56 protein-coding genes (2 of these 56 only partly in view) are annotated in these 56,003 nt (G+C 68.0%); 37 read left to right on the top strand and 19 right to left on the bottom strand.

All coding sequences use genetic code 11. From position 1 onward, the window contains the following. The 3 genes in view from KTR9_RS20265 to KTR9_RS20255 are tightly spaced (at most 3 nt apart) and all read left to right on the top strand, a layout consistent with a single transcriptional unit that may run on beyond the window. Positions 1 to 911, top strand: partial view of an AMP-binding protein gene (locus tag KTR9_RS20265; protein ID WP_014927919.1) — the 3' portion only. Its footprint begins 745 nt before the window's first position; only the last 911 of its 1,656 coding nucleotides appear in the window; its start codon lies beyond the left edge, outside the window; it ends in the stop codon at positions 909 to 911. 3 nt (positions 912 to 914) lie between these two features. After that, positions 915 to 2,366 carry a wax ester/triacylglycerol synthase domain-containing protein gene (locus KTR9_RS20260; protein WP_014927918.1) on the top strand — a complete coding sequence of 484 codons (1,452 nt, stop codon included), beginning with the start codon at positions 915 to 917 and terminating at the stop codon, positions 2,364 to 2,366. Further along, complete coding sequence (locus KTR9_RS20255) at positions 2,363 to 3,541, top strand: alpha/beta hydrolase family protein (RefSeq protein WP_014927917.1); 1,179 nt, start codon at positions 2,363 to 2,365, stop codon at positions 3,539 to 3,541. Before KTR9_RS20260 ends, KTR9_RS20255 begins: the two co-directional genes overlap by 4 nt. A 113-nt stretch (positions 3,542 to 3,654) precedes the next feature. Here the strand turns inward: KTR9_RS20255 and KTR9_RS20250 are convergent, their stop codons facing one another. The 5 genes from KTR9_RS20250 to KTR9_RS20230 are packed head-to-tail and all read right to left on the bottom strand — an operon-like array spanning position 3,655 to position 8,515. After that, positions 3,655 to 4,983: an alpha/beta hydrolase domain-containing protein gene (locus KTR9_RS20250; protein WP_044507167.1), complete on the bottom strand. Its 1,329-nt coding sequence runs from the start codon at positions 4,981 to 4,983 to the stop codon at positions 3,655 to 3,657. A gap of 8 nt (positions 4,984 to 4,991) precedes the next feature. Further along, positions 4,992 to 5,381 (bottom strand): carboxymuconolactone decarboxylase family protein, encoded by a 390-nt coding sequence (locus KTR9_RS20245; protein WP_014927915.1) that lies wholly within the window; start codon positions 5,379 to 5,381, stop codon positions 4,992 to 4,994. Continuing rightward, positions 5,378 to 6,274 carry an NAD(P)-dependent oxidoreductase gene (locus KTR9_RS20240; protein ID WP_014927914.1) on the bottom strand — a complete coding sequence of 299 codons (897 nt, stop codon included), beginning with the start codon at positions 6,272 to 6,274 and terminating at the stop codon, positions 5,378 to 5,380. Before KTR9_RS20240 ends, KTR9_RS20245 begins: the two co-directional genes overlap by 4 nt. Continuing rightward, on the bottom strand, positions 6,271 to 7,011 hold the full coding sequence (locus KTR9_RS20235; protein WP_010840535.1) for an SDR family oxidoreductase: 741 nt from the start codon (positions 7,009 to 7,011) through the stop codon (positions 6,271 to 6,273). The genes KTR9_RS20240 and KTR9_RS20235 overlap by 4 nt, the downstream gene beginning before the upstream one ends. A gap of 37 nt (positions 7,012 to 7,048) precedes the next feature. Continuing rightward, entirely contained in the window at positions 7,049 to 8,515 is a 1,467-nt protein-coding gene (locus KTR9_RS20230) for an aldehyde dehydrogenase (RefSeq protein WP_014927913.1), read from the bottom strand. A 64-nt stretch (positions 8,516 to 8,579) separates the two neighbouring features. On the opposite strand from KTR9_RS20230, the gene KTR9_RS20225 reads away from it, so the two are divergent. From KTR9_RS20225 to KTR9_RS20190, 8 genes are read left to right on the top strand one after another with little or no spacing between them, the layout of a single operon-like run. Then, positions 8,580 to 9,161 carry a TetR/AcrR family transcriptional regulator gene (locus KTR9_RS20225; RefSeq protein ID WP_035716876.1) on the top strand — a complete coding sequence of 194 codons (582 nt, stop codon included), beginning with the start codon at positions 8,580 to 8,582 and terminating at the stop codon, positions 9,159 to 9,161. Beyond that, positions 9,161 to 10,405 carry a cytochrome P450 gene (locus KTR9_RS20220; RefSeq protein WP_010840532.1) on the top strand — a complete coding sequence of 415 codons (1,245 nt, stop codon included), beginning with the start codon at positions 9,161 to 9,163 and terminating at the stop codon, positions 10,403 to 10,405. The genes KTR9_RS20225 and KTR9_RS20220 overlap by 1 nt, the downstream gene beginning before the upstream one ends. Then, the gene (locus tag KTR9_RS20215) at positions 10,405 to 11,217 is read left to right on the top strand and encodes an SDR family oxidoreductase (RefSeq protein ID WP_014927910.1); all 813 of its coding nucleotides are present in this window, start codon (positions 10,405 to 10,407) and stop codon (positions 11,215 to 11,217) included. The genes KTR9_RS20220 and KTR9_RS20215 overlap by 1 nt, the downstream gene beginning before the upstream one ends. Next, positions 11,214 to 12,581, top strand: coding sequence for a cytochrome P450 (locus tag KTR9_RS20210; protein WP_014927909.1), 1,368 nt, complete (start codon positions 11,214 to 11,216; stop codon positions 12,579 to 12,581). Before KTR9_RS20215 ends, KTR9_RS20210 begins: the two co-directional genes overlap by 4 nt. Further along, positions 12,581 to 12,772 carry a ferredoxin gene (locus KTR9_RS20205; protein ID WP_004022803.1) on the top strand — a complete coding sequence of 64 codons (192 nt, stop codon included), beginning with the start codon at positions 12,581 to 12,583 and terminating at the stop codon, positions 12,770 to 12,772. The genes KTR9_RS20210 and KTR9_RS20205 overlap by 1 nt, the downstream gene beginning before the upstream one ends. 54 nt (positions 12,773 to 12,826) lie before the next feature. Next, positions 12,827 to 13,372: a hypothetical protein gene (locus tag KTR9_RS20200; RefSeq protein ID WP_044508149.1), complete on the top strand. Its 546-nt coding sequence runs from the start codon at positions 12,827 to 12,829 to the stop codon at positions 13,370 to 13,372. A 6-nt stretch (positions 13,373 to 13,378) separates the two neighbouring features. Beyond that, positions 13,379 to 14,647, top strand: coding sequence for a hypothetical protein (locus KTR9_RS20195; RefSeq protein ID WP_014927907.1), 1,269 nt, complete (start codon positions 13,379 to 13,381; stop codon positions 14,645 to 14,647). Further along, positions 14,644 to 15,552 (top strand): SDR family NAD(P)-dependent oxidoreductase, encoded by a 909-nt coding sequence (locus KTR9_RS20190; protein WP_014927906.1) that lies wholly within the window; start codon positions 14,644 to 14,646, stop codon positions 15,550 to 15,552. The genes KTR9_RS20195 and KTR9_RS20190 overlap by 4 nt, the downstream gene beginning before the upstream one ends. 226 nt (positions 15,553 to 15,778) lie before the next feature. On the opposite strand, the gene KTR9_RS20185 is transcribed toward KTR9_RS20190, so the two are convergent. The 3 genes from KTR9_RS20185 to KTR9_RS20175 form a co-directional block, all read right to left on the bottom strand. Continuing rightward, positions 15,779 to 17,173 (bottom strand): IS1380 family transposase, encoded by a 1,395-nt coding sequence (locus tag KTR9_RS20185; RefSeq protein ID WP_014927905.1) that lies wholly within the window; start codon positions 17,171 to 17,173, stop codon positions 15,779 to 15,781. 298 nt (positions 17,174 to 17,471) lie between these two features. Further along, positions 17,472 to 18,470: an NAD-dependent epimerase/dehydratase family protein gene (locus KTR9_RS20180; protein ID WP_044507164.1), complete on the bottom strand. Its 999-nt coding sequence runs from the start codon at positions 18,468 to 18,470 to the stop codon at positions 17,472 to 17,474. 3 nt (positions 18,471 to 18,473) lie between these two features. Further along, positions 18,474 to 19,526: a phosphotransferase family protein gene (locus KTR9_RS20175; RefSeq protein ID WP_014927903.1), complete on the bottom strand. Its 1,053-nt coding sequence runs from the start codon at positions 19,524 to 19,526 to the stop codon at positions 18,474 to 18,476. A gap of 250 nt (positions 19,527 to 19,776) precedes the next feature. Between KTR9_RS20175 and KTR9_RS20170 the strand changes: the two genes are divergently transcribed. After that, a complete protein-coding gene (locus tag KTR9_RS20170) occupies positions 19,777 to 20,640 on the top strand; it encodes a mycofactocin-coupled SDR family oxidoreductase (RefSeq protein ID WP_014927902.1) in 864 nt (287 codons plus the stop codon). 16 nt (positions 20,641 to 20,656) lie between these two features. Here KTR9_RS20170 and KTR9_RS20165 read toward each other — a convergent pair whose 3' ends face one another. The 3 genes from KTR9_RS20165 to KTR9_RS20155 form a co-directional block, all read right to left on the bottom strand. Beyond that, positions 20,657 to 21,775 (bottom strand): TIGR03857 family LLM class F420-dependent oxidoreductase, encoded by a 1,119-nt coding sequence (locus KTR9_RS20165; protein WP_014927901.1) that lies wholly within the window; start codon positions 21,773 to 21,775, stop codon positions 20,657 to 20,659. Next, positions 21,772 to 23,361: a fatty-acid--CoA ligase FadD1 gene (gene fadD1, locus KTR9_RS20160; RefSeq protein ID WP_014927900.1), complete on the bottom strand. Its 1,590-nt coding sequence runs from the start codon at positions 23,359 to 23,361 to the stop codon at positions 21,772 to 21,774. Before fadD1 ends, KTR9_RS20165 begins: the two co-directional genes overlap by 4 nt. 103 nt (positions 23,362 to 23,464) lie before the next feature. Next, positions 23,465 to 23,926 carry a hypothetical protein gene (locus KTR9_RS20155; RefSeq protein WP_014927899.1) on the bottom strand — a complete coding sequence of 154 codons (462 nt, stop codon included), beginning with the start codon at positions 23,924 to 23,926 and terminating at the stop codon, positions 23,465 to 23,467. 104 nt (positions 23,927 to 24,030) lie between these two features. On the opposite strand from KTR9_RS20155, the gene KTR9_RS20150 reads away from it, so the two are divergent. From KTR9_RS20150 to KTR9_RS20130, 5 genes are all read left to right on the top strand, one after another. Then, on the top strand, positions 24,031 to 24,942 hold the full coding sequence (locus KTR9_RS20150) for a PaaI family thioesterase (RefSeq protein ID WP_014927898.1): 912 nt from the start codon (positions 24,031 to 24,033) through the stop codon (positions 24,940 to 24,942). A gap of 303 nt (positions 24,943 to 25,245) precedes the next feature. Next, the gene (locus KTR9_RS20145) at positions 25,246 to 26,046 is read left to right on the top strand and encodes a TIGR03084 family metal-binding protein (RefSeq protein ID WP_014927897.1); all 801 of its coding nucleotides are present in this window, start codon (positions 25,246 to 25,248) and stop codon (positions 26,044 to 26,046) included. Between the two features lie 86 nt (positions 26,047 to 26,132). Next, positions 26,133 to 27,293, top strand: a complete 1,161-nt coding sequence (locus KTR9_RS20140; protein WP_014927896.1) for an acyl-CoA dehydrogenase family protein — start codon at positions 26,133 to 26,135, stop codon at positions 27,291 to 27,293. A gap of 75 nt (positions 27,294 to 27,368) precedes the next feature. After that, positions 27,369 to 28,541 (top strand): acyl-CoA dehydrogenase family protein, encoded by a 1,173-nt coding sequence (locus KTR9_RS20135; protein ID WP_010840516.1) that lies wholly within the window; start codon positions 27,369 to 27,371, stop codon positions 28,539 to 28,541. Positions 28,542 to 28,549: 8 nt separating this feature from the next. Next, on the top strand, positions 28,550 to 29,197 hold the full coding sequence (locus KTR9_RS20130; RefSeq protein ID WP_014927895.1) for a TetR/AcrR family transcriptional regulator: 648 nt from the start codon (positions 28,550 to 28,552) through the stop codon (positions 29,195 to 29,197). Here the strand turns inward: KTR9_RS20130 and KTR9_RS20125 are convergent. The 3 genes from KTR9_RS20125 to KTR9_RS20115 form a co-directional block, all read right to left on the bottom strand. After that, positions 29,194 to 29,847, bottom strand: coding sequence for a Pr6Pr family membrane protein (locus KTR9_RS20125; protein WP_010840514.1), 654 nt, complete (start codon positions 29,845 to 29,847; stop codon positions 29,194 to 29,196). The genes KTR9_RS20130 and KTR9_RS20125 overlap by 4 nt on opposite strands. Positions 29,848 to 29,954: 107 nt before the next feature. Beyond that, on the bottom strand, positions 29,955 to 31,073 hold the full coding sequence (locus KTR9_RS20120; protein ID WP_044507161.1) for an NDMA-dependent alcohol dehydrogenase: 1,119 nt from the start codon (positions 31,071 to 31,073) through the stop codon (positions 29,955 to 29,957). A gap of 62 nt (positions 31,074 to 31,135) precedes the next feature. Continuing rightward, on the bottom strand, positions 31,136 to 32,650 hold the full coding sequence (locus tag KTR9_RS20115; protein WP_014927893.1) for an aldehyde dehydrogenase family protein: 1,515 nt from the start codon (positions 32,648 to 32,650) through the stop codon (positions 31,136 to 31,138). Positions 32,651 to 32,871: 221 nt separating this feature from the next. Here KTR9_RS20115 and KTR9_RS20110 point away from each other — a divergent pair, with 221 nt between their 5' ends. Then, a complete protein-coding gene (locus KTR9_RS20110) occupies positions 32,872 to 33,990 on the top strand; it encodes an HPP family protein (protein ID WP_014927892.1) in 1,119 nt (372 codons plus the stop codon). Between the two features lie 9 nt (positions 33,991 to 33,999). Here KTR9_RS20110 and KTR9_RS20105 read toward each other — a convergent pair whose 3' ends face one another. Then, positions 34,000 to 35,397 carry a helix-turn-helix domain-containing protein gene (locus KTR9_RS20105; protein WP_238553952.1) on the bottom strand — a complete coding sequence of 466 codons (1,398 nt, stop codon included), beginning with the start codon at positions 35,395 to 35,397 and terminating at the stop codon, positions 34,000 to 34,002. 327 nt (positions 35,398 to 35,724) lie between these two features. Between KTR9_RS20105 and KTR9_RS20100 the strand changes: the two genes are divergently transcribed. From KTR9_RS20100 to tuf, 6 genes are all read left to right on the top strand, one after another. After that, positions 35,725 to 36,600: an exodeoxyribonuclease III gene (locus KTR9_RS20100; RefSeq protein ID WP_044508145.1), complete on the top strand. Its 876-nt coding sequence runs from the start codon at positions 35,725 to 35,727 to the stop codon at positions 36,598 to 36,600. Positions 36,601 to 36,644: 44 nt separating this feature from the next. Then, complete coding sequence (locus tag KTR9_RS20095; RefSeq protein ID WP_238553950.1) at positions 36,645 to 37,367, top strand: hypothetical protein; 723 nt, start codon at positions 36,645 to 36,647, stop codon at positions 37,365 to 37,367. A gap of 453 nt (positions 37,368 to 37,820) precedes the next feature. Next, positions 37,821 to 38,192, top strand: a complete 372-nt coding sequence (rpsL, locus tag KTR9_RS20090) for a 30S ribosomal protein S12 (protein WP_004020596.1) — start codon at positions 37,821 to 37,823, stop codon at positions 38,190 to 38,192. Between the two features lie 6 nt (positions 38,193 to 38,198). Next, entirely contained in the window at positions 38,199 to 38,669 is a 471-nt protein-coding gene (gene rpsG, locus KTR9_RS20085) for a 30S ribosomal protein S7 (RefSeq protein ID WP_004020595.1), read from the top strand. A gap of 91 nt (positions 38,670 to 38,760) precedes the next feature. Beyond that, positions 38,761 to 40,866, top strand: a complete 2,106-nt coding sequence (gene fusA, locus KTR9_RS20080; protein WP_010840507.1) for an elongation factor G — start codon at positions 38,761 to 38,763, stop codon at positions 40,864 to 40,866. A gap of 107 nt (positions 40,867 to 40,973) precedes the next feature. Further along, positions 40,974 to 42,164 (top strand): elongation factor Tu, encoded by a 1,191-nt coding sequence (gene tuf, locus KTR9_RS20075; protein ID WP_010840506.1) that lies wholly within the window; start codon positions 40,974 to 40,976, stop codon positions 42,162 to 42,164. Between the two features lie 100 nt (positions 42,165 to 42,264). Here the strand turns inward: tuf and KTR9_RS20070 are convergent, their stop codons facing one another. Beyond that, the gene (locus tag KTR9_RS20070) at positions 42,265 to 43,137 is read right to left on the bottom strand and encodes a CDP-diacylglycerol diphosphatase (RefSeq protein WP_014927887.1); all 873 of its coding nucleotides are present in this window, start codon (positions 43,135 to 43,137) and stop codon (positions 42,265 to 42,267) included. A 232-nt stretch (positions 43,138 to 43,369) separates the two neighbouring features. On the opposite strand from KTR9_RS20070, the gene KTR9_RS20065 reads away from it, so the two are divergent. From KTR9_RS20065 to KTR9_RS20055, 3 genes are all read left to right on the top strand, one after another. Further along, a complete protein-coding gene (locus KTR9_RS20065) occupies positions 43,370 to 44,263 on the top strand; it encodes an SHOCT domain-containing protein (protein WP_238553949.1) in 894 nt (297 codons plus the stop codon). A gap of 211 nt (positions 44,264 to 44,474) precedes the next feature. Then, the gene (locus KTR9_RS20060) at positions 44,475 to 45,386 is read left to right on the top strand and encodes an alpha/beta hydrolase (RefSeq protein ID WP_014927885.1); all 912 of its coding nucleotides are present in this window, start codon (positions 44,475 to 44,477) and stop codon (positions 45,384 to 45,386) included. A gap of 79 nt (positions 45,387 to 45,465) precedes the next feature. Further along, positions 45,466 to 46,212: an alpha/beta fold hydrolase gene (locus tag KTR9_RS20055; protein WP_014927884.1), complete on the top strand. Its 747-nt coding sequence runs from the start codon at positions 45,466 to 45,468 to the stop codon at positions 46,210 to 46,212. Positions 46,213 to 46,461: 249 nt separating this feature from the next. On the opposite strand, the gene KTR9_RS20050 is transcribed toward KTR9_RS20055, so the two are convergent. Continuing rightward, positions 46,462 to 47,400: an oxygenase MpaB family protein gene (locus KTR9_RS20050; protein WP_044507154.1), complete on the bottom strand. Its 939-nt coding sequence runs from the start codon at positions 47,398 to 47,400 to the stop codon at positions 46,462 to 46,464. 83 nt (positions 47,401 to 47,483) lie between these two features. Between KTR9_RS20050 and KTR9_RS20045 the strand changes: the two genes are divergently transcribed. The 10 genes from KTR9_RS20045 to KTR9_RS20000 all read left to right on the top strand — a co-directional run bounded on the left by KTR9_RS20045 (position 47,484) and on the right by KTR9_RS20000 (position 54,899). Further along, the gene (locus tag KTR9_RS20045; protein ID WP_014927882.1) at positions 47,484 to 48,512 is read left to right on the top strand and encodes an o-succinylbenzoate synthase; all 1,029 of its coding nucleotides are present in this window, start codon (positions 47,484 to 47,486) and stop codon (positions 48,510 to 48,512) included. A 99-nt stretch (positions 48,513 to 48,611) separates the two neighbouring features. Beyond that, positions 48,612 to 48,845 (top strand): hypothetical protein, encoded by a 234-nt coding sequence (locus tag KTR9_RS20040; protein ID WP_148281219.1) that lies wholly within the window; start codon positions 48,612 to 48,614, stop codon positions 48,843 to 48,845. Next, positions 48,842 to 49,474: a TetR/AcrR family transcriptional regulator gene (locus KTR9_RS20035; protein WP_035716915.1), complete on the top strand. Its 633-nt coding sequence runs from the start codon at positions 48,842 to 48,844 to the stop codon at positions 49,472 to 49,474. The genes KTR9_RS20040 and KTR9_RS20035 overlap by 4 nt, the downstream gene beginning before the upstream one ends. Before the next feature lie 81 nt (positions 49,475 to 49,555). Beyond that, positions 49,556 to 50,485, top strand: a complete 930-nt coding sequence (locus tag KTR9_RS20030; protein ID WP_014927880.1) for an SDR family oxidoreductase — start codon at positions 49,556 to 49,558, stop codon at positions 50,483 to 50,485. Continuing rightward, positions 50,482 to 51,105 carry a hypothetical protein gene (locus KTR9_RS20025; protein ID WP_044507149.1) on the top strand — a complete coding sequence of 208 codons (624 nt, stop codon included), beginning with the start codon at positions 50,482 to 50,484 and terminating at the stop codon, positions 51,103 to 51,105. Before KTR9_RS20030 ends, KTR9_RS20025 begins: the two co-directional genes overlap by 4 nt. Next, a complete protein-coding gene (locus KTR9_RS20020; protein ID WP_014927878.1) occupies positions 51,102 to 51,641 on the top strand; it encodes a hypothetical protein in 540 nt (179 codons plus the stop codon). The genes KTR9_RS20025 and KTR9_RS20020 overlap by 4 nt, the downstream gene beginning before the upstream one ends. Before the next feature lie 31 nt (positions 51,642 to 51,672). Next, positions 51,673 to 52,311: a hypothetical protein gene (locus KTR9_RS20015; protein ID WP_014927877.1), complete on the top strand. Its 639-nt coding sequence runs from the start codon at positions 51,673 to 51,675 to the stop codon at positions 52,309 to 52,311. Beyond that, a complete protein-coding gene (locus KTR9_RS20010) occupies positions 52,308 to 52,883 on the top strand; it encodes a hypothetical protein (RefSeq protein ID WP_014927876.1) in 576 nt (191 codons plus the stop codon). Before KTR9_RS20015 ends, KTR9_RS20010 begins: the two co-directional genes overlap by 4 nt. A gap of 83 nt (positions 52,884 to 52,966) precedes the next feature. Next, positions 52,967 to 54,160 carry an NAD(P)/FAD-dependent oxidoreductase gene (locus KTR9_RS20005; RefSeq protein WP_014927875.1) on the top strand — a complete coding sequence of 398 codons (1,194 nt, stop codon included), beginning with the start codon at positions 52,967 to 52,969 and terminating at the stop codon, positions 54,158 to 54,160. Positions 54,161 to 54,167: 7 nt separating this feature from the next. Beyond that, positions 54,168 to 54,899 carry a DNA alkylation repair protein gene (locus KTR9_RS20000; protein ID WP_014927874.1) on the top strand — a complete coding sequence of 244 codons (732 nt, stop codon included), beginning with the start codon at positions 54,168 to 54,170 and terminating at the stop codon, positions 54,897 to 54,899. 329 nt (positions 54,900 to 55,228) lie between these two features. Here the strand turns inward: KTR9_RS20000 and KTR9_RS19995 are convergent, their stop codons facing one another. Further along, positions 55,229 to 55,558, bottom strand: a complete 330-nt coding sequence (locus KTR9_RS19995) for a DoxX family protein (protein WP_425307023.1) — start codon at positions 55,556 to 55,558, stop codon at positions 55,229 to 55,231. A 112-nt stretch (positions 55,559 to 55,670) separates the two neighbouring features. Further along, positions 55,671 to 56,003 carry the 3' end of a ferredoxin--NADP reductase gene (locus KTR9_RS19990; RefSeq protein ID WP_014928750.1) on the bottom strand. It continues 726 nt past the right edge of the window, so 333 of the gene's 1,059 nt are visible here — the last part of the coding sequence; its start codon lies beyond the right edge, outside the window; the stop codon is at positions 55,671 to 55,673.

The raw sequence follows: 56,003 nt of genomic DNA, 5'->3' as shown, positions 1-56,003 counted from the left end.
CCGCGCCGGCGTTCCACGCGTGGGGTTTCGGACAGGTGGCCATCGCGGCGACGATGTCGTGCACGATGATCATGCGGCGCCGGTTCGATCCGGAGGGGACACTCGAGCTGGTCCGCGACCACGGGGCCACCGGACTCGCGGTGGTGCCGGTGATGCTCGAACGCATCACCGATCTTCCCGAGGAGGTCCTCGATGACCATCCGATGCCGACACTGCGCTTCGCCACCGCGAGCGGTTCGCGGATGCGCTCCGATGCGCTCGTCGCGTTCCTCGATCGGTACGGCGACGTGGTCTACAACAGCTACAACGCCACCGAGGCCGGCCTCATCACCACCGCGACCCCGGCCGATCTGCGCGTCGCGCCGGACACGGCCGGGCGACCGCTCACCGGTACCAGCGTCCGCATCCTCGACGACGACGACCGGGAAGTGCCCGTCGGCGAGGTCGGCCGCATCGTGGTCGCGAACAATTCGGGATTCGACGGTTACACCAGCTCGGACACCAAGGCTTTCAGCGACGGTCACATGGTGTCGGGCGACGTCGGCCGCTTCGACGAGAACGGGCTTCTCTTCGTCGTCGGCCGGGACGACGAGATGATCGTGTCCGGCGGGGAGAACGTCTATCCGCTCGAGGTCGAGCAGGCCATCGACGCGCTAGACGAGGTACTCGAGGTCGCGGTGACCGGTGTCGACGACGACAGGTTCGGTCAGCGACTCGTCGCCCACGTGGTGCGTGCGCCGCGCGCCCAGATCGGTGCCGACGACATCCGAGAGCACGTGCGCGACCAGTTGGCCGGGTTCAAGGTCCCGCGCGACGTGTACTTCCTCGACGAACTGCCGCGCAACGCCACCGGGAAGATTCTCAAGCGCGAACTCGGCGCCGGACCCTCGACCGAACGGAAGGTGAGCTGACACATGAACTCCGTCCAGCAGATCGACCGATCCGCCGGTGGTGCGGACGCCGAACGGATGTCCGGACCCGATGCGCTGATGCTCAACATGGAGTCGGCGTCGAATCCGATGCACACGCTGAAGGTCGCGATTCTCGACACCGCGCGGCGCGGACGACCCCTCGACCTCGCCGAGCTCGCCGACGTCCTGCCCGACCACCTCGGGATGTTCCCGCGCGCAACCCAGCGTCTCGCGTGGGCGCGCGGACACCGTGCCCGTCCCTTCTGGGTGCGCGACAACGACTTCGACGTGACCCGGCACCTGGACGAGCGATGGGTCGCCGCCCCGGGGGGACGTGCCGAGCTCGACGAGATCCTCTCCGAACTCGCGGTCCGGCAACTCGACCGTCGCCGGCCGCTGTGGGGACTGACGCTCGTCCACGGTCTCGCCGGCGGTCGGCAGGCGGTCGTCGTACGTGTCCACCATGCCGTCGCCGACGGTCTGGCCGCACTCAACACCTTCATGGCCGCCACCGCCGGACCGGACGAGCGGGTCTGTCGTGCGCCGATCGACCGGACCCGGGTCGAGCACGACGAGCGGGAGCTCGCACGCGCGGCGCGTGCGGAATCCTGGCGAATGGTCCGCGATCTCCCGGCCGCGGCGTCGGCCCTGGCGCGCGCGTTCTCGGCAAAACGCAAGGCGGGTCACGCCGAACTCATCCCGAAACCACTGACCGTCCGCCGGACGAGTTTCAACGCGCGCAGCGGCGCCGAACGCGTCTGCGCGTCAGGTGACATCCCGCTCGCCGCCGTCCAGCGGCTCGCGCTCGCCACCGGCACCACCGTGAACGGGGCACTGCACGGCGTCATCGCGGGGGCGATCCGGGCGGAACTGATCGCCCGCGGCGAGGAGCCGGGCGTCGCGGTGTCCATCTTCGGAGTGTGCCGGGACCTGGCCTCGACGCGCGTCCACGGCAACGAGATCGCCACCGCGATGGCGTATCTGAGGTCGGATCTGGCCGATCCGGTCGAGCGGATCGCCGCCACCGGGGAGAGCTGCGCCGCCACCGTGCGATGTCGGCGCGAAGTCGGGTTCGAACTGACCGACGCACTGGCCACCTACACCGGCCGCCTCGGACCGGCTTTCCGCGGTCTGGCCGCGCACCGCGCGCCGTTGGTGATGAACAACATCACCACGGCCAACATGCCCGGTCCGCGCACCACTCGGTGGGTCGGGGACATCGAGGTCGTCGACTGGATCTCGTTCGCCCTGGCGATCGCACCCGCCGACGTCAACCTCACCACGTACAGCTACGCCGGAAAACTCAGCATGGGGCTCATCGCGACGCCGGAGTCCATGCCCGACCCGGCCCGGTTCCTGCGGCGGGTGGCCGACGCGGCTGTCGAAGCCGCCGACGCGCTCGGGCGGCCGACCGAGGACACCGACGATGCCGTGCTGGCGCGGGAGGCGAGTTGATCGACTGGGAGTCCGGCGCAGCGCGACTGGGACTGTTCGCGAAGGTGCTGCCACGCGCGATCGGCAGTTCGCGTGCGGCCGGTCGCGGCGACCCGGCGGCGGGAGTGCCACCGGCGGAATGCGGTCCGCGCATGGTCGGGGAGACCGCCGTCGACGAGCTGTTCATCGCGATCAACTCGGTGATCCGGGACATCCCGCCGATCGAGTTCGTGGAACAGTGCGTGCAACGATGCGCCGGCGTCGCCGAGGAACTGGCCGCGCTGGGGCCGTCGGGAATCCACCTCGACCCCGGGCCGCCCGGCATCGTGTCCCGTGATCGGAAGACCTTCGGGACGACCTCGTTCGATCACATCGACTACTCGGTCGCCGTTCCTCTCCCGGAGTCCATCGCCGCCGCCGACCCCTACGCCGACGGGATCGCCTCGGTCCGCGTGCTCTCGCGACGACGAACCGGCCGTCGCTGGTTGATCTGGGTGCACGGGGCGGCCCAGGGGCGCGCCGACGATCTCTATGCGTTCCGCGCTGCCAACCTGTACAACAAGCTCGGCTACGACGTGGTGTTCCCCGTCCTGCCGGCGCACGGCTCGCGGCGGGTGGAGAAGGTCGCCTACCCGGGTTTCGACCCGCTGGTCAACACCGTCATCACCATCCGGGCGATCGCCGAGATCCGCTCGCTCATCACCTGGATCGAGGGCCAGGAGCCGGCCGACATCGCGATCGCGGGTACGTCGCTCGGCGGTCCGATCGCGGCGATGGTCGCCTCGATGGATCCCCGGATCAGCTCGGTCCTGGCCGTCGTCCCGATGCTGGAGATGCACGCCACCCTCGCCCACCACATGGAACGCGGCGGGTCCAAGGGGCGTCATCTCGCGTCGCTGATGCGCAGCGACCCGGTTCGCGCGGTCTCGTCGGTGATCAATCCGCTGGCGGTGCAACCCATCCCGACGCCCGAACGCCGGATGGTGGTCGCGGCGCTCAACGATCGGGTCACCTCGGTGTCCGCCGCCCGACAGCTACACCGACACTGGGGCGGGCAGGTCCACTGGTACTCCGGTAGTCATGTCGGACACGCCATCTCGGGCAGCATCCGGCAGGCCACGGACGAGTTCCTGCGTGCCTCCCCGCCGCCTGATTCTCGGTTCGACAGCGAAACCGGCCTGCGTTCGCTGATGTGAGCGCCGCATTCTCGGAACCCGCGACAGACAGACTTCAACTCGACTCCCAGACTTCGATCGAAGTCTGGGAGTCGAGTTGAAGTCTGTCGGTCACGAATCGGGCTGGGTCGTCGTCAGTTCGGGATCAGCTCCGGATTGGCGTCGGCGAGCAACTCGTCGCGGTCCTCGGCGAGGACGAACCCACCCGCGATGGCGATGTCTGCGGCGTCCCGGTAGTGCTTCTCGTACTCATCGCGCGTTCCGTACCGGGCCACGAGTTCGTCGGTGGGGACCGGAGAAGTCGTTCCGAACAGCAGACAGATCCGGGACACCGGGTCGGCGACGATCCCGCTGAGGATCTGGGTCGGCGCGTCGACGCACGGTGTGCGGACCCCGCCCCGGACATTGCCGATGTCGTCGAGCTCGAACACGGGCTGGGCGCCGCCGGCGTCCCGGAGGGCCAGCGGGTCGGCCACCGGAGGCGGGGGACCTCCCTCGGCCCAGGATCGCAGGTGCCGCAACGCCGATCGGAGAACGAACCTCTGCTGGCCCCGGTTGACCGGGTCGGGGCAGCCGAGGAACTCCTCGAAGTCACCGACCTGGTGGAGATCGGCGTGTGCCGTGCCCGCCATCTCCCAGACCCGGAGTCGATCCGAATCGGGTTGCCGCACGGCGTGATAGCGGAAGTTGGTCAGGACGTCGGTCTCGGTCTGGACAACGAACACCGGTGCGTCGAGATCGGCGCGGATCGTGGTGGGCTCGCTCCCGAAGACGCTCGCCACGTCGATCCCCGAACCGACATCACCGGCGGGCAACCCGGCGGCCGCGCGGCTGTGGATGAGGTACCCGTCGAACGGTGCCCCGTCCGGACCGACGGTGTTGACATAGGTCGTCAGGGCCATGGCCGACTGTGATTCGCCGATCCCGAGAACGGTGGAGACCGTCAGACCCGCGAGCGGATGGCCGGCGGCGTCGGTCTCGCGGACTGCTCGGCCCACCGAAGTGAAGATGTCGTAGCAGTACGCGTCGCCGGGGTGTCGCAGTCCGGCATAACGTTCCGGGTCTTTGGCGGCGAGGCTCTGCGGGGCGCCGGTCGCCACGCCGACCGAACCCGCCCCGCCCTCGACGCCGACGAACTGTGCCGACACGCCCACCCACGCGTGGCCCGCGCGGACGAGCTCGGCCGCCACATAGGAGTATTCGGGCGCGGCGTCGGCGCCGCTGCTGACGTTCAGCCACTCGACGACCACGCAGCCGCTGAAGGCCGCGGCCTCCGTGGGGCGTCGGACGACGATCCGGGTCGTGAACTCGGCGGTGGGCGCGCCGGTGTCACCGACGACCGGGTCGGCGGCCCCCGAAGCCGCGTACTCGGTGTCGGTGTAACCGGCCGCGGTGAGGTCGGGTAAGGGTGAGGCGCTCAGCAACGAACACCCGTTCCCGCCGCGGAGGACACGGAATCGCATGGCCTGACTCACTTCTTCTTCCGATGCTGCTTGATCACCTCACCGAACATGAAGTGCATCTTGGTGCCCTGCGGCCAGCCGACGTAATAGCAGAGGAAGAGGCTGATCTCCTCGAGCTGTTCGGGAGTGAGCTCGCCGTTCCCGAGGGCGGCGCCGGCCTGGATCTCGGCGACGTCGGTGTTGTTGCTCGCGGCGAGCGCACCGAGCAGGAGCAATCGGCGATCGCGGTTGGACAGACCGTCGCGCGCCCAGACGTTGCCGAACACCTGGTCGGCCGTGTGCGCGAAGTAATCGCCCGGGCCGTCGCTCACCTCCCAGCCGTAGACCTCGGACATCTTCGCGAGTCCGCGCCTGCGCACCTCGTCGGGTGCGTCGCCGGAGATGTCGGATCGGGTCATGCTGGTTCTCCTTCGAGGTGGGGGACACCGAGCCCGGCGGCCAGATTCCGCAACGCGAGCTGCCCGAGAGGCAGATCGACACCGAGTTCTTCGCCGAGAGCGAGTGCGAGCGTCAGGTCCTTCTCCCCCAGGGTACGGACGCCGGTGAGGATTCCGTACCAGGGATCGTCGGCCGCGACCGGAGCGGTGGTGTCACGCAACATGATCGCCCCGGGCCCACCGGTCACGGCGTCGGAGTGCCGGACCACCTTGCCGAGCTTGGCGATGTCGATGCCGGCGGCCTCGGCCAGTCGCGCGGCCTCGGTGGTCGCGGTGAACGAGATGAAGTGGAGGAGGTTGCGCGCCAGCTTCATCCGGGTGCCCGAGCCGACCTCGGGTCCCGCGTGGACGAGCATGTCGGCGGTGAGCGCGAACGGTTCCTTCAGTTTCTCGTACGCCTCACGCGGCCCGCCGACCATGATCGCGAGCCGGCCCGACGCCGCACCCATCGCGCCACCGGAGATGGGGGCGTCGAGCAATGTCACCTCGCGCGCCGCGCATTGTTCGGCGAGTTCGGCGGCGGTCTCCGGCGCGATCGTCGAGTGGACGGTGATGATGGTGCCCGGGCGAGCCTCGGACAGCAGGCCGTCCGGCCCGGCGACCACTGTTCGGACCTGGGCGTCGTCGAGGACGCAGATGCCGATGATGTCGGCCGACGCGGCGAGATCGGCGAGCGAACCCGCGGCCGCGGCCCCCTTCTCGACGACCTTCGCGATGGCCTCGGACGAGAGGTCGAACACCGTCAGACCGCCGCGCCACGCGGCCAGACTCCCGGCCATCGGACCACCGATGTTGCCGAGTCCGACATATCCCAGCCGAATCGGGTCCGGCCGGGTGGGCGTCGATTCGCTCATGAGCGGATGACCTGGCCGCCGTCGACGTTGAAGATCTGCCCGGTGATCCACCCGGCTTCGTCGGACAGGAGGAACAAGCACATGCCGACGAGATCCTCCGGCGTGCCGAAACGCTTCAGCGGCAGACGATTCACGATGTCGGCGACCATCTCCTTGGGTGTCGTGGTCCGAGTCGCCTCGGTGTCGATGGGCCCGGGGGCGATCGCGTTGACGCGGATGTTCTGCCCGCCGAGTTCGGTGGCGAGCTGCTGTGTCAGACCGTTCACCCCGACCTTGGCCAGGCCGTAGAAGCCGCTGTACAGCCACGCGGCGGTGGAGGACTGGTTGACGATGGCGCCACCACCATTGGTCATGTGCGGGTAGACCGCCCGGGTCACGTTGAGCGCGCCGTCGAGGTTCACGCTCATGAACTTCTTGTAGTAGTCCCAGGGCACGGTGATGAGGAAGTCGAGTTTCATCCCGCCGTAGATCGCCGCGTTGTTGACCAGGCCGTCGACCGAGCCGTAGGCGTCGACGGTGGCCGCGGCGAGCGCCTTCGCCGAATCCTCGTCGGCCACATCGGTGTTGACGTACAGTCCGCCGATGTCGGCCGCGACCTGCTTGCCCTTGTCGTCGGCGAGGTCGGCGACCACGACGTTCGCGCCTTCGGCGGCGAGCCCGCGGGCGTACGCCTCACCGATCCCGCCTGCCGCGCCGGTGACGATGATGGTCTTGTTCTCGAAACGCTTGGAACTCATTGTCCTGCTTTCTGTGTGGTCGGTGGTTGTCGAAGGGTCACGCCGGACGCGCGACGGCCTTGGTCTCCAGGTACTCCTCGAAACCGGCGACTCCCATCTCGCGGCCGATGCCGGACTGTTTGAAGCCGCCGAACGGGACATCGGCGGAGTACCAGATGCCGCCGTTGACGCCCATCGTCCCGGTGCGTACTCCGTTGACGACCTTGTTGATCCGCTCCTCGTCGGACCCGTAGACCATGCCGGACAGGCCGTACGGCGAGTCGTTGGCGATGCGGATCGCGTCGTCGTCGCCGTCGTGGGGAATGATCACCAGCACCGGACCGAAGATCTCCTCCTGCGCGACTCGCGCCGAGTTGTCCAGGCCCGAGATCAGGGTCGGCTCGACGAAGTAGCCGGCGGGCTTGTCGGCGGGACGTCCGCCACCGATCTCGATGGTGCCGCCCTCGCTGGTGGCGAGTTCGATGTAGGACTCGATGCGCTGACGCTGCCGGGCGGAGATGACCGGTCCGCAGATGGTGCCGCCGTCGGTCGGGTCTCCGGCGGGCAGGCCGGCCATCGCGTCGCGGGTGGCGGTGATCGCCTCGTCGAGTCTGCTGCGCGGCACCACCAGGCGCGTGGTGATGGCGCACCCCTGACCGGCATGGGTGACGACGTTGAATGCGGCCATGGCGCAGGCAGATCCGATGTCGGCATCGTCGAGGACGATGAAGGCCGACTTGCCGCCCAGCTCCAGGAACACCTTCTTGAGCGACTCGGACGCGGCGGCCATCACCTTCTTGCCGGTCGCGGTGGAGCCGGTGAACGACACCAGGTCGACGCGGGGGTCGGTGCTGAGCTGGGCGCCGAGCTGGTGGTCGGTCGAGGTGACGATGTTGAGAACACCGGGCGGGAAGTCCGTCTCCTCGGCGACGACCCGGCCGACGAGCGCGGCACACCACGGGGTGTCGGGTGCGGGCTTGAGCACGACCGTGCACCCGGCGGCCAGGGCGGGGCCGATCTTGGCGAAGTTGATCTGGTGCGGGAAGTTCCACGGCGTGATCGCGCCGACGACGCCCACGGCCTCCGAGCGCAGCTCGCGATGGTTCTTGAGGCCCATGGGTTTGGCGGTGCCGAGGTCACGGGTCCACTCGTAGCTCTCGGCGAGGTCGGCGAAATAGCCGAGATCGGTGACCGGTCCCTCGAACTGCGGGCCGTGGGTGAGGAAGGACGGGCACCCCACCTCGGCGATGGTGAGTTCGCGGAGCTCGTCACCGTGGGCGAGCAGGGCGTCGCGCAGCTGACGGAGACAACGGGCGCGGAAGGCGTGGTCGCGCGACCAGGCGGTGGTGTCGAAGGCGGTGCGTGCGGCCGTGATGGCGGCGTCCATGTCGGCCGAGGTGGCGTCGGCCGCCTGCCCGATGACCTCCTCGGTCGCGGGATTGACGACGTCGAAGACGCCACCGCTCCCGGGGGTGAGTTTGCCGTCGATCAACAGATCCGACGCGGATTCGGGGCGAAGAGGCATGAGCTGGAACTCCATCTGGACAGGTGTCTGGACTCGCGTTCAAAGCTAGTGTAGCGTGGCTCACATGTCCAGCCCCGTGTCTCAGGAATCCACTCGCCGCAGGCTGACCCAGCAGCAGGCGGAAACGGTCACTCGCCTCACCGATGCCGCAGTCGATGTGCTGAACGCAGAGGGTTTCGACGGTCTCACCGTGCGGACGGTGGCCAAGATCGCCGGGGTCGCGCCGGCCACCGCCTACACCTACTTCTCGTCGAAGAGTCACCTGGTCGCCGAGGTGTTCTGGCGTCGCCTCTCGGCCGGCGTGCTGGAGCCGGATCCCGCTGCGCCACGGAGCGAGCGCGTCGCGCAGGTGCTCCGCGAGGTCGCGCTGGTCGTGGCCGGCGAGGGGCAACTGGGCGGTGCGGTGACGGTGGCCCTGCTGGGCAGTGATCCCGACGTCGAACACCTGCGCGTGCGAATCGGTGCTTTCATCCGACGTCGCCTCGCCGCGGCACTCGAAGAGGACCCGGAGAATCCGGGCCCGCTCCTGGACACCCTGGAGATGATCTACTCCGGCGGCCTGGTCTACGCCGGCATGGGGCACATGACCTACGAGCAGACCTCCGAACGTCTTGTCGCAGCCGCACATCTACTGATGGAGAAGTGATGACCGAATCGACGACGGTGTCGGGAATGGAGCACGAACTCCCCTTCGACCCGTATGCCTATGGTTTCCACGAGGATCCGTACCCCACCTATCACCGCCTCCGGACGGAATCGCCGGTGTACTACCACAGCGGGATGGACTTCTGGGCATTGGCCGGACATGCCGACGTCCGTGCGGCTTTCCGTGACACACAACGACTCTCGAACAGCTGGGGCGTGTCGATGGACCCCTCGGCGTACGGTCCCGACGCACACAAGTCGATGTCCTTCCTCGCCATGGACGACCCCAAACACATGCGCATCCGCAAACTGGTCTCCAAGGGTTTCACGCCTCGCCGGGTCAACGAACTCACCGGCCGGATCACCGCCCTCACGCACCAGCACTGGAGCAAGTGTCTCGACAAGGGGGAGTTCGACTTCGTCCACGACTTCGCCGCGCTGCTCCCGATGGACGTGGTGTCCGAGCTGCTGGGTGTCCCCGAGGCCGATCGCACCAGGCTGCGCCATCAGTCCGACCTGCTCCTCCACCGCGAGGACGGCGACCTCGACCTCCCCGAGGCGGCGGTCTACGCCTACATCGAACTGCACAACTACTATTCGGAGCTCATCGCCGACCGCCGCAAGAACCCCGGCGAGGATCTGGTCTCGGCCCTCATCGCGGCCGAGATCGACGACGACGAGACCGGCGAGAAGACACGGCTCACCGAGGACGAGATCGTCGGCTTCATGGTCCTGATGGTGGTGGCGGGCAACGAGACCACGACCAAACTCCTTGCCAACGCCCTGTATTGGGGCTGGCGCAATCCCGACGAACTCGCGAAGGTCTTCGCCGACCCGGAGGTCGTCGTCCCGGACTGGACCGAGGAGACGTTGCGCTACGACAACTCGACGCAGATCGTCGTGCGACGGGTGGTCGAGGACGCCCCGTACGGCGACTTCGTGATCCCGGCGGGCGATCGAGTGCTCCTCCTCGTCGGTTCGGCGAATCGCGACGTCGAGGTGTTCGGCGCCGATGCCGACCGGTACGAGATCGGCCGCGACTGCGGCCAGGCCCTGATGAGCTTCGGGCTGGGAGCGCACTTCTGTCTCGGTGCGCACCTCGCACGCCTGGAGGCGAACATCGGCCTGACCGAGGTCGTCAAATCGATCCGGGCGGTGGACATCGACGCCGACAAGGCGGTCCGGGTCCATTCGGTGAACGTGCGCGGCTTCGCCGAACTCCCGGTGAAGGTGACGGTGCGCTGATGGCCTTCCGTCCCCATCCCGAGCGGCGACCGGTCCTCGTCGCCGGCGCGTCGTCGGGCATCGGTGCCGCCACTGCCGAATTCCTCTCCACCGCCGGTCATCCCGTTGCCCTCGCGGCCCGCCGGGTGGACAAGCTGCAGGAACTGGCCGACACGATCACGGCGCGGGGCGGCGAGGCCGTCGCGGTGCCGTTGGACGTCACCGACGAACAGTCCGTGCTCGACTGTGTGGCGAAGGCCGAGGCCGCTCTGGGGCCGCTGGAGATCGTCGTCGCCGGCGCCGGCGACCTCGCGGTCGGGCTCTCCTATGAGACCGGGACCGACCATTTCGCCGACCAGATCAACATCCATCTCACCGGCGCCTACCGGATCTACCGCGCGGTCATCGGTGGCATGATCGAGCGCGCCCGAGGTGATTTCGTGTTCATCGGGTCCGATGTGGCGATTCATCCGCGACCCTGGTCGTCGGCGTATGTCGCCGCGAAATCCGGTATCGACGGGCTCGTTGCGACCATTCAGCTCGAACTCGAGGGCACCGGTGTGCGGGCCGGGGTCGTCCGCCCCGGGCAGACGCTCACCGGCATGGGGATGAACCTCGATCCGACGACGACCGAACACATGCTCAACGACTGGATCACACACGGTCTGGCCCGCCACGGCAATTTCCTCTCGCCCGAACACATCGCGCAGGCCGTCGCGGCCATGGTGTCCATGCCGCGCGGCGCGCACATGCGGTCGGTCGAGGTGGAGGCCGAAGGCGCGGTCAGCGACAAGAAACGACAGGCAGCACAGGAGAAGGGGACGGACAAATGACCGCCATCACCGAATCAGGCCTGAGACAACCGAATCGCGTCTCGGGTGGCGAGGGCGAACACGGACATCTCGACGAACTCGCGACCGACCCGATCTCGCTGTTCTGGCGCGTCCGCGAGGAGTGCGGGGACGTCGGCTTGTTCCAGCTCGCCGATCGGGAGGTGGTGCTGGTCTCGGGGTCGGCCGCGAACGAGGAGTTCTTCCGCGCGCCCGAGGAGGATCTCGACCAGGCCGCCGCCTACCCGTTCATGACGCCGGTCTTCGGCGAAGGCGTCGTGTTCGACACGAGCCCCGAGGAGCGGTCCAAGGCGATCCACAACTCGGCGCTCAAGGGCGCACACATGAAGCAGCACGCGGTGACCATCCCGAACGAGGTCGAGCGGATCATCGCGGGGTGGGGTGACGAGGGGGAGATCGATCTCCTCGACTTCTTCGCCGAGCTGACTCTCTACACGTCGTCGTCGTGCCTCATCGGGCGGAAGTTCCGGGAGCGGCTCAACGGGCACATCGCGCACCTGTTCCACGACCTGGAGAAGGGCACGGACCCGATCGCGTACGTGGACTACAAGGCCGACATCGAGAGCTTCCGCAAACGTGACGAGGCCCGGGCCGAGCTGGTCGAGTTCATCCAGGGCGTGATGGACGAGCGGATCGCGAATCCGACCGAGGACAAGGAAGATCGCGACCTGATGGACGTCCTGGTCCAGGTCGGATTCGACGCGAACACCGTCACCGGCATGTTCATCTCGATGATGTTCGCCGGCCACCACACGACGTCGGGCACCGCCGCGTGGACCCTCATCGAACTGTTGCGCAACCCCGACTACATGCGACGGGTGTACGACGAGCTCGACGAGATCTACGGCGAGACGCCGCCCGGTGAACGTCCGGAGTACACCTTCGCGCACACCCGTCAGATGCCGCAGCTCGAGAATGCACTCAAAGAGGCGCTTCGGTTGCACCCACCGCTGATCATCCTCATGCGAGTGGTGCAGCACGACTTCCACGTCGAGGACTTCGAGGTCAAGGCCGGACAGTCGATCGCCGTCTCGCCGGCGATCTCCAACCGGCTGCCCGAGGACTTCCCCGGCGCAGACAGCTTCGACCCGGACCGCTACGACAAGCCGCGGCAGGAGGACCTGGTCAACCGGTGGACCTGGATTCCCTTCGGCGCCGGCCGCCATCGTTGCGTCGGCGCGCAATTCGCGATCATGCAGTTGAAGGCGATCTTCTCGGTGCTCTTCCAGAACTATGAGTTCGAGATGCTGCAGCCCCCGGAGAGCTACCGCAACGACCACTCGAAGATGGTGGTCCAACTGCAGCAGCCCTGCCGCGTCGCCTACCGCAAGCGTCAGGACGCCTGATGCGCGTCGAGGTGGACCTGGACCTCTGCCAGGGGCATGGGATGTGCGAGCTCGAGGCGCCTGAGGTCTTCGCCGCGCACACCGACCATGTCGAGATCCTCGACGCGACCCCCGACGAATCCCAGCGCGCCGAGGTCGAGGCCGGCGTGCACTACTGCCCGACGCAAGCCCTCCGGATCATCGAGGGCTGAGTTCTGAACACGTCGCCCTCGCAATACCAGAACGACCGAATGAAGGTGGAAGACATGTCTTTTGACCGTGCGGAACTCGACGAGATGAAGGAGCGGTGGCTCGCCGCCAACATCGAGGCCGAGAAAGCGGGGGACTGGAAACCCCTAGCCGACTTCTACACCGAGGACGCCACCTACGGGTGGAACTACGGCCCTGAGAAGGATTTCATGGCCGTGGGTCGCGAGGAGATCCGCGAGCTAGCCCTCGGCCAGGAGATGGAGGGCCTGCAGGGGTGGGAATATCCCTACCAGGCGTGGGTGATCGACGACCAGACCGGCGACATGATCGGACTCTGGAAGCAGATCTACGAGGGCACGCGCGAGGACGGCAGCCATTACGCACTGGAGGGTATCCAGGGCAGCTGGTTCAAGTACGGCGGGAACTTCCAGTTCCGCTGGCAGCGCGACTTCTTCGACTACGGGAACGTGTCGGCGCTGTTCATCGAGATGATTAAGAACAACGCGATGAGCGAGCCGATGCTGAAGCGGGTGGAGAAGTCGGCGCCGGGAAACCTGCCGGGGTGGTACGACTTCGGCAAGGCCCCGGTCAAGTTCTGGTGACCTGAGATGACTTCCACAGCCCCGGCCTACCAAGGTCTGAGTCAGGATCAGCTCGCCGTTCTCGTACCCGAACTGCTGCTGTCGGGTCAGATGATCGACCGCAGCGGGATGGCTCACCTCATCAGTGCCTTCGGCCGGGACGTGATGGGCAAGGTCGCCATCGAGGAGTGGATGGCGGCGAGCCCGGTCTACACGCACCGGATGCGCACCGCCCTCGGGATCGACGGCGACGGCGTCGAGGACATGTTCAAGTGCCTGCAGCTCGACATCGGCGCGCCACCACAGTTCATGGACTTCCGCTACCGCATCGACGACGAGTACCACGGTTCGTTCGTCCTCGATCACTGCGGCGCATTGCTCGACGTCGAACCTCTCGGTGACGACTACGTGACGACCATGTGCCATGACATCGAGGACCCCACTTTCGACGCGACGGCCATCGCCACCAATCGGCGGGCGCGGATCCGGCCGGTCCATCGGCCACCGCGCCGGCCGGTCGATCGAACGCCGCACTGCGAGTGGACGGTCACGATCGAGCCGGATCGTGACGAGTTGCCGCTGCCCCCGGACTCCGTGGACATGTTCGGCACCCGGGCCGGGCAGCTGGTCCTGTCGCCGATCGACACCACGGAGACCGACGGCTGGGTCGACTACCGCGGCCCGCTCGTCGAGGACCTCCAGTTCGCGGAATGGTCGACATCGGCCCTCGTCCGCGTCGCCGAAGAGGTTGCGCTGCAACACCAGTTGCTGTCGCTGGGCTTCCTCGTCAGTCTGCGCAGGTCCGCCGAGAGCGAGGCGCAGGCCACCGAGATCTTCCGCAAGCAGTTGACCGGCATCGCCGGGCTCGCCGCCGACCGGATTCGCGTCGCGCTCGGATTGTCCGCCGACGCCGCAGGTCTCGCCGGGGTACTCGCCCTGCACCCGTGCTTCGGCCCGGTCCAGTACACGGGACTGACCGCCGAGGCCGACGGGGACACCGTCGTCGTCCGCATCCCGCAAGAATCCGATGCGATGACCGACGGCGGCTGGGTGTCGATCCTGGACGCCGATCACGTCGAGCCGCTCCAGGCCGCGGCCACCGCCGTCGACCCGTATCTCGCAGTCGCGGATGCGACGGAGGCCGGCGGCGATCTGGTCGTCCGGATCGTCAAGACGGACAGTCCGCGAAAGGAATACGGCGAGGTGGCCGTCGCACGATTCAGCGGGGGAGCCAGTTTCGAGTTCGTCGACCGCGGGCGGTCGATCCCGATCACGCCGGTGGGCAGCTCGGCGTGACCTCCGGCGGTGGCTGGTCACCCGGCGGCGCTGGACTCGGGGGCCGGGTCGCCGTGGTCGCCGGGGCCACGCGGGGCATCGGTCTCGCGGTCTCGTACGCGCTGGCCGGCCAGGGGGTCTCGGTCGTGGTCAACGGACGCGACCCGCAGGCGGTCGCCGACACGGTCGCCGAGATCCGCGGGGGCGGGGGTTACGCCGTGGGCGTCCCCGGCTCCGCGGGTGACGACGGAGTGGCCCAGACGATGGTCGAGACGGCACTGGCGGAATTCGGTGCCCTCGACATCGCCATCAACTGTGCCGGGATCGCCGAACCGTCCGGTTCGACGGTCCTCACGATCACCCCGGACGAGTTCCGTGCCCAGGTCGACGCCCACCTGATGAGTGCGTTCCACCTGCTGCAAGCTGCCGGGCGGGTGTTCGTCGAGCAGGGTTCCGGGTCGATCGTCCTGACCGGTTCGGCAGCGTCACTCGGAATGTTCGGCGGCAGCGGGTACCCCGCCGCCAAGGGCGGTGTCAATGCGCTCGCTCTCGCCGCGGCCGCCGACCTTCGGGACCACCGGGTGCGTGTCAACGTGGTGATGCCCGGTGCGAAGTCGCGGTTGTCCTCCGGTGAGGACTACATCGCCCACATCGAAGGACTCCATCGCCGCGGGATACTCGACGACCTCACGCGCGACGCTGCTCTCGATCCCGCCCCACCCGAGTACGTCGCGCCGCTGTACGTGTTCCTGGCCGGTGACGCGGCCGAACACATCACCGGTGAGATCTTCAGTGCGGCCGGTGGATTCATCGGTCGCTTCGAGTCGCAGCAGGCGAGCTTCGTGGCCTACCGCGACCACAAGGACACCTCGCCCTACAGCCTCGACGAGCTCGCCGGCATCCTGGCCGGGCCTGCCTCGCCCTGAGCGGGTCGCGTCACCCGCTCTCTGAGGAGTGAGCGGTGACCCCGCTCTCTGAGGAGCTAGCGGTGACCCCTTCCGCTCCCTGAGCCTGGATCTTTCACGTGAGGGTTGGGCTTGGTGGGGTTGTGGTGTGGGCGTGCGGGGGTTCCGGCGTGTGTGGCCGGTTCTTCGGGTCCTGGTTTGTCGGGGGGTGGGGCTGCAGTGACTGAGTGCGTGGTTGTTGGGGTGCTCAGGTGGTGTGTAGTGCGGTCCAGCCGGTGGTGATGGCTTTGAGGTGGGGCCAGTTAGTGGGTAGTCGCAGGAGTTGGCGTCGTCCGGAGTGGATGATGCGCCCGGCCACGGCGAGGATGCGTAGGCGTAGTTGTTTGGGTTCCCATCGGCGGATTGTGGCGTGAGGGTCCCAACACAGGGTTTGGGTCCACACGAGTAGTTCTGTTGCCAGACAGACTATTTCCAGCCAGATCTGGTTTTTGGTGAACGCCTGGAACGGCAGGTTGGCCAGTCCGGTGTCTTTGAGGTTGCGGATGCGGTCCTCGGCGCGGGCGCGTTGGCGGTGGCGTAGTTCGAGGGTGGGTAGCGTCCAGCCGGTGCCGCGGGTGTTGGTGGCGAACACGGTGTAGCGGCGGCCATCGATATCGGTCAGCCGTAGTTGGGCCCCGGAGTGGGGGTACTCGCGGCGGACGATGACGCGCATCCCTGCCGGCCATGAGGGGGCATCAGCGTGGGCCGGGGCGGGGATCGTGCTGGTCAGCTCGGCGACGTGGGCGTCGAGTCGAGGTTCACCGTGGGTGTCGATGGCTGGTTGCCAGGCCTGTTCGGGTAGGTGAGCGAGTGCGGTTTTGATGGTGTCGGAGACGATGTAGCCGATCGAGTACTGCAATCCGGCGTCGGTGATGTGGCCCAGGAACTCTTTGGAACATCCCGCGGCGTCGGTGCGGACGAGTACCTGGCCGCGTTCACCGGCCGGTAGCTGGTCCAACGCGGCGCTCAGCGTGGTGATGTGCAGGTCAGCGCCTTGGGGTGAGGCGCCGCCGCGGCGGAGGTCGCAGATGAGTGGTTCACCGGTGCCGTACTGGCCGTGATCGAGCAGTGCGCACATCGGGGCGTGGCCGTACTGGCGTTTGTAGTTGATTTCGGCGTGTTCTTTGTCCGAGTGCGCGGTCACGGTGGTGGCGTCGAGATCGATGATGACCTGCCCGCCGTCGAAGCTGCCCGGTCGTCCGTCCAGGGGCCGTCGCCGCGCCCACACGCGTTCTCGGCAGTGTGCGCGGGCCTGGCGGATGGCGGCCACGGCTGCGGTGGAGTCCTCGGCGAGTGTGTTGATCAGGCGAGAGGCTGTCGGGTCTGAGGCGACGGTGCCGAACAGGGCGGGTTGGGCGCGCACGATCGCCAGATCAGACACACAGTCACCGCCCACGGCGACCGCGGTCGCGAGGTCGAGCAGCACTTTGGCGGGGTGGTGCACGGTGCGCGAGGTTGTCCACGGCATCAACGCAGTGGTCAGGGCGGTATCGAGACCGGCGATCTGCATGGTTTTGCGGAGCAGGACCGCGCCGGTGGTGCTGGTCAGTGACTCGCTGCGGTCGGTATCGACAACCAGATGTGGGTAGCGGTTATGCTTCACGTGCGAAGTGCCTCTCTGCGCCAGGATCATTGTCTTGTGGTGATTCAATAATCCACTGGCAGACAGGCACTTTCGCGTATTCACACGCCGACAACCCCACAAACCCATGAAATATCCAGGCTGAGGAGCGAGCTTGCGAGCGTCACGAAGGGTCTGACGAGGCGCCTTGGGGGACCCTTCGTGGCTCGTCGCTTGCGCTCCTCGCACCTCAGGGAGTGGTGGGTTGTTGCTTGCGCTCCTCGCACCTCTGGGAGCGGTGGGGTTGTCGCTTGCGGTTCTCTCACCTCAGGGGTGCCGCTCAAACAGCGCGGCGCGCGACGCGGCGTTCGAGCCAGAACCGGGCACCGTCGGCGATGGCCTCGGTCACCGGGCGTGGTTGCCAGCCGAGGTCGCGTTCGGCCTTGCCGTGGTCCATCTCGGACATGAAGTGCATCAACCGGACCGAGGGGATCGTCAACTGCACCGGCTTGCGGGTCAGCGCCGCCCACGTGGAACCCACTGCCCCGAAGGTGTAGAGCGCGGCGCGGTTGAGAACCAGACGCGGGGCCGGCCGGCCTGCGGTCGCGGCTGCGATGGCTACGATCTCACCGGTGTCGATGGATCTCTCGGAGACGATGTAGCGTTCGCCGACCTCGCCGCGGTCCGCGGCGAGGAGGAGCGCGTGCGCGGCGTCGTCGATGCCGACCGACTCGGCGCGACAACCGCGAACGGTGAACGGCAACCTGCCCAGCGCCGCGCCCGCCACGAACGCGCCGTGCGGGGTGGGTTGCCAGTCGCCGGGGCCATAGGTGTTGGCGACGCACATCGCGACCGCGGGCACCGCGCCGTCCTGCGCTCGGTTCACCACCAGAGCTTCGGCGGCCACGCGGCTCTTCACATACTCAGGAGCCCGCGCGGCCCAGTTGAACTCGTCGTCCTCGGTCGCTTGACGGCCGTCCACCCGGCCGATGGTCGCCGCGGTGCTGGTGAACACGAACTTCCGCAGTGGCATCCGAGCCGCGACGTCGAGCACCGAGCGCAGGGCTTCGACATTCGTCCGGTACAGCGGTGCGGGGTCGCGCAGCCACGCGCGCGTGTCGACCGCACAGTGGAACACCACGTCGCACCCGTTCATCGCTCGAGCAACCGCGTCGGCGTCGAAGAGGTCGCCCGTCACGTGGTCGATGGGGAGACCGGCCAGGGTACGGAGGTCGCTGGTGGGTCGTGTCAGCACTCGCACGTCGTCACCCGCCTCCACGAGCTGCCGCACGAGACGGGAACCCAGAAACCCGTTGCCTCCGATGACGAGTGACGGCACGGTTCAGAGTCCTCCGGGCGCGAGGTCGTCGATCGCCGCCGCGCTCCGGGACAGCATCGCGTCGAACATCGCGTTGCCCCGCTCGGTGGGTTGCGCCGCCGCGGAGCCGAACACGATGATCAGCGGGGCCTGGATGAGGTTTCCGACGTAGTCGTCCCAGCATTCGTCGAGCGTGTAACCGCTGACGCCTGCGATCGTCAGTGCTCGATGGTACGAGGCGACGATGCCGCGCTCGTGCCGGCGCCGATCGTCGGTGCTCAGACTGGTGCTCAGGAGAAAGGCGATGTCGCGCAGCGGATTACCGGTGGTGATCGTCTGCCAGTCGATCACCGTGACCTCCCCGGAGGGTCCGAACAGGACGTTGTCCACGCGGAGGTCGCCGTGGATCAGGGCGGCGTTGTCCAGCGGGGCGACCAGCCACCCACCGGCCTCGCGGACGAGCCAGTCGACGGCCGCCGACGACGGGCCGTCGGGGGAGAAGCGTTCGCGGTACACCTCGGCCATCGGAGCGAGGATCGATTCCATCACCTCCCGGTCGGCGTCGGTGGGCAACGGCATGTCGGCCAGAAGGGCCGGATCGTTCCATCGGGGAGCGTGCAGGCCGGCGGCCGCGACGGCGATCGACTCGGCCTGCGCCGGTGTGCAGCCGGCGATCTGGTCACCCTGCACAGCGGCGCCCATGTCCTCGAGCAGGAGAACGAACTCGGTGCCCGGATCAGAGATCGTCGCGGCGAAGCAGGTGGGTATGGGGACAGTGAACGAGGAGGCGAGGTCGCGGTAGAACCGCACCTCGTTGCGGAACACCCCGGATCCGAACTCGCGCTGGTCCGGTGTTCCGGTGGCGAGTTTTGCGATGACCGTGTCGGGCAACGCCGCTGCGTTCTCGTGGTCGAGATGCAGCCGATACGACCCGGCCATCTGCCCGGTGCCGACCGGCTCGGTCCGGACCGAGCCGATGTGGACGTCGTGTCCGTTGGCGGCGAGAAACGCGGTCAACCACTCCGGGCTGAGTTCGTCTACGCGGGTGGGGATTCCGACGGTGTCCGGCACGGTCACGCCCTTTCGGTTCAGCGGTACGGATAGGGCCGATGTGACCGGGCTCACCCAGGCCGCTGGTCGCGACACTACCGAGGAAATGGACTGGTGTCCAGGGAGGCGGACGACGGTTTCGGTGTGTGGTGGGTTCTTGCCTCACGGCGGCTCCGAGAGCAGCAAATCCATTCCGCCACAAGACGGATCGTGCTCGACTAGGCTGCGCGCAGATGCGGTGACCCGAGTCGCGGTCGCCGGGAGAGGGGAAGGGCGAGTGAACACCAGACTCGACGGAAAGGTCGCCCTCGTGACGGGCGCGGCGCGCGGCCAGGGCCGCAGCCACGCCGTGCGGATGGCCGAAGAGGGCGCCGACATCATCGCGATCGACATCTGCGATCAGATCACCACGGTCAACTACGCGATGAGCACTCCGGATGACCTGCAGCAGACCGCCAAGATGGTCGACGCCACGGACCGCAGGGTGATCGCCAAGATCGCCGATGTCCGCAGCCGCGATGCGCTGCAAGCCGCGATCGACGATGCCGTGGCGCAATTCGGCAGGCTCGACATCGTCGTGGCCAACGCCGGGATCAGCGCCCTCGGACCCGAGAGTCCCTCGGTCACATGGATGAACACCGTGGCGGTCAACCTCGGTGGCGTGATCAACACCCTCGAGCTGTCGTTGCCTCACCTCGAGGCCGGTGCGTCGATCGTCTGCATCGGGTCGATGGCCGCGTTCATGCCGTCGTTCGAGTCCGCGCAGGCCGGACCGGGTGCGGGCGGGTACGGCCACTCGAAACGGGCGGTGGCGCGACTCGTCAACGACCTCGCACGACATCTGGCGCCGAAAGGCATCCGCGTCAACGCGATTCATCCCGGCAACGTCGACACCGCGATGGTGCACCACGACGAGATCTACCGGTTGTTCCGTCCCGACCTGGAGAAGCCGGACTACGCGGACGTCAAGGATGTCTTCGCCTCGCTGCACGCGATGCCGGTGGATCTGCTCGCACCCGAGGACGTCACCGAGGCGGTCCTCTACCTGGTGTCCGATGCTGCGCGGTATGTGACCGGTCAGCAGCTTCGGGTGGAGGCTGGCGCGTTGCTCAACTCGGTTCCGCCCGGCGTGCCCGACTGAGCGTGCGCCGATCAGGTCACCCCGCAACAGAACCCGGGTTCACGGGCAGCTGTCGCCTGGCGGGCCGGATCGAGCGATACGCACTCAGTACCGGCAACAGTTCCGACGGTGCGGCGCCGTGCATGATGACCGAGTCGACACCGAGGTCGAACTGCCGAGCCACGGTGGCCGCACAGCGCGCGGCGGTCCCGACCGCGCTGTCGGCGACCCAGGACGCCGGGATGACCTCGGCGAGCTGTGTGAGTTCGTCAGCGGTCGCGGTGGCGTCGATCGGTCCGCGTGCGCCGGCGAAAGCCGGACTCTCCCTGATCCGGTCGAGATCCTCTCGGTGCCAACCATTGGCGCGCATGAGAACATCCGGATACCCCTGGAGATAGGTCGCGAGCCGGCCGTACAGGCGACGCAGCCGATCGTCCTCGGCGAGTTGATCGGGAACGGTCGCCACCACAGACCAGATACGCACCGAAGCCGGGTCCCGGCCGGCCTCCTCGGCCGCCCCTCGCACCGTCTCGACCGCAGCGGTCGTGGCGGCGTCGGAGAAGAAGGTGTGCAGGACCACCCCGTCCGCGATTCGTCCGGCGAGACGCAAGGTGTTGGGCGACATGGTCACCAGCAGGATGGGAACCGGTGGGACGACGACCCCGAGGTTGAGGTAGTCGTAGGCGCCGAGCGGTCCGTCGTGCCCGAGGACCATCTCGCCCCGCCAGAGGGTGCGCAACACCGAAGCCGCGTCGGTGAGTTGGGCACTCGTGACATCGGGGACGCCGAGAACCTGCCACTGCATGGCGAATCCGCGCCCGAGGCCGAGTGCGAACCGCCCACCTGTCATCGCCGACAACGTGGCGCCCATGGACGCGGTGATGATGGGATGACGGGTGTTGTGGTTGGTCGCGGCCGTGGCGACGCCGATGCGGCGGGTCGCCGCTGCCAGACCTCCCGCGAGCACGGCGGCATCCTTGACGTTGAAGCGCTCGGAGACGAAGGCGGCGCCGAAGCCCTCGTGATCGGCCAGCCGCGCCTCGTCGGCGAGCTCGGCGGGATCGACCGGATGCCGGGACAGGGCGTAGTAACCGATCTCGGGAAGTGTCTGGTGTGCGGTCGAATCGGGAGACGACACCGCCGCGGGCGAGGTCATGCTTGTGCGGCCACCGCTTGCCGGTACACGCGGGTCCGGGCTTCGCGAACCCAGAGTCGGCCCGATCCGGGCGTGGCGCCCTCGGCCTTGAGGGTCCGTTTCAGGATCTTGTTCGTCGCGGTCGTCGGGAGGTCGTCCTCGATCCGGACGTAGGTCGGCCACGCCTTCGGTGACAGGTCCGGTTGCGCGGCAAGCTGTTCGGCGAAGGACTCCGGTGTGAGTTCGACGCCGTCCTGCAGGACCACCGCGGCCATCACCGCGTCGCCGACGTGTTCGTCCGGAACGGCGTAGACCGCAACGCGATTGATCTCCGGAACACGCAGCAGCACGCGTTCGATCGGACCGGCAGCGAGATTCTCGCCGTCGACGCGCATCCAGTCGCCGGTTCGGCCGGCCAGGTAGATCCAGTCGTCGGAGTCCTTGTAGGCCAGGTCGCCCGACCAGTACATCCCGTGGCGGAGTCGTTCGCTCGTGGCGTCGGCGTCGTTGTAGTAACCCATGAACATGCCGCCGCCCTCGATGTTCACCAGCTCGCCGATCGCGTCGTCGGCGTTGAGAAGTGCGCCATTGGAGTCGAATTCGGCCCGCGGGCACTCGGTCAGCGTCGACGAGTTGTACACGGCGACATTCGGGAAGCCCTTGCCGATCGAACCGTGCGGGGTGCCGGGCTCTCGGGTGATGATGATCGCCAGTTCCGTCGAGCCGAATCCGTCCCACACGGTGCAACCGAAACGGCGGGAGAAGTCGTCGATGTCGCGGTCGGTGGCCTCGTTGCCGAACGCCACCCGAAGTGGGTTGTCGGCGTCGTCGGGCTTCTCCTCGGTCGCCAGGATGTAGGCGAGCGGCTTGCCGACGTAGTTCATGTATGTCGCGTTGTAGCGGCGGATGTCGTCGAGGAAAGTCGAGGCGGAGAACTTGGCCGGTGCGATCGCTGCACCACCGCACAGCGCCACGCAGTAGCCACCCATGAGTGCGGCGCTGTGGAACAGGGGCATCGAGAGGTAGCACACGTCGCCGGGGCCGATGTCGTACTTGTCGGCGAGCACCGGGCCGGCGAACGGCATCATCAGATGCGCGAACTGGACGGGCTTGGGATTGCCACTGGTGCCCGAGGTGAAGATGAGCATGAACGTGTCCATCGCCCCGGGTACCGAATGGGGCGTCAGTTCGCCTGCGCCGGAGATCATGTCGGTCCACTGCTGGGTGGAGGTGTCCAGCACCGTCACGCCGGGTAGCTCCAGGCCGTCGAGGAGCGGTCGGTGTTCGGCGTCGGTGAGGAGGATCTGGCAGTCGGCGCGCAGGATGTCGGCGGCGAGGCCGTCACCGCGGCGGGTGTTGTTGATCCCCGCCGTCACGTATCCGCCCAGTGCGCCGGCGGCCAGAGCGATCAGCATGTCCGGGGTGTTCCCGAGCAGTGCCCCCACGTGGAGTGGGCGCTGCGGGTCGGCGACCCCGAGGATCGCCGACGCCGCCCGCTCGGCATCGCGTATGTACTCGCGCCAGGTCCATTGCCGGCCCTCGAAGGTGATCGCGAGGTTGTCGTCGTCGGCGCGTGCCTGCAGGAGCTGGGTGACTGTCTCGGCCATGCGGCAAATCTAGAACGTGTTCACCCCACGTGTGTACAGATTTGCAGAATTGTCTACTCGGTTCTGGAGAGCCCGCTCCGCCCCGGGGAAGAACGTTGAAGGATCAGCGGGTGAACGATCCGCTGCCCGGCACGACCGTGAAGGTCTGGTCACCCTTGCCGAGAATCGTCGTCGTGAACTCGACCGAGCCCGCCCCGGTGGCGACGGCGACGCCGTCCGACGGGCGCCCGTCAGTGCATGCCGCGAAGACCTCGTCCCCGGATGTCCCGGACGAGGTGTTCTTCCAGGTGATCCCGACGCGTGCGTCCTTGAGGTTGGTGGCGCAGGCCTCGGTGGGAGTGGTGTCGAGTGAGATTCGCGTGACCCCGGGTTCGGTGGCCGAGGCGAGAATGCTCGCCACGAATCCGCCGGTGACGCCCTGGGAGCCGACGGTGACGCCGGCATTGGGGATCTGCTCCACGCTGAGCGGCCGCTCAGCGGGTTCCGCAACGGCGGTGCCCGCTCCGGCTCCGAACGCTCCCACTGCCGCAATCGCCCCGATTGTTGCCACAGTCTTGCGTCGCATCTGTCTCTCCCGTCACTTTGGACACGTACGAGGCCCAGACTACGGGAGTGAGATTCGACTCTCCACTGTGAAATCGGCTGCACATCGCTGATAGAAGAGTTTTCATGAGCGAGCCGCACGACCCCCTGTCCGCATTTCACGTCGGAGACATCGCCGTGTCCGAATCGTGGGTACGTGCCTCGCAGCAGCTGTGCACGCGTTTCGTTGATCATCGCGGACTGATCGAGGTGCCGGCCCTCGCGGTGCTGTTCGACCACTGCGGCGGCATCCCGTTCCTGCTCGCCCACGGCGACCCCGACGCGGCGACCCTCCAGGCGCGCCTGTCGATGTCGAGTCACGGGCGTGCGGGCATCGGGGATTTGCTCGCGGCGCGCGCCGAGGTGGTCATGCACGACGACGGGTGGGGCTCGACGACGGTCGAGATCCGCACCGGAGCCGGGGATCTGTGCTGTGTGGGGACTGCGCGCAACGTCCGAGTCGGTCGTGTCACGACCGGGGCCACATCGGCCGCCGAGCCGGGCATGGCGACGCCGCGGTGCGTCGACGCGGACGAGCCCGCACTGCCCGAACCGATACCGGCCACGCTGTCCGGGCGTGCCGTCGTCGACGAGATCGCGTCGAAGGTGCGCGAACCCGGCCCGCTCACCGACATGCTCAACGGCCGCGTCGAGGTCATCGACGGTACCTCCGACCGCGAGTCCGGTATCCGCTTCCGCAGTGCCACCGAACCCTGGATGGGCAACATGTTCGGCACCATGCACGGCGGTGTCATCGCCACGATCGTCGGTCAGGCCGCGTCGTTCGCCGGACATCTCCACGCCGGTGCCGGCCAGGAGTACTCGATCGGGGACATGGCGATCGGCTTCTACCGCTCACCTGCTGTCGACGGCAGTGAAGTGGTGGTCGAGGTGACGCCGATCAAGCTCGGCAGGCGCATCTCGTCCTTCGAGGCGACGATGACCTCCTACGACGACGTCCTGCTGAGCCGGGCCACGGTCGACATCCACTACCGCTGACCGCAGCTGGGTCTCGGGCTGGCCGAGCAGCGTCGACCGAGCGTAGTGAGGCCGCGTGGTGCTCCTGCTGGCCGAGCAGCGTCGACCGAGCGTAGCGAGGCCGCCGCGTCCGTCGAGGTCACTTTCTCGTGCTCGGGTCGCCAGGTGGCTTCGACTCGGCGCCTCGCTTCGCTCGGTGCCGGCTCAACCAGCGGTGGGAGCGTCGATCGACGAGCGGTGGGGCTGCCTGCTCTACAGGCGGTGGGCTACAGAAACAATCAAGCACGCTTGATTTCTTCTGCGCTCGTATGTGAGGGTGATCGCATGTCTGATGGACGCACCGCCGTGATCGGCGTCGTCGCCGATCTAGAGGCCGAATCCGCGCAGCTGGACGCGGTGGTCGCCGGTCTCGACGACGCGGGCTGGGCCACGCCGACACCCGCGCCGGGATGGACCGTCGCCCACCAGATCGCGCATCTGGCGTGGACCGATGAGGTCGCCGCTGTCGCGGCCACCGATCCCGATCGCTTCGCCGAACTTCTCGGCGAGGCGGCGGACAGCGTGGCGACCTTCGTCGACGACGCGGCCGAGGCCGGCGCGGCCGCACCGGTCGGGGAGATCCTCGCCGGGTGGCGAGCCGCGCGTGAGCGTCTCGCCGACGCCCTGCGTGAGGTTCCCGCCGGCGTCAAGATCCCATGGTTCGGCCCGCCGATGTCCGCGGCGTCGATGGCCACCGCGCGACTCATGGAGACCTGGGCACACGGCCTCGACGTCGCCGATGCCCTCGGTGTTTCCCTGCCGCCCACCGACCGGATTCGCGGGGTCGCGCACATCGGTGTGCGCACCCGCGACTTCGCGTACGTGATCAACGGCCGGACCCCGCCCGCCGAGCCCTTCCACTACGCGCTCACCGCGCCGTCGGGTGAACTGTGGACCTGGGGGCCGGCGGACGCGTCGAACAGCGTGCGAGGACCGGCGCTCGACTTCTGCCTCTTGGTCACGCAGCGGCGCGCACTCGCCGACCTCGACCTCGAACTCTCCGGCTCCGCCGCGGTCGAATGGTCCGGCATCGCACAGTGTTTCGCGGGGCCGCCCGGACCGGGTCGCGAACCACGCGGGCGCTGAGACGCCCCGACCCCGCCGAGGCCCGACGGACAGAGACCGATCGCCGTCGAATCACCGATCGCACGCAGTCCCGACAGGAGAACACGATGCCCATCGCCAACCCGATCTGGGAGACACCGGAACGTCTCGAATTGCGTTCCACTGTGCGGCGATTCGTCGACAAGCACATCCTCCCGCACCAGGACGACTGGGAGCGGGACGGAGCGATCCCGCGTGAACTGCACGTCGAGGCAGCCAAACTGGGCCTGTTCGGGCTCGGGGTTCCCGAGGAGGTGGGCGGCTCCGGCGGCGACCTGATCGACAGCACGATCCTCGGCGAGGAACTGCACTACGCCGGTGCGGCCGGCGGCGTCTTCGCGTCGTTGTTCACCCACGGCATCGCGCTGCCGCATCTGATCGCGGCCGGCGACCCCGACCAGATCGACCGCTGGGTGCGGCCGACGCTGGCGGGCGAGAAGATCGGGAGCCTGGCGATCACCGAGCCGGGCGGTGGCAGCGACGTCGGTCATCTGACGACCAAGGCCGAGCGCGACGGGGATGAGTACGTCGTCAACGGTTCGAAGACCTACATCACCTCCGCGGTCCGGGCCGACTTCGTCGTCGTCGCCGTCCGCACCGGAGGTCCCGGGGCAGGCGGTGTCTCGCTGCTGGTCGTCGAGAAGGGGACGCCCGGCTTCTCCGTCACCCGCAAGCTGGACAAGATGGGCTGGCGCAGTTCCGACACCGCCGAACTGTCCTTCGTCGACGCCCGGGTGCCGGTCGGCAATCTCGTCGGACCCGAGAACTCCGGATTCGCCCAGATCGCCACGGCTTTCGTCACCGAACGGTCCGGCCTCGCGGTCCAGGCCTACGCCAGCGCACAACGGTGTCTCGACCTGACCCTGCAGTGGGCGCGTGATCGGGAGACCTTCGGCAAGCCGATCATCGCCCGGCAATCGGTGCAGGACACGCTGATCGAGATGGCCCGGCGCATCGACATCGCGCGGACCTACACACGCGCTCTCGTGGAGCGCAAGGTCAGCTCCACCGACGACCTCATCGCCGAGGTGTGTTTCGCGAAGAACACCGCGGTCGAGGCGGGGGAGTGGGTGGCCAACAAAGCCGTTCAGCTGCACGGCGGCCTCGGCTACATGACCGGCACCGAGGTCGAACGGCAGTACCGCGACATGCGCATCATCGGAATCGGTGGCGGCACCACCGAGATCCTCAACGGACTGGCCGCCAAGCGGCTCGGCTACCAGGCCTGACCGGCCCGCCGGAACGCCCGCCCGCGGGACCGTTCCGCCGACGAACCTCATCGACGACTGACAGGGAGTATCGAGATGACCGTGGACACCAATCCGTTCGTGGAGACCACCGAACGAGCCGAACTGCGCGCCGCGGTCGCCGGACTGGCGGCGAAGTACGGACAGGAGTACTTCCGCGAGTGCGCGCGAACCGGCCGTAAGACCGACGAGTTGTGGGCCGAAGCGGGCAAGCTCGGCTTCATCGGGGTCAATCTCCCCGAGGAGTACGGCGGGGGCGGTGCCGGGATGTACGAGCTCGCGATCGTGATGGAGGAGATCGCCGCGTCGGGAACCGGACTGCTCATGCTCGTCGTCTCACCGGCCATCTGCGGCAACGTGATCGCGCGGTTCGGCACCGACGAGCAGAAGCAACGCTGGCTGCCGGGTCTCGCCGACGGGTCGATCACGATGGCGTTCGGGATCACCGAACCCGATGCCGGCTCCAATTCCCACCAGATCACCACCACGGCCCGCCGGGACGGTTCGGACTGGCTGCTCACCGGCCAGAAGGTCTACATCTCCGGCGTCGACCAGGCTCAGGCGGTGCTGATCGTCGCACGCACCGAAGACGCCAAGACCGGCAACCTCAAGCCCGCGCTCTTCATCGTCCCCACCGACTCCGAGAACTTCTCGTACACCATGATCGACATGGAACTGCAGAACCCGGAGAAGCAGTTCCAGCTCTTCCTCGACGACGTGCGGCTACCGGCCGACGCGCTCGTCGGCTCCGAGGACGCCGCACTCAGTCAGCTGTTCGCGGGACTCAATCCGGAACGGATCATGGCCGCGGCGTCGGCCGTCGGGATGGGCCGCTTCGCGCTCGACAAGGCGGTGTCGTACGTCAAGGAGCGCACGGTCTGGAAGACGCCGATCGGCGCGCACCAGGCGATCGCGCATCCGCTCGCGCAGGGCAAGGTGGAACTCGAGATGGCCAAGCTGATGATGCAGAAGGCCGCGACCCTCTACGACGCCGGCGACGACTGGGGCGCCGCCGAACCGGCCAACATGGCGAAGTACGCGGCCGCCGAGGCCTGCGTGAAGGTCGTCGACCAGGCCGTGCACTCCCTGGGCGGCAACGGACTGACCACCGAGTACGGACTGGCGCCGATGCTGAGTCTGGCCCGGATCGCCCGCATCGCACCGGTGAGCCGGGAGATGATCCTCAACTTCGTCGCGCAGACCAGCCTCGGGCTGCCGAAGTCCTACTGAGGCCCGCGGTGACCGCATCCTCGGCGAATGTCCGCTCACCGCAACAGGAACGCTCGCGACTGACCCGCGAGCGCCTGTTGCGGTCGACGATCGACGCGCTGGCCGCGGACGGCTGGGCCGCTGCGACCGTGGCCGCGGTCGCCGAACGCGCCGGCGTGTCCCGCGGCGCGGCGCAACATCATTTCCCGACGCGCGAGACCCTCATCACCGCGGCGCTCGAGCAGGTCTTCGAGGACATGACGCGTGCGGCCGGCCAGGACCCCGGGGCATCGTCGGAGCCGGCTGACGAGGTGACCCCCGACCGGGTCATTCGTGCCGTGCGGAGGGCCGTGGACGTCTACACCGGCACCGAATTCAAGGCCGCACTCCAGGTGTGGGCGGCCGCCGCGTCCGATCCCGCACTGCGGCGGCTCATCCTGCCGCTCGAGGCGAAGTTCGCGCGGGCGGCTCACCAGCGCACCATGGCCGCGATGGGGGTGTCCCCGGACGACGAGACCGGTTACCGGCTCGTGCAGGCGACACTCGACATGGCGCGCGGACTGGGTCTGGCGGACACGCTGTCCGACGATTCGGCACGACGCGCGCTGGTCGTCGACACATGGTCGGCGCAGCTCGTCGCCGCGTTCGGGACCGGGTCCGCGGACCGGCCGGGCTAGACCCGTTCGGAGGCGGGGTGTTCGGGGTCCGGGTGTTCGGGCTCTGGCGGGCCGGGTCGCCGGCCACGGGTGCCTGCCCAGTAGACACCGAACGACATGAACGCCATACCGACGAACACGACGACGAGTGAGATCGTCATCGACAGATAGCCCTGTTCGCGCGGATCGATGAACGGGTAGGGATACCAGTTCACGATCGGCCCGCGGATCAGCGTGTAGACGCCGTACACGAACGGGATCGCGAGCCAGGTCAGCCAGGAGCGCTCCGGTAGTCGGCGGGCGCGCACCACGATCCAGTCCAGGAGCATCACCAGCGGGATGACGCGGTGCAGCACGTCGTTCACCCAGGCATAGGTGACGTCGACGTCGATCCCCTGCAGCAGAAGTGCGTAGACGATCCCGGTGATGACCATGCATGTGGTTGCCGCTCCGCGAAGCCACTCCCACACCGGCGTCCCGGGCGCGAGGAGGCCCCCGGCGAGCAGGACGATCGCGGCGAAGATGTTGCTCAGCACCGTGAAATAGCTGAAGAAGTTGGCGAGGGTGAACCCGGCGTCGCCGTAGCGCAGCGCTGCCTGGTAGACGAGGGCGCTGATGCCGAGCGCGGCAAAGGCGATGCGGAGCAGACGTATCCACCAGGTTGCGGTCACGTCAGCAATTCAAGCACCTCCGACCAAGGTGACCCGGTGAATCGCTCGCCGACATGGGTGGCCGGTTCGCCCGAGGGAGACGACACCTCGGGCGAACCGACCGGGTCTCACTCCGCGTGGATGATGACCCCGCGGATGTTCTTGCCGTCCCGCAGATCCTGGTACCCGTCGTTGACCTGGTCGAGGGTGTAGGTCTGCGTGATGAGTTCGTCGAGCTTGAGCTGCCCGGCGTCGTAGAGACGCAGCAGTTTGACGATGTCGTACTGCGGGTTCGCCGACCCGAACAAGCTGCCCTTGATCGTCTTCTGGTTCAGGGTCAGGTCGGTACCGGAGACCTGCACGGTCAGCTTCGTCGGATCGGCGAGACCCGTGATCACGACCGTCCCGCCCTTGCCCACCACGGCGGTCGCGTTCGCCACCACCTCCGCGTCGACCGTTCCGACGAGGATCAGAGCCTGATCGGCGCCCTGTCCCCAGGTCAGCTCGTTGACCTTCTCCGCAGCCTCGGCAGCGTCGGCGAATGCATGTGTCGCACCGAATTTCAGCGCCGTGTCCCGCTTGAGGGCGACCGGGTCGACGACCACGACGTGCTTGGCTCCCGCCGAGACCGCACCCTGTACCGCGTTGATGCCCAGGCCGCCGATGCCGTAGATCACCACTGTGTCGCCGGCACGGACACCGCCCGCATATACCGACGTGCCCCAGCCGGAGGGCACGCCGCAGCCGACGAGCACCGCCTTGTCGAGCGGCAGCCACTCGTCGACCTTGACCACCGAGTGCTGCGAGATAGTCGCGCGTTCGGCGAAGGTGCCGAGCATGCACATGGCGCCGAAATCATCGCTGCCGGAATGGAACCGGAACGTGCCGTCGGGCATCGACCCCTCGAGGATGGTGGCGCCCATGTCGCAGAGGTTCTGCCGACCGGTGGAGCAGTAGCGGCAGGTGCCGCAGTTCGGGATGAAGCTGCAGACCACGTGGTCGCCGGGCTTCACCTTGGTGACCCCGGGGCCCACGGCTTCGATGATCCCCGAACCCTCGTGGCCGCCGACGATGGGGTAGCGGGGCGGGAGATCGCCGTCGGTGAGATGCAGGTCGGAGTGGCAGAGGCCGGCCGCGGTGTACTTGATCAGCACCTCGCCCTCGCGGGGCTCGTCGAGGTCGAGTTCGACGATCTCGAAGGGCTTTCCGGGTGCGGTGAGGACGGCGGCCTTGGTGGTGAGAGACATGAGGTTGTGCTCCTTGGGTATACGGGAAGGGGGCGTGCGGCCGGGCGGAGATGCGCTGTGGGTCACAGCGAGATGTTGACGGCCTTGGTCTGGGTGTAGAGCTCGATGGCCGACGATCCGAGTTCGCGTCCCCAGCCCGACTGCTTGTAGCCGCCGAACGGCATCGCGGTGTCGAAACCGTTGTACTGGTTCACCCACACCGATCCGGCCTTGATCTGCCGGGCAGTCCGATGCGCCTTGGACAGGTCGGTGGTCCAGATGCCCGCGGCGAGTCCGTAGATCGAATCGTTGGCCGCGGCCGCGACGCCGGTGTCGGCATCGAAGGGCATCGCGGCGACGACGGGACCGAAGATCTCCTCCTGCACGATCGAGAAGCTCGGCTCGACGTCGACGAACACGGTCGGTTCGATGAAGAAACCCTCATCGCCCCAACGTTTTCCGCCGGTCAGTGCCCGTGCGCCGTCGGCGAGGCCCGCCGCGAGATACCCCGAGACGCGGTCGAACTGTTCCTGGCTGACCAGCGGTCCGAGTTCGGTCGTCGGATCGAGGCCGGGTCCGATCTTGGCCTGGGATGCGGCCTCGGCGACAGCCGCGGTGAAGTCGTCGAAGATGGGGCGTTCGACGAAAAGCCTTGTCCCGGCGACACAGCACTGGCCGTGGTTGAACATCCAGGCCGCCACCGACCCGGCCACCGCCTTCTCGAAGTCCGCGTCGGCGAACACGATGTTGGGGCTCTTGCCACCCAGCTCCAGCGACACCTTCTTGAGGTTGCCCTTCGCGGCGTCGACGATCTTCTTGCCGACCTCGGTCGAACCGGTGAACGCGATCTTGTCGACGTCGGAGTGTGCGGCGAGCGCCGCTCCGGCCTCGCCGTACCCGGTGACGATGTTGACCACACCCGGCGGGAAGCCGGCCTCGGTGAACACCTCGCCGAGGAGCAGGGCCGTCAGCGGGGTCTGCTCGGCAGGCTTGAGGATCACGGTGTTGCCGGCCGCCAGTGCGGGCGCCAGCTTGAACGCGGCCATCAGCAGCGGGAAGTTCCACGGCACGATCAGGCCGCACACCCCGACCGGTTCGCGCAGCGTGTACGCGTGGAACTCGCCGCCGGGCACGAACGGCATCGAGACGTCGACCGTCGACCCGGTGATCTTGGTGGCCAGCCCCGCGTTGTAGCGGAAGATGTCGGCGGACCAGTTGGTGTCGACCGCGGCGGCGATGGTGGCCGCCTTGCCGTTGTCGAGCGCCTCGAGTTGACCGAACTCCTCGGCGCGGTCGGTGAGGATGTCGCCGACCCGCCAGAGCAGGCGTTCGCGCTCGTTCGGCTTCATCCGGGTCCACGGGCCGTCGTCGAAAGCACGGCGTGCGGCGCGGACCGCCAGGTCGATGTCGGCCGCGTCGCCGTGCGCGACCGAGGTGATCGGGCGTGCGGTGGCGGGGTCGATGGTCTCGAAGGTGCGGCCCGAGGCCGACCACACCCATTCGCCGTCGATCAGCATGGGACGGTCGGCGGAGATGAAATCGCGGACACGCTGATGCAGGGCGGTGTGGTGGGCGGTGTCGGGTGCGACGGCGGTCATGTGGCCTCCTGGTCGGAACGGTGTCGACAGGGATGTGTCCTGGAGTGATCTGGGTCATATGCGACCTGACTTATTTCTCTCACCGTTCCGGGCCGCCGGCGTGTCCAGAAACTGAACACCTGGGCTGTACAGGGGCCGCGGCGGCCGGGCGCGCCCGCATGGCTACGGTGAGACGCCGACGAGTCAGTCAGATTCAGAGTTGGGATCCCCGGAGGAGCAGAGTGAACGTGCGCCCAGCGGGCAGGGCCGGCGCCGGCCTGCGCGGCCTCGGCCCGGTGGCCGGGGGTCCCTCGGTCCGTGAGGCGATCCGGGCCGGGACGGGTGCCGGAGTCGCGCTCGGACTCGTCGGCCTGGTGCTCGCAGCGTCGGGGGTCGACCTGCGACTCGGGCTCTTCCTGATAGCGCCGTTCGGGGCGACCGCCGTGCTCGTCTTCGCCGCGCCGAACAGTCCGCTGGCACAACCGTGGCCCGCGACCGTCGGCAACGTGGTGTCGGCCGTCGTGGGGGTGGCGACGACCCCCACCATCCCGCTGCCGGCCCTCCGGGTGGCGCTGGCGGTGGGCCTGTCCGTGGGCCTGATGATCGGGTGCCACGCGGTGCATCCGCCCGCCGGCGCGGTGGCGATGACGGCCGCGCTCAGTCCGGAGACGATCCACTCGCTGGGATTCCGGTTCGTCCTCGCGCCGGTCCTCGCGGGCACACTCCTACTGGTCGTCCTCGCCGCCGGATACGCACGGCTGACCGGGCGGCGTTATCCGTATCGCCGGTTCGACGACGCGTCTCCGCCGGCGGCGCGGCTCGGTCTCGACGAAGACGAACTGACCGGTCTCCTCGATCGCTACGAGCAGTCGCTCAACCTCGGCGTCGCCGATCTCGCCCGCCTGATCGGGGCAGCAGAGCTCCAGGCCGCCGGGCATCGGGCGGGTCCGCTCGCCGCCTCGGATGTGATGTCCCGCGACCTGGTGACGGTGGGCTCCGAGACGCCGCTGCGGGACGTCGCGACCCTCTTCGACGAGTACGGCTTCACCTCGCTTCCGGTGATCTCGAGCGAGGGCACGTTCGCCGGGGTTGTCTTCCAGATCCATCTCGTGCGCCGGTTGATGCGTCCCGACGAGGTCGAGTTGCGCGCCGCGGACGTGATGTCGCCGGAGCCGGCCGTCGCGACCCCGGGCACGGCGGTCGGCGCCCTGCTGCCGCTGCTCGCCGAGAGCGGATGCGACGCGGTTCCGGTGCTGCGGGGCCGGACCCTGGTCGGCATCGTCACCCGGACCGACCTCATCGCGGCGCTCGCTCGGCGGACGCTGCGGGACCCGCTGCCGCCCAGCTCGGTGCCGGAGTAACCGGCCGGCTCAGATGTCCAGCGCGCGCATCCGCGAGTACAGCGTCGTGCGGCTGATGCCGAGATCCTTCGCGGCGTGCACCTTGTTGCCACGGGCCCGGTCGAGTGCCTCGACGATGGCCGTGCGCTCGGCCTGCTCCCGGCCGGACAGGTGCGCGGCCCGACTGGTCGTCCGATACGCGGGTGGCAGGTCGCTCGACTCGACGACACGCGCCGCGCGGGCTCGGCACGCCGCCGCGGCCTGCCGGAGTACGGAGTTGAGCTCGGTGAGGTTGCCGGGCCAGTCATCGCACAGCAGCGCGTCCGTCGCCGATCCGGACAGCGAGAGCTCCGGGTCGATGCCGGTCAGCGCGCTGCTCGCGATCGCCGCCAGCTCCGAGGTCCGATGACGCAGCGGCGCGAGGTCGACCCGCGTCGCACACCGCGCCAGGAGGGCGGCCACACCCGGGCTCGCCTGGTCTCGAGGCCCGCCGACGACGATCAGCGGCGACTCCCGCCAACTCGACACCGCCACGCGGCCGAGCAGCGCGACCGACTGTGCGTCGAGCAGGTCGACGCCGTCGATGACCAGCGGAGTGTTCATCGATCGGGCACGTCCGACATACGCGGGGATGTCGGGGCGCCGTCCGCTGATGAGTTCGTCGGCCACATCGACGATCACCGCCGGCCGATCGGCCTCCGCGGCGAGCGTGGCCGCGTGGGTGCTGCGTCCGGTGCCCGGTTCACCGGTGATCGCGACGCTCGTGCGGGACGGGGCGGTCGGCGGTGCGGACCGCGTCGTGGGCGGCTCGGTGACCGGCCGGAACCGGAACAACGCTGCGCCGCAGGCGCCCGGCACGGGTTCGACCGCGATCTCCACCTCGGCGCCGGACACCAGCGTCAGCGGTAGCACCGTCGCCCGCAGTGCGGGATCGGTCGCGACGATCCGCAGGGCGCCGATGTCGGTGGGTGAGAGTAGTTCGGCGGCAAGGGCATTCGTGAGCTGGAGGTCGTCGCCGATGGCGGCGACGGCCAGGTCGCGCCGTGGCGCGGCACGCTGGAACGCGTCGAGGACGCACCGTTGATGGGCGCGCGAGCGGTCGAGCAGACGGTCGGCGATGTCGGCGACGATCCCGTTCACCACGGGGATCGCCAGCGGGTTGATGCGGTCGGCGATCTCGGACATGCAGATGATCCCGGCGAGCCTGCGGGTGGCCGGATGGATGATCGGCTGCCCGAAACAACTGATCGACTTGAACTGCTCGAGGTAGTGCTCGGCTCCGTTGACGACGATCCCGCCCCGGGTCTCCGCCGGGGTACCGAGGGCCGTGGTCCCGACGACGTCCTCGCCGAACGGCACACCCGGCGACGCGCCGATCGCGTCGAGTCTGCGCTCCACCGTCGTGCCGAACGCCACCCGGGTCACCATCCGGCACTCGTGGTCGACGAGCAGCAGCGAGACGTCGGTGCCGGCGAGTCGGGCGGCGGCATCGTCGAGTACCGGGCGCGCGGCGTCGAGCAGCGGATCGGCGGCGGCGATGTCCTGGACCTGCGTCGGGGTCCGGTCCCCGGGTCGGACCCCGGACAGCGCCGAGCGGCGCCACGAGTGCTCGATGACGGCTCGTCGGGGCGCGGAATCGGAGGTGCGGTGCAGCGTGTCGATGCCACCAACGTGACATACATCACCGTGGAAGGAAAGGTCGGGTCCCTGCTCCGCGGTCTCGGGGGCCTGGTCCGGGCGTACTACCGTGGTCGCATGCGCGTGGCGACCTGGAATGTGAACTCGGTGAAGCAGCGGATCCCGCGCCTGCTGCCGTGGCTGGACGAACGTCGACCCGACGTGGTGTGCCTGCAGGAGACCAAAATCTCCGACGCGGCCTTCCACGAGTCGCTGGGCACCGAGCTCGCCGAACGCGGATACGAGATCGCGCACGCCGGACAGGGGCAGTGGAACGGGGTGGCGCTGCTGTCGCGGGTCGGACTCGACGACGTCCGCATCGGGTTCGACGGCATGCCCGGATACCCCGACCCGTCGACCCTCGAGGCGCGGGCGGTGTCGGCGGTGTGCGGGGGACTGCGCATCCACTCGCTGTACGTGCCCAACGGCCGCTCGCCGGACTCGGACCACTACGGCTACAAACTCGAATGGCTGGCGGCGCTGGCCCGCGCGGTCGACGACCCCGCCACGACGCTCCTGTGCGGCGACATGAACATCGCGCCCGCCGACGCCGACGTGTTCGATCCCGGCGCGTACGTGGGACACACCCATGTGACGCCGCCCGAGCGCGCCGCGCTGGCGACCTTCGCATCGATGGGCCTGCGCGACGTGGTCCGGGACCGGTGGCCCGACGACCGCGTGTTCAGCTACTGGGATTACCGCGCCGGGATGTTCCACAAGGACCTCGGGATGCGCATCGACCTGATCCTGGCCGGCGAATCGGCCGCCGATCGGGTGGCGGCCGCCTGGATCGACCGGAAAGCGCGCAAGGGCAGCAAGCCCAGCGACCACGCGCCCGTCATCGTCGACCTCGACGAGGCCCCCGACGGAGACATCGGGCCGGTGGTCCCGCCGCCGTCGAACCCGGCGAAACCCGGTGCGGCGAAGGTGAAACTGCCGCAGACGCCGGAGTGACCCGCTCGGCGGCCGACCCTCGCCTCCGTCGTCCGGTCGCCGCGGTGGCGAGGACTTACGGACGACTGCTCGGCGCCGTGCTGTCCGTCGCGAAACGCTGCGGTGCCGGACGACTCGGCGGGGGTCCGGCGGCCACGGCCGGTGTCCTCGTCTCGGTTCACCTGCTGGCGGTGACCATGTGGTTCGGCCCGCTCGGGATCGTCGCGGCGCTCGGCGCGGGCCTGGTGTCGGCGGCCGTCGTCCGACGCCGCGTGCGGTACCGCGGGCTGACCGAGGTCGAACGCCGCACCGCCGAGGAGGTGTTCGGGACAGCTAGCTGGCTCGACGACGTCGTCCTCACCGATCTGGCCGGTCGCGGTCGGCGCGCGTTCACCCTGCCCGCGGTCGACGGACGCATCCTGTGCAACCTCGGAACGGCGTTCGACGCGCCCCTGGGCACCGGCACCGGGGCATATCCGGCGCCGGCGCAGCTGCTGATCCACGAGCTGGTCCACGCCTGGCAGATCACGGCCGCGACCTCGCCCGGGGAGTTCCTCGCCGACGCGCTGGCCGACCAGGCCCGGTACGAACTGGGCGAGGACGTCTACGGCATGCACGACGCCGACGCCACCCACCGCGCGCTGCGCCGGGGCGACGTGGAACGGCATGCGACCGTCGTCGACCGGTGGTTCGCCGGCCAGTCCTCCCCCACGCGGCGTCCGCGCGATCCGAACAGCCCGTACCTGCACGAGATCGAGCAGCTCAGGAGTCCCCGCCGACGCCGATGACCGTGCCACCCGCCCGGCCGTTCTCCGCCCTCGACGCCTGCGGTTTCGAGGTGTATGAAGTGAGAGGGGTGCGCCGTGCACGAGCGTCACCCGAAGCCGATCGCACACAACCCGTTCACCTGCTGGTTGCGCGCAGGATCCGTTTTTTGACCTGTGTAAACCCGATCGGTAGAGTGGATCGTCGGTGCCCGGCCCATGCTGGGCCAGTCCGCATGCCTGCCCAACGGCTCTCGAGCCGCCGAGTTTCTCGGGGTACGGCCGGCAGAGGGACTGACAGGCGAATCCGCTGTCGAGTGTATGACACGCCCGACCTCGGGGTAGCGAAAATGTACTGACCAGCACATACGTGCTGGTGGGGCGAGTTGTGGAAGCCACGAAAACAGGCTGCGAGCCGGTTTTCGTGCTTGCCCGGAGCACCAACCACAACCGATGACAAAGAGGAACGAACACCTAGTGCCAACCATCAATCAGCTGGTCCGCAAGGGCCGTCATGACAAGGCCGCCAAGACCAAGACCGCGGCCCTCAAGGGAAGCCCGCAGCGTCGTGGCGTGTGCACCCGCGTCTACACCACCACCCCCAAGAAGCCGAACTCGGCGCTGCGCAAGGTCGCCCGTGTGCGCCTGACCAGCTCGGTCGAGGTCACCGCGTACATCCCCGGCGAAGGCCACAACCTGCAGGAGCACTCGATGGTGCTCGTCCGCGGCGGTCGTGTGAAGGACCTCCCGGGTGTGCGCTACAAGATCATCCGCGGCTCGCTCGACACCCAGGGTGTCAAGGACCGCAAGCAGGCTCGCAGCCGCTACGGCGCAAAGAAGGGGAACTGATAAGTCATGCCACGTAAAGGACCCGCGCCGAAGCGCCCCCTCATCAACGACCCCGTCTACGGTTCGCCGCTGGTGACCCAGCTGGTCAACAAGATCCTGCTGGACGGCAAGAAGTCGACCGCCGAGCGCATCGTCTACGGCGCGCTCGAGCAGGCTCGCGACAAGACCGGCACCGATCCGGTCGTCACCCTCAAGCGCGCCCTCGACAACGTGAAGCCCACCCTCGAGGTGAAGAGCCGCCGCGTCGGTGGTGCCACCTACCAGGTGCCGATCGAGGTCAAGCCGAACCGCGCCAACACCCTCGCGCTCCGCTGGCTCGTCAGCTTCAGCCGTCAGCGTCGTGAGAAGACCATGGTCGAGCGTCTCGCCAACGAGCTGCTGGACGCGTCCAACGGTCTCGGTGCTTCGGTGAAGCGCCGCGAGGACACCCACAAGATGGCCGAGGCCAACCGGGCGTTCGCGCACTACCGCTGGTGACACCCGCCGTCCGCGGCGTCGGAGAACACCGACGCCGCGGACGGTCCCACCCCCAGACCCAACAGCTCTAGCGAAAATGCGAGGCGATTAAGTGGCACAGGAAGTGCTCAGCGACCTGAACAAGGTGCGCAACATCGGCATCATGGCCCACATCGATGCCGGCAAGACCACCGCCACCGAGCGAATCCTCTTCTACACCGGTGTGAACTACAAGATCGGTGAAACCCACGACGGTGCCTCGACCACCGACTGGATGGAGCAGGAGAAGGAGCGGGGGATCACCATCACCTCCGCGGCGGTGACGTGTTTCTGGAACAAGAACCAGATCAACATCATCGACACCCCCGGCCACGTCGACTTCACCGTCGAGGTGGAGCGCAGCCTCCGCGTGCTCGACGGCGCGGTCGCCGTGTTCGACGGCAAGGAAGGCGTCGAACCGCAGTCCGAGCAGGTCTGGCGTCAGGCGGAGAAGTACGACGTCCCGCGCATCTGCTTCGTCAACAAGATGGACAAGCTCGGTGCGGACTTCTTCTTCACCGTGCGCACCATCGAGGAGCGCCTCGGCGCCAAGCCGCTGGTCCTCCAGCTGCCGATCGGTGCCGAGGACAACTTCGACGGTGTCGTCGACCTCATCGAGCAGAAGGCCATCACCTGGCGCGGAACCGTCGAGATCGGCGCCGAGCCGACCATCGAGGAGATCCCCGCGGACCTGGCCGACCAGGCCGCGGAGTACCGCGAGAAGCTCCTCGAGACGGTCGCCGAGACCGACGAGGCGCTGCTCGAGAAGTACTTCGGCGGCGAAGAGCTGACCGTCGCGGAGATCAAGGCCGCGATCCGCAAGCTCACGATCGCCCGCGAGTACTACCCGGTGATCTGTGGTTCGGCGTTCAAGAACAAGGGCGTCCAGCCCATGCTCGACGCGATCATCGACTACCTGCCGTCCCCGCTGGACGTGCCGTCGGTCGAGGGTCACGCCGTGGGCGACGAGGAGGAGATCCTCTCGCGCAAGCCGTCCGCGGACGAGCCGTTCTCGGCTCTCGCGTTCAAGATCGCGGCTCACCCGTTCTTCGGCAAGCTCACCTTCGTGCGTGTCTACTCGGGCCACATCACGGCGGGCACCCAGGTGCTCAACGCGACCAAGGGCAAGAAAGAGCGCATCGGCAAGCTCTTCCAGATGCACGCCAACAAGGAGATGCCGGTCGAGGACGCCACCGCGGGTCACATCTACGCGATGATCGGACTCAAGGACACCACCACCGGTGACACCCTGTGCGATTCGGCCGCGCCGATCGTGCTCGAGTCCATGAGCTTCCCGGACCCGGTCATCAACGTCTCGATCGAGCCGAAGACCAAGTCCGACCAGGAGAAGCTGGGCACCGCGATCCAGAAGCTCGCCGAAGAGGACCCCACCTTCTCGGTGAAGCTCGACGAGGAGACCGGCCAGACCGTCATCGGCGGTATGGGCGAGCTCCACCTCGACATCCTGGTCGACCGCATGAAGCGCGAGTTCAAGGTCGAGGCCAACGTCGGCAAGCCGCAGGTCGCCTACCGCGAGACCATCCGCAAGACGGTCGAGAAGCATGAGTTCACCCACAAGAAGCAGACCGGTGGGTCGGGCCAGTTCGCGAAGGTCATCATCAAGCTCGAGCCCCTCGTGGACGCCGAGGACGGTGCGACCTACGAGTTCGCCAACGCCGTCACCGGTGGTCGCGTCCCGCGCGAGTACATCCCGTCGGTGGACGCCGGAGCCCAGGACGCCATGCAGTACGGTGTCCTCGCCGGTTACCCGCTGGTCAACCTGAAGGTCACCCTGCTCGACGGTCAGTACCACGACGTCGACTCCTCGGAGATGGCGTTCAAGATCGCCGGCTCGCAGGCCCTGAAGGAAGCTGCGCGGATGGCCAGTCCGGTCATCCTCGAGCCCATCATGGCCGTCGAGGTCACGACACCCGAGGACTACATGGGTGACGTGATCGGCGACCTGAACTCCCGCCGTGGCCAGATCCAGGCCATGGAGGAGCGCAGTGGTGCGCGTGTCGTCAAGGCACAGGTGCCGCTGTCGGAGATGTTCGGCTACATCGGAGACCTCCGGTCGAAGACCCAGGGCCGGGCAAACTACTCCATGGTGTTCGATTCGTACGCGGAGGTTCCCGCGAACGTGTCGAAGGAAATCATCGCGAAGGCCACCGGCGAGTAAATCCGGTCCTAGCGACATGCGCCGACCCGTTCTGCGCACCAACGTAAGAAGAAAACCCCTGCTGGGATCCGCCCAGTAGAGCAACAACAGTCCAGGAGGACAATCAAGTGGCGAAGGCGAAGTTCGAGCGGACCAAGCCGCACGTGAACATCGGCACCATCGGTCACGTCGACCACGGCAAGACCACGCTGACCGCGGCCATCACCAAGGTGCTGCACGACAAGTACCCGGACCTCAACAAGAGCTTCGCGTTCGATCAGATCGACAAGGCTCCCGAGGAAAAAGCTCGCGGTATCACGATCAACATCTCGCACGTCGAGTACGAGACCGAGAAGCGTCACTACGCCCACGTCGACGCCCCCGGTCACGCCGACTACATCAAGAACATGATCACCGGTGCTGCCCAGATGGACGGCGCGATCCTCGTGGTCGCCGCCACCGACGGCCCGATGCCGCAGACCCGCGAGCACGTGCTGCTGGCCCGCCAGGTCGGTGTGCCCTACATCCTGGTCGCCCTGAACAAGGCCGACATGGTCGACGACGAGGAGATCATCGAGCTCGTCGAGATGGAGGTCCGCGAACTGCTGGCCGCCCAGGAGTTCGACGAGGAAGCCCCGGTCGTCAAGGTCTCGGCTCTCAAGGCCCTCGAGGGTGACCCCGAGTGGACCAAGTCGGTCGAAGAGCTCATGGCTGCCGTCGACGAGTCGATCCCGGACCCGGTCCGCGAGACCGAGAAGCCGTTCCTCATGCCCGTCGAGGACGTCTTCACCATCACCGGCCGTGGCACCGTTGTCACCGGTCGTGTGGAGCGCGGCGAGGTCAACGTGAACGAGGAAGTCGAGATCGTCGGCATCCGCGAGAAGAGCACCAAGACCACCGTCACCGGTATCGAGATGTTCCACAAGCTCCTCGATTCCGCACAGGCAGGCGACAACGCCGGTCTGCTGCTCCGCGGCCTCAAGCGTGAGGACGTCGAGCGCGGTCAGGTCATCGTGAAGCCGGGCACCACGACCCCGCACACCGAGTTCGAGGGCCAGGCGTACATCCTGTCCAAGGACGAGGGCGGCCGTCACACCCCGTTCTTCAACAACTACCGTCCGCAGTTCTACTTCCGCACTACGGACGTGACCGGCGTCGTGACCCTCCCCGAGGGCACCGAGATGGTCATGCCGGGCGACAACACCGAGATGAGCGTCAAGCTCATACAGCCGGTCGCCATGGACGAGGGCCTGCGTTTCGCCATCCGCGAGGGTGGCCGCACCGTCGGTGCGGGTCGAGTCACCAAGATCACCAAGTGATCTTGTCCTGACGCACTGACTCTCTGAGTCGACAAAGGCGCCCGGTCACGACAGTGGCCGGGCGCCTTTGTCGTCGGCCCATTCCGACGGGGGTCGGCTCCTACTTGTGGACCCAGGCGTAGATCTCGTCCATCGACCCGGTACCTGTGGCGGTTCCTCCGCCGAGAGTCGGTGTGCTGGCGAGTACGAAATAGGTATTGGGCTGGCCGGCGTCGACGACTGCGATCGAGTACTTTCCGATGTCCTGCGAGGCCGTCATCTGACCGTGCAGGACCTTGAACAGGTCGGGGAGTCCACCGGTGTACTTCACGACATGGAAGTGTCGCTTCGAATTAGGGGTCTTCGCGGGATCGACGTTCAGGATGACGTCGGTCTTCGTCCATGCGTACAGGTTCGTCTCGGGCTGCGGGATGGCTCTTAGATCGCGCAGTGTGCCGGGGTACACCTGGGCCATGTGGAGATGGAGTTGGTCCTGGCCCCGCTTTTCGACCGAGTTCACCCCGATGGCAAGGGGTTTGGCCGGATCCTTGGCGACGCGCTTGCCGCCCTGCCACCACGCGGCGCTCCACAGATTCAACTGCGAGCCGTCCCACAGGTAGGGGCATTCGATGCCGCGTACGCGGTTGGTGGGCACGACCAGGAAGTCGTCGTTGACCCCTTTGCTGTCGCCGCCGTGGCGAACCGCGTAGTACTTCGGCTTCTTCGGATTCGGTTGTACCTGTGCCGCGGGTTGGACGACTTCGAGGTTGCTGCCGAGTTTCTTGGGTGTCGTGTTCTTCACCTGCCCCCATAGCCAGAGTCGGTTGTCGGTTTTCGGATTGTCGCCGGCTTGGCCGCAGAGTTTCTGAGTGGGCGTCGGTGGTGCGGCCGAGGCGACCCCGCCTCCACTCAGGGCCGTACTCGCGACGACGGCCGTGCTGACGGCCAAGGTCGTGAGGAGCCGGGTGAACCGATGCGAGTGGGTGTCGTGCATGGGGAACCTCTCGATTGTGAGCTCGGCGTGCTCATCTGAGCGCAGAGTGTGCCACCCGACTCGCCCGGGTTGGGCGAGAACGTGCAGATCAGGCACGTTCTGCTCGAGCGAAGTGCCGCGAAACACGCGTTTCCGGCGCGGATTCCGAATGATGTGTGAACGTGTCGTTCCATGGCGGGACGCGATGGACTTCAGGCTTCCCCGGAGGAGGTCCGCGAATTAGAGTTCGCGCATGACCATGTTCGGAGAGTCGGGGACCGGACCTCGTGTTCCTGCCCACGTGTGGAGTGCCGTGGGCACTTTCGCCTTTGTCATGCTGTGCGGGATCGTCGGGCCGATCTTCCTCGTCGCCTACTTCGTGATCGATGCGCCCGACACCGAGTGGATGCTGTGGACCGGGATCGGCGTCACCGTTCTCGATGTCCTTCTCGGCGTGGGAATCGCGTGGTTCAACTACCGCGGCGGCGCCAAGCTCGAACGGCTGCGTGCCGCGGGGGTATTCGGCATCGCCGAGATCACCTCCATCGGTCAGACGGGTGTCGAGATCAACGACCAGCCGATGATGAAGCTGGGGTTGCGGATCCGGGCAGACGGGCTGGTGCCCTTCGAGGTGTCGACCCGGAAGGTCGTCCCGTACTACCAGCAGCCGTTGCTGTCTGCCCGGCGGCTGGCGGTGATGGTCGACCCCGACACCCAGGACTTCGAGATCGATTGGCAGGCAACGGCCTTGCTCGCCGGGACGGTGCCCGCCAGGTTCACCTCGGAAGAAGACGGTCGTACCTACGATCTCACCGGTCAGGCGGAGCCGCTGAGCGAGATCCTGCAGATCCTCGGGCGACACGGGGTGGCGGGGAGCGGCGTCATCGATCTGCGTTCGAATCCCGCGGCGCGCGCGGAGGTCATGGACGTCGTCCGTGGCTGGGCCGGCGTCCGGACGGACTCGGCGACGCCGTCCCGGACGGACTCGCCGTTCTTCGCCAAGCCCGGCGCCGGGGTGGGCGGGGTGGCCGACGCCGGTCGATCGCCGGCGGAGCGGCTTGCCTCGCTCGACGAACTGCGCCGTGCCGGAACGATCACCGAGGAGGAGTACGCGCGGGCGCGACAGCGCATCGTCGACGATCTCTGATGGTCAGCACACCTTCTGCGGCGTGGTGAACCGGTTGTCACATCAGCAACTTTGATCACTATAGCCACTGTGGTCACCGCCCGGTATCGATGTCGATGCCCTCTGGTCACAGCTGTGGCATCGCGAATCGCCGTCGAATTACTGTTCGTCAGTGCAGTTCTCACTACGGCCTCGCCGTCTCGCCCGTCGACGACGAGCCCTGGCTCTCTCCTTGACGCTTCTTGCCGTGGTCGGTGTGATCACCTTCGGATCGGGCAATGCATCCGCCTCTGCGACGTTCAGCAGGTTCCACGTGACCGGCTGCGGCATGCCGACCACCCCGGTGGACACCTGGACCCGCTGGGGCAACTACAAGACCGTGATCGCGCTCGACGGTCTCCGTGCGACCGGCGACATCAGCGGGTGGCGACGAGACACCCGTATCCAGCGCATCGCCGACGCCGGCGTCAACGTGGTCCAGCCCGTCGGAGGGCTCGCGAGCTTCTACACCGACTGGGAAGCGGCCAGTCCGGCCAACAAGATCGGTTATCGGTATCGATGGACGTGCCGGCTGAACACGATCGTGCGCGAACTCGACGCACGCGGTCTCGCCGTCGGCGCGGCAGGCAAATACGCGATGATGGGTATCTCCATGGGCGGCAACGCCGCGATGGTCTACGGGGCGTATCACCGCAAGCGCATATCGCACGTGTTCTCGATGTCCGGGTACCTGAACCTGTCCGCACCCACCATGCGGGAGGCCGTGCGACTCGCGTTGATCGACGCCGGGATCGGCGCGGGCGTCGGCCCGTTCAGTGCCGACGCCATGTGGGGGCCGCCGTGGAGTGACCGGTGGGCCCGTAACGACGCCCTCGTCCAACTGCCCCGGATGCGCGGCATGAAGATCCGCATCGGCTCGGGATCGGCGACGTGGGGTCCGCACAACGCCGACGCCGTCGCCTCGGTCAAGGGCACCCCGCTGGAGGTCGTGTCGCTGGCGCAGACCCGGTCGTTCGAGGTCGCCGCCGCGCTGCAGGGCATCCCGGTCACGACGGACTTCCCGTCGGTGGGGACCCATACCTGGGGGTACTGGGAGGACATGGTGTGGCGTGCCACGAACAGCGGCTGGTTCCGCGACCGATGAGAACCGGTCCGTCCGGGACCCACGCGCTGGTGTGGACTGTGACGGCGGACGCACCGCCGACGCTCGTAAGCTGACGGTCATGCGTGTTCTGCGTCGAAGCGGCGCCCCCGACCTGGCGGTCCGGGTCGCGGGCGAAGCCGACCGTGGCGTGCCCGTCGTCCTCGTGCACGGCATGGCGTCGGATCATTCGACCTGGCGTCGCCTCGCGGCGGCTCTCCGCGCCCGCGGACGCGCGGTGATCAGCGTCGACCTTCGCGGACACGGACGCAGCGGACGGGCCCGAGATGTCTATCGGCTCGACGACTTCCGCGACGATCTGGCCTACGTCCTCGACACCCTCGGCATCGCGGTCGCCGACGTGGTCGGCCACTCTCTCGGGGCCCACACCGCGCTACGTTTCGCCATGCTCGAGCCGTCCCGGATCCGGCGCCTGGTCCTCGAGGAGGTGCCGCCGATGCCCCGTGACGAGGCCGACCTGTCCGAGGGCATCGCGATGCGCGCCACGCTGGGTGAGCAGGTTCGTGGACTGATCGCGTTGGCGCGCAATCCCTTTCCGGTCATCCGATTCGATGGGCGGATGGGCGACCAGATCGTCGCCGAGTTCGATGTCTGTGCACCGCACTGGTGGTCGGAACTGCCGGATGTGCAGGCCGCCGCCCTGGTCATCTCCGGTGGCGAGAAGAGTTTCCTGCCCCCGCGCCACCTGCAGACCCTCAGCGAGGCCCTGCCGGACTCGCGGTTCGTCACCATCGAGGCGGGTCACAGCGTCCACCGTGACCGCGCCGCGGAGTTCGTCGCACACGTCGACGGATTTCTCGGGCACTGACCCTTCGAGACGCTCGCACGCTCGCTCCTCAGTATCTGCGGCCTGGCGGCCGTCGTGGACTACGAAAGAACACTCGTGAGCGTCCGAATTTCTTGCTCCCTGAGGTGCGAGCGAAGCGAGCCACGAAGGGTCTCGCAAGGCTTCTCACCAGGCCCTTCGTGGCTCGTCGCTATCGCTCCTCGCACCTCCGGGACCAGGGGGGTGTGATTCTTTCGGATTAGGGAGCGGGTGAGGTGAGGCGCCGGTGCGTTATCGCGCGGGCTTGTTGTGCAGCGGCCTCGGGTCGATCCCGACCTTGCGCCAGGCGTCGTAGGCCCACGGGACGTAGAGGTACTTGAGCGGCAACTTGTTGATCAGTGGATTGGCGGCCCGCATGAGGGCGGCGAAACGCTGGAAGTTCTTCTCGCGTCGCTCGTTCCACTCCAGATCGCAGACCGCGCGCATCTGTGGGGGCAGCGTCCCGACGACGACCGTTCGGATGAAGGCGTTCAACGGAAGCGACACGATCTTCCACACGGGTGCGGGAATCTTCTTGGGCCGCGGGAGCCCCTGCCGGATGTAACCGGTGGCATAGACGATCGTCTTGTGCGGCACGAAGCGGTCGAGCATGTCGTCCCAGTACTGGACGAACTCCTCGTACGTCTGCGGTTGCCCCCGGTCGCTGACCCCGTAGAGCTGGTACCAGGTCTTGCTCTCCTCGAAGATCTGGACCTTCTCGGCGTAGGACAGGCGCCGGATGAAGGTGTCGGTGATGTAGAGGACCTGGTCGACGAAGGTCGCGTGCGCCCAGTAGAACAGTTCCGGATTGAGTGCGTGGTAGCGCGATCCGTCGCTGATGGTGCCCTTGATGTCCTTGTGGAAGTCGCGCACCGTGCGTCCCCACTTCTCCGGCTCGGTGCTGTAGACGGTCCGCATGACCGGCGGCCCGGTGCGCTTGGCCCGACCGAGGAAGTCGCTGAAGATGACCGAATGGTCGAGCACGGCCTGGCCGAGCTGCTCGATGCAGTTCTCCGTGCCGGCCAGACGCTGGAAGCCGAGCAGGCCTCGGTTGTCGCCGTAGAACTTCCACACGAGCGAGTCGGCACCGAGGCGCGGCGAGGCGATCTCGCCCGCGGTGTCCGGAGTGTCGTCGACGATCATCGGTTCCGCCTCGCGGATGCCGGCGTCGAATCCCTGGTTGACTGACATGGCGGCGAGAATATCGCACTTGGAACAAACTTGGAAGGTTGTTTCAACGACGCGGGTGATCCGCATGCGGAGAGGGAGGTCCGATGACGCGCGGCCGACAACGGGAGACACGACGGCAGGACTGGGCGCTTCCCGACGTCGAGGACGTCCTCGCCTCCGCGGTCGCAGTACGGCTGCCGATGCGCACGAGGTTCCGCGGCCTGACCGCCCGGGAGACGATGATCTTCGCCGGGCCGGCGGGATGGGGTGAGTTCGGGCCGTTCGTCGAATACGACGACAAGGAGGCGTCGTCGTGGTTGCGGGCCGGCCTCGAGGCCGCCTGGGTCGGGCCCCCCGGCGCCGTTCGCGAGACCGTCCCGGTCAATGCGACCGTGCCCGCGATCCCCGCCGACGAGGTCGCCACCCTGCTGGAGCGTTACCCCGGCGCGGGGACCGCGAAGGTCAAGGTCGCCGAACCCGGTCAGACGCTCGACGACGACGTCGCGCGGGTCGCGGCGACGCGAGCGGTCATCGACCGGGTCCGCGTCGATGCGAACGGGGGCTGGACCGTCGACGAGGCCGTCGCCGCGTTGCGTGCCATCGGAGACGTCGAGTACGCGGAACAGCCTTGTCGCACAGTCGAGGAACTGGCTGCGGTGCGTCGATCGGTGTCGGTGCCGATCGCCGCCGACGAATCGATCAGAAAAGCCGAGGACCCGTATCGAGTGGTGGCCGCCGACGCCGCGGACGTCGCCGTGGTCAAGGTGGCTCCGCTCGGCGGGATGCGGGCGACCCTCGACCTCGCCGACGACCTCGGACTCGAGATCGTGGTCTCGAGCGCCCTTGACAGCGCGGTCGGGATGGCCGCGGGCGTCGCCGCCGCTGCTGCCCTGCCGCGCCTGGAACTCGCGTGCGGACTGGGAACCGGATCGCTGCTCACCGCGGATGTCGCGGCGTCGTTCCAGATGGTCGACGGCACGGTCGGAGTTCGATGGTTCGGCCCCGGCGCCTCCGTGGCGACGGCCGGGCTCGCGGTCGGGCCGGATCGGCAGCACTGGTGGCGGGAGCGTGTGCGGCGGTGCCATCGGCTGCTCGCGGCGCGCTGGAACGCCGACGCCCACGCCGCTCGATAGGAACGCTTTTTCCGATCTGTCTCATCATGGTCTAGGATGCGATGTGGGTCACAGTGTGGCCGACGCTTCACGGACAACTCGAGCGGGAGAGGGATGAGCATGGCTTCGGATCTGGCGGCTGCGCCGACGGGGATGGGTCTGCCCGGTACCTCCTGCTCGGACCAAGTCGTGGCGATGGCCGCGGGCGGCGCTCTCGGCGACCGCGTGCACGCAGGCCCCGGGTTGTATTTTGACCAGATGGAGATCACGACGATCACGCAGCGCAGGCTGGGCGGCAACCAGTGGCCGGTACCCGCGGAGGACGAGCTCCCTGTCACGGTGTGGCGGCGATGACCGTGGCAGACACCGGAACGAAGACCGACAGCAGGGCCAGGACGTCGACACGGAAGGTCCGCAACACCGCCAGCCCGGCCGACCAGGAAGCGGCGATCCTCGCCGCTGCCGGGGCCGAGTTCGCCGAGGTCGGCGTCCGCCGCGCCAACATCGACGAGGTCGCCGCCCGCGCCGGGGTGAGCCGCAGTACGTTGTACCGTCGCTTCCCCAACAAGGACGCGCTGCTCTACGCGGTGGCGAACGACGCCTACGAGACCGGCATGCAGAAGCTCGAGGCCTCGGTGAAGGGCCTCGGCCCGAAGGCCGCGCTGGTGGAGGCATTCGCCGTCGGCGCCGAATGGGTCAACTCCGACCCGTTGCTCAGCCGCATCGTCCTCACCGACTCCGAGATCAAGAGCGTCACCGCGAAGATGACGTCGTTGTTCATCGACATGGTCACCGACCGGGTTGCTGCCACACTCCGCGACGAGGGCGCGCAGATGCCCGTCGAAGATCTGCTGGAAGCAGTGGAGATCCATGTGCGGCTGGTGATCTCGCTCCTGGAGACGCCGCCCTCGGACCCCGCCCGTAACGAACCGCAGCGCGTTCGGGACTTCGCGTCGAAGTTCCTGGCGCCGATGATCTGGTGAACCCCGGCCGGGGATGAACGGGCCCGGTCCGTCGCACCCCGCGCCCGCTGTTCGAAGTCCGCACCCACCGAAGGAGATCCAATGAGTCTGCGCGACAGGCTGTCCCGAACACCCGATCACGACGCCATCCGCGCCGCGTTACGGGACAAGGTCGTGGTCGTCACCGGTGGCGCGCGCGGCATCGGATTCGAGACCGCGACGCAGCTGTTCGACGCGGGCGCCAAGGTGGCCATCGGCGATGTGGATTCGGAAGCCGTGGGCAAGGCCGCCGCCGACCTCGGCATCGAGGGCATCGAGGTGGACGTGACCAAGCGCGAGTCCTTCGACGCCTTCCTGACCGAGGTCGAGGCGCGGCTGGGACCGATCGACGTGCTCGTGAACAACGCGGGGATCATGCCGGTCGGCCCGTTCCTGTCCTATGACGACACGATCATCCGCCGCACCTACGAGATCGACGTGCTCGGCGTGATCATCGGCTGCCAGGAGGCGGCCCGCCGGATGGCGCCGCGCCGCGCCGGTCACATCGTGAACATCGCATCGACGGCCGGACGCATCCCGACCCCCGGTCTCACGATCTACAACGGCGCCAAGGCGGCCGTCATCGAGTTCTCCGAGGCGCTCGGCGCCGAACTCGAACCGCAGGGCGTCACGGTCAGCGCGGTGCTCCCGACATTCACCCGTACCGCCCTGATCTCGGGCCTGCAGACCAACAAGTTCATCCAGACCGTCGAGCCCGGCGAGGTGGCCTCGATCGTCGTGCAGACGATCGCGCGGCCGGTCACCCGGGTCTACGCGCCGCGGTCGATGCGATGGGCCGAGTCGAGTCCGCTGTTCCCGCAGGCGATGAAGCGTCTCTCGCGCAAGCTGACCAAGCTCGACTCGATCTTCCTGAGCCCCGACCAACAGGCCCGCGCCGCATACTCCAGCCGGATCCGCGGCGAGAAGGTCGACACTAGGGCGGTGGGCGCGAGCCTGACGCAGCCCCAGGAGAGCACGCCCCTGTCGTCGTGAAGGTGGCGGACACGAGTGGTCGGCCGGCGGCCTCGTCCGGGGCGCGCGACATCGCTGCCGATCGGGCGGCCAGACGCGAGCTGCGCGAGGCACTGGACGAATTGCACAGGATCGAGGTGGACGCCGGACTCCGGCGTCGCCTTCCCCGGCGGCGGTGGGTCGTCGCGGTCCTCGTACTCGTCGTGGCCCTCGCGCTGGCCGCGGTCGCGGTGACCGCGTGGACGCGAGACCGTGCGCGCTACTCCGACGCCGAACTCCAGTCGGCCGCAGCCGAACGGGTCGAAGTGCTCATCGCGCCGGACAGCCGCGATGACCGGCGAGCCCAGCGGATCCTCGCCGGTGCCACAGGGGCCTTCTATGACGAGTTCGCCCAGTCCGCGGACAGCTACACCGAATTCGTCCGTGCCAACGGCACTGTCGCGGAGTCCTCGGTCGACGGCACCGGGATATCGGCCCGGGACGGGGACTCCGCCACGGTCCTCATCGCCGCCACCGTCGTGTTCGCGCGCCCCGGCTCACCGGATGAGACCGACGACCAGGCACGCAGATTCCGGTTGCGGGTCCTTGTCACACCGGACGACGGCAGCCTCAAACTCGGGGCGGTGCAGTACCTCCCATGAGACCGACGACGACATCCGGAGCGGCCGGAGGACACCCGGGACGGGCGACGGCGCGGACCGTCTCCGCGCGCGTCGCAGCTGTCCGCATCGTGATCGCGACGGTCGTTCTGGTGACGACGCTCGTCGTCGTGCTCGCGCTGTGGGATTCGCAGCGAGCGGGCGCCGATGTCGCGGAGAGCCGGGACGAGCTGCGGACGCAGGCCGGTGCGATCGTCTCGGAGGTCTTCTCCGTCGACGCGGAAAGGTGGCAGCAGGACCGTGCCCGTGCGCGAGCCCTGGTCGCCGAGGACTTCACGGACAGCTACGGTGCCCAGCTCGATCGACCGCCGCCCGAGGGAACGTCGTCGGTGACCTGGCGACCCGAGATCGTCAGCATCGTCGCGGCCGACGCGCAGGAGGGGGAAGCGTTGTTACGCGTCGCGGTGACCGTTCGCTCCGCCGACCGGCCGGCGACGACGGTGCGCCGTTCGGTCCTCGCCCGGTTCGTGCGCTCGGGCGACGCGTGGCGTCTCTCCGCCGCGGATGTGATCGGATGACCGCGCTCCACGGCCTCCGGGGGTGGCGGGAATGAACGAGACCGGCGCCACCAGAGTCGAACTCGCCCGTGAGCGGGTCGACACGGCGGTGCGCCGGGCGCGCACCGCCCGGATCGCCGCCGCCCCGGCCCTTCGGTCGCGTGCGATACGTCGGACACGCCTGCTGCGCCGGACCCTCGTCGCAGCGGCACTCGCCGTGCTGGTCCTGGTCGCGGTGGCCGGCGTGCTGAGCTGGCAGATCCGCGGGCAGCACGAGGCGACGGAGCTGACGAACGACGTACTCGCGTCCGCACGCGGCGCCGTCACCGTCATGCTCACCGCCGACCCTGCCGATCCCGAGGGCTACGTGACCGCTGTCGCCGAGGTGAGCACCGGAGCCCAGCGGGAGCGGATCGAGGCAGCCCGCGACGCCCTGGTCGCGGAGGTGGGCGGGCAGACGGATTCGAGTGTCGGACAGGTGGTGTCGGCAGGGCTCGTCACGGACCCGACATCCGACGAGATCGGTGCCGACGTCGACGTGCTGGTGGTCGCCGACGCGACGAATCCGGCCCTCCTGGGTGAGTCGGGGGACGGGTCCGGGGTCGACACCACCGGCGAGCGGGTCACGGCGCTGGTCACGATGACCCTCACCGAAGACGGTTGGAAGATCGCCCAGGCGAGGCGTCCGTGACCGCCACCGGAGACCGCGAGTTGCTACCGCCACTCCCGGCCAGACGCGAGCGTACCCGGATACGGCTTCTGGCCGCCGCGTCGGTGCTGCTGCTCGTGGTCGCGGTGATCGCCGGCGCGGGCGCGCTGCGTCCTGACTCCGATCCGACCGAGGAGCGACGCGCCGAGATCCTGACGGCCGCGTCGGCGGCCGTCGGTGCGGTTCTCACCTATTCGCCGGACGAGCCCGCAGACCGGCGCCGAGCGACCGACGCGTTGCTCACCGACCCGCTCCGCCTGGAGTACCGCAACCGCGGAGCCGATGTCGTGGTGCCGGGTGTCCGTGCGTCGGCGGTCTCGGTGACGGGTGAGGTCGTCGGTGCCGGCCTGCACGAGAGCGGTCCCGACCGGGCGCGGGTGCTCGTGTTCGTGAACGAGATCATCGCGACCGCGCCCGGTGAATCTACAGGCTTTAGGCTGCCCGCCGATGCGAAACCGTCGCGGACCCCTACCGCGCGGTGGGCACTTATGCGTAAGGTCGACGGGAATTGGCTGCTGTCCGACCTGCAACCGGTCGGCGATGTGACCCGTTGAGACACGAGTTGTCCCCGGGCGGTCCGCGCGACCGCCGGGCGCAGACGGCTGTCGACCGGGAGAGACGACGAAGGGTACGAGAGATGAGTGGATCGAGCGCGGGCGTGGTCGTCGTCGGTGCCGGGCTGGGCGGAATCCGGGTCGCGGAGAACCTGCGGAACAACGGTTTCACGGACCCGATCACGCTCGTGGGGGCCGAAGCCCACCCGCCGTACGATCGTCCGCCGCTGTCGAAGTCGGTGCTGCTGGGCAAGGACGACCGCGTCGACCTCAAGCCCGCGGAGTTCTATGACGAAGCCGGCATCACGCTGCGGCTGGGCGAGGCCGTGACCGCGGTGTCACCGGCAGATCAGACGATCACGCTGGCCTCGGGCGCCACCGTCGCCTACGGCACCCTGGTGCTGGCCACCGGCCTCGATCCGCGGCCGTTTCCCGGTCTCACCGAGAACGTCCGGGGCGTACACGTGCTCCGCACCTACGACGACGCGGTCGCGCTGCGCGACGAGATCGATTCCGCGAGCACCGCAGTCGTCATCGGTGCCGGTTTCATCGGATGTGAGGTGGCCGCCGGGCTCACCGCACGCGGTGTGGCCGTCAGCCTCGTCGAACCGGCTCCGACGCCGCTCGCCGTGGCGCTGGGCGAACAGATCGGCGCGCTGGTGTCGCGGCTGCACGTCGCGAACGGCGTCGATCTCCGGACCGGCGTCGGAGTCGGGACCATCGTCGTCTCCCACGGCCGGGTGCATGCCGTCGAACTCACCGACGGCACCACGTTGCCCGCCGACATCGTGGTCGTCGGCATCGGTTCGACGCCGGTGACGGGATACCTCGACGGTTCCGGCATCGAACTCGCCCCGCGCGACGTCGGGGGTGGCATCGCCTGCGACGCAACCGGACACACCAGTGCCGAGAACATCTACGCACTCGGCGACGTCGCCAACTGGCTCGACGAGGACGGCACTCCGCACCGCGTCGAACACTGGAATCACACGGTCGAGCAGGCGTCGGTCGTCGCCCATCAGATCACCGGGGGCGACGCGGTCACCGCGTCGGTCGCGTACTTCTGGAGCGACCAGTTCGACGTCAAGATCCAGGTACTCGGCGCACCACGCGCCGATGACGACGTCCACGTCGTCGACGACGACGGCAAGAAGTTCGTCGCGTACTACAGCCGGGACGGTGTCCTCTCCGGGGTGGTGGGCGCGGGCAAGGTGGGCGCGGTGATGAAGACCCGGCCGAAACTCCAGACCCCCACGCCCGTGGCGGATCTGCTCTAGGCCTCTCATGTCGCACGCGCCCACCGCCGCGCAGGTACGCGACGCGGCGGCCGAGGTGGCGGATCCAGAGCTCGCACGCGGACAGGCCGCGTTCTTCCAAGCCCGACCGGGTGGATACGGGGAAGGCGACGAATTCCTCGGAATCCGGGTACCCGTGCAACGCGAGATCGCGACGAGGTTCCGCGGTATCGCGCCGGATCAGGTCGTCGAGCTGCTCGACTCACCGGTCCACGAGCACCGGCTGATCGCGCTGTTCCTCCTCCGCCAGGAGTTCGACAGCGAGCTGCGTCGCGGTGGCGACGGGCGGGGCTGGGTCGACCTCTATCTCGACGCCGTGCGCCGAGGCCGGGTCGACAACTGGGATCTCGTCGACTCCTCCGCCGATCCGGTCCTCGGCGAATACTGCCGCCGCACCGGAGAACTCGACCTCGTCACGCAGCACGCGCGGGACCCCGACCTCTGGCGACGACGTGTCGGGATCATCGCGACCTTCGCGTTCATCAAGCACGGGGATGCGACGGCACTGCTCGCCGTGGCACCGTTCGTCCGCGACGACCGTCGCGATCTGATCCAGAAGGCGTTCGGCTGGATGCTGCGCGAGGTCGGCAAGCGGGTCGATGAGACCGTGCTGCTCGGCTACCTGGACGACAATGCGGCTCGGATGGGCCGTACCGCTCTGACGTACGCACTCGAGCACCGGACTCCGGAAGTACGCACGCACTATCGCGGCCTCCGTTGACCGGCTCCGTGCTCGAATCCGTTGGCGCCGTGGAGCCTTCCGCTCCCTGGGGTGCGATGCCTCGCCCTCCGCTCCCTAATCCGAAAGAGTCACATGCCCACTGGTCCCTGAGGTGCGAGGAGCGATAGCCGCCGGGCCGAGCAAGCGACGAAGGAGCGCGTCGAGGTCGACGAGCCACGAAGGGCCTGGTGAGTTGCCTTGCGATGCCCTTCGTGGCTCGCTTCGCTCGCACCTCAGGGAGCAAGAAATTCGGACGCTCACGAGTGATCTTTCGTAGTCCACGACGGCCGCCGGGCCGCAGATACTGAGGAGCGACGAGCCTCGAAGGGTCAGCCCTCGCGTGCGACCTTCGCGGCAGCCCAGATCATCGGCAGCTGGAAGGGCAACCGGGCGAGGGCCACGATCTTGTAGGGCAGCGGCTTGTCCCACCAGAGGCGGACCATGTTGATGTTCGCGGGGTACACGGCCAGGAACAGCAACACCGACGCCGCGCCCGCGGCGCGCCGGGTCTTCGGCGCGAGAAGTGCTGCGCCCAGCCCGATCTCGGCGACACCGGAGGCGTAGGTCAGTGTCCGGGGATCGCCCGGGATCTCCTCGGGGATGATCTCGTCGAACGGCTTGGGCGCGACGAAGTGCAGCACGCCGATGCTGATGAGCATGGCGGCGAGGCCGCGTGCGAGCTGGACGGGGTCGAGCCGGGAACCGCGGAGGGTGTTCACGTCGTCGTACTCCTTCGGTAGACCTGCGACTGCACGAACTCAACCCACTCTGTCAGAATTCGATCTTCAGCGTGTCCGATGTGGGATGCGCCTGACAGCCGAGGATGTAGCCGTCCTCGATGTCCTCGGGGTCGAGCGCGCCCGCGTTGTCCATGTCGACGCTGCCCTCGGTGAGAGTGCAAGCACAGGAACCGCATTCGCCCTCCTGGCAGGAATACGGCGCATCGAGTCCGGCGGCCAGCATGATGTCGATGAGAGTGCGTGACCGCGGCCAGGTCAGGGTGTGGGTCTCACCGTCGAGTTCCACCTCGACGGTGGCGGCCGCCGCCTGCTCCTCGTCGGTGACCTCGTCGAGTTCGACGTCGGCGAACGGATCGCCGGACAG

The sequence above is a fragment of the Gordonia sp. KTR9 genome (genome assembly GCF_000143885.2).
In the GTDB taxonomy this organism is placed as follows: domain Bacteria; phylum Actinomycetota; class Actinomycetes; order Mycobacteriales; family Mycobacteriaceae; genus Gordonia.
The sequence above is the reverse complement of the archived record's forward strand: the minus strand, read 5'-3'. Positions and strand labels throughout refer to the sequence as shown.

What these genes read in the sequence shown, in the direction of transcription:
- KTR9_RS20260 (WP_014927918.1), top strand. Translation starts at nt 915, where the DNA reads ATGAACTCCGTCCAGCAGATCGACCGATCCGCCGGTGGTGCGGACGCC.
- KTR9_RS20250 (WP_044507167.1), bottom strand. Translation starts at nt 4,983, where the DNA reads ATGCGATTCCGTGTCCTCCGCGGCGGGAACGGGTGTTCGTTGCTGAGC.
- KTR9_RS20245 (WP_014927915.1), bottom strand. Translation starts at nt 5,381, where the DNA reads ATGACCCGATCCGACATCTCCGGCGACGCACCCGACGAGGTGCGCAGG.
- KTR9_RS20240 (WP_014927914.1), bottom strand. Translation starts at nt 6,274, where the DNA reads ATGAGCGAATCGACGCCCACCCGGCCGGACCCGATTCGGCTGGGATAT.
- KTR9_RS20235 (WP_010840535.1), bottom strand. Translation starts at nt 7,011, where the DNA reads ATGAGTTCCAAGCGTTTCGAGAACAAGACCATCATCGTCACCGGCGCG.
- KTR9_RS20230 (WP_014927913.1), bottom strand. Translation starts at nt 8,515, where the DNA reads ATGCCTCTTCGCCCCGAATCCGCGTCGGATCTGTTGATCGACGGCAAA.
- KTR9_RS20225 (WP_035716876.1), top strand. Translation starts at nt 8,580, where the DNA reads ATGTCCAGCCCCGTGTCTCAGGAATCCACTCGCCGCAGGCTGACCCAG.
- KTR9_RS20220 (WP_010840532.1), top strand. Translation starts at nt 9,161, where the DNA reads ATGACCGAATCGACGACGGTGTCGGGAATGGAGCACGAACTCCCCTTC.
- KTR9_RS20215 (WP_014927910.1), top strand. Translation starts at nt 10,405, where the DNA reads ATGGCCTTCCGTCCCCATCCCGAGCGGCGACCGGTCCTCGTCGCCGGC.
- KTR9_RS20210 (WP_014927909.1), top strand. Translation starts at nt 11,214, where the DNA reads ATGACCGCCATCACCGAATCAGGCCTGAGACAACCGAATCGCGTCTCG.
- KTR9_RS20205 (WP_004022803.1), top strand. Translation starts at nt 12,581, where the DNA reads ATGCGCGTCGAGGTGGACCTGGACCTCTGCCAGGGGCATGGGATGTGC.
- KTR9_RS20200 (WP_044508149.1), top strand. Translation starts at nt 12,827, where the DNA reads ATGTCTTTTGACCGTGCGGAACTCGACGAGATGAAGGAGCGGTGGCTC.
- KTR9_RS20195 (WP_014927907.1), top strand. Translation starts at nt 13,379, where the DNA reads ATGACTTCCACAGCCCCGGCCTACCAAGGTCTGAGTCAGGATCAGCTC.
- KTR9_RS20165 (WP_014927901.1), bottom strand. Translation starts at nt 21,775, where the DNA reads ATGACCTCGCCCGCGGCGGTGTCGTCTCCCGATTCGACCGCACACCAG.
- fadD1 (WP_014927900.1), bottom strand. Translation starts at nt 23,361, where the DNA reads ATGGCCGAGACAGTCACCCAGCTCCTGCAGGCACGCGCCGACGACGAC.
- KTR9_RS20155 (WP_014927899.1), bottom strand. Translation starts at nt 23,926, where the DNA reads ATGCGACGCAAGACTGTGGCAACAATCGGGGCGATTGCGGCAGTGGGA.
- KTR9_RS20150 (WP_014927898.1), top strand. Translation starts at nt 24,031, where the DNA reads ATGAGCGAGCCGCACGACCCCCTGTCCGCATTTCACGTCGGAGACATC.
- KTR9_RS20145 (WP_014927897.1), top strand. Translation starts at nt 25,246, where the DNA reads ATGTCTGATGGACGCACCGCCGTGATCGGCGTCGTCGCCGATCTAGAG.
- KTR9_RS20140 (WP_014927896.1), top strand. Translation starts at nt 26,133, where the DNA reads ATGCCCATCGCCAACCCGATCTGGGAGACACCGGAACGTCTCGAATTG.
- KTR9_RS20135 (WP_010840516.1), top strand. Translation starts at nt 27,369, where the DNA reads ATGACCGTGGACACCAATCCGTTCGTGGAGACCACCGAACGAGCCGAA.
- KTR9_RS20120 (WP_044507161.1), bottom strand. Translation starts at nt 31,073, where the DNA reads ATGTCTCTCACCACCAAGGCCGCCGTCCTCACCGCACCCGGAAAGCCC.
- KTR9_RS20115 (WP_014927893.1), bottom strand. Translation starts at nt 32,650, where the DNA reads ATGACCGCCGTCGCACCCGACACCGCCCACCACACCGCCCTGCATCAG.
- KTR9_RS20105 (WP_238553952.1), bottom strand. Translation starts at nt 35,397, where the DNA reads ATGGTGACCCGGGTGGCGTTCGGCACGACGGTGGAGCGCAGACTCGAC.
- KTR9_RS20100 (WP_044508145.1), top strand. Translation starts at nt 35,725, where the DNA reads ATGCGCGTGGCGACCTGGAATGTGAACTCGGTGAAGCAGCGGATCCCG.
- rpsG (WP_004020595.1), top strand. Translation starts at nt 38,199, where the DNA reads ATGCCACGTAAAGGACCCGCGCCGAAGCGCCCCCTCATCAACGACCCC.
- KTR9_RS20070 (WP_014927887.1), bottom strand. Translation starts at nt 43,137, where the DNA reads ATGCACGACACCCACTCGCATCGGTTCACCCGGCTCCTCACGACCTTG.
- KTR9_RS20065 (WP_238553949.1), top strand. Translation starts at nt 43,370, where the DNA reads ATGACCATGTTCGGAGAGTCGGGGACCGGACCTCGTGTTCCTGCCCAC.
- KTR9_RS20055 (WP_014927884.1), top strand. Translation starts at nt 45,466, where the DNA reads ATGCGTGTTCTGCGTCGAAGCGGCGCCCCCGACCTGGCGGTCCGGGTC.
- KTR9_RS20050 (WP_044507154.1), bottom strand. Translation starts at nt 47,400, where the DNA reads ATGTCAGTCAACCAGGGATTCGACGCCGGCATCCGCGAGGCGGAACCG.
- KTR9_RS20045 (WP_014927882.1), top strand. Translation starts at nt 47,484, where the DNA reads ATGACGCGCGGCCGACAACGGGAGACACGACGGCAGGACTGGGCGCTT.
- KTR9_RS20040 (WP_148281219.1), top strand. Translation starts at nt 48,612, where the DNA reads ATGGCTTCGGATCTGGCGGCTGCGCCGACGGGGATGGGTCTGCCCGGT.
- KTR9_RS20035 (WP_035716915.1), top strand. Translation starts at nt 48,842, where the DNA reads ATGACCGTGGCAGACACCGGAACGAAGACCGACAGCAGGGCCAGGACG.
- KTR9_RS20030 (WP_014927880.1), top strand. Translation starts at nt 49,556, where the DNA reads ATGAGTCTGCGCGACAGGCTGTCCCGAACACCCGATCACGACGCCATC.
- KTR9_RS20020 (WP_014927878.1), top strand. Translation starts at nt 51,102, where the DNA reads ATGAGACCGACGACGACATCCGGAGCGGCCGGAGGACACCCGGGACGG.
- KTR9_RS20015 (WP_014927877.1), top strand. Translation starts at nt 51,673, where the DNA reads ATGAACGAGACCGGCGCCACCAGAGTCGAACTCGCCCGTGAGCGGGTC.
- KTR9_RS20005 (WP_014927875.1), top strand. Translation starts at nt 52,967, where the DNA reads ATGAGTGGATCGAGCGCGGGCGTGGTCGTCGTCGGTGCCGGGCTGGGC.
- KTR9_RS20000 (WP_014927874.1), top strand. Translation starts at nt 54,168, where the DNA reads ATGTCGCACGCGCCCACCGCCGCGCAGGTACGCGACGCGGCGGCCGAG.
- KTR9_RS19995 (WP_425307023.1), bottom strand. Translation starts at nt 55,558, where the DNA reads ATGCTCATCAGCATCGGCGTGCTGCACTTCGTCGCGCCCAAGCCGTTC.